Below are 57,327 nucleotides of genomic sequence, written 5' to 3'. Positions count from 1 at the left end.
AACGGTCGCGCTCCACGCTCGGGCGGACCGTGCCGGCCGTCGCCCGATCGACCCCCACGGTCGGGCGCTCCCCGGCCGTCGCTCGATCGCCCGCCACGGTCGGGTGCTCCCCGCCTCGAGTCGGATGGTCGTCCACCACGGTCAGGCGGTCCGCGGCGGGAATCGCCTGGCCGTCCCCCTCGCCCGGCCGTGCCTCGCGCTCCTTCCGGCGGTCGCGGCCCACGTGGGAAAGCGCCTGGAGCTGGAGCGGGCTCGCGCTTGGGGCCCGACGCGCGCGCGGAATCCTCGGAGTTTTTTCGCGCGGCGCGCTCCCGCTCCAGAAGTCGTAGCGCGGCGGCGGCGATCTCGATTCCATCGTGTTTGTCGAGCAGCGGCTCGAGCGCGAGGATCTCCCGCGCCGGCACGCCCGAGTCGAGCACACCGGTCAGCTCGCGCCTGAGCGCACGCTCGCGGTCGCGGGCGGTCTTGCCCGGCTCGGGAAGGGTCAGGGGCTTCACTTCGCCTCCAGACATCCGCCGCAGGGCGGGGAGCTCGCGCGGCTGTACCATCGCAACCAGCGTGACCGGATTAGCGCCCGCTGCGGCGACCAGCTGCGCGCGCGTCGCGGGCAGGCCGAAAAAAATCACGGCGTGCGTACCTGGAGCGACCTCGCCGGTGGAATGCCGAACTGCTCCGGCAGACGTGTATCCGAGAGCGCGAAGCAGGTTCGCGACTGCGGCATGGTCGATTTCCGATGCGACGACGGTGGCCGAAGGGGGATCGAGCTCATCGAGCAGTCGCCTCAATGCGCCGGCGCGCGAGGCTGGCGACGCAGTCACGTATTGAAGGGCCACCGGCGCCGACTCGTCGATCGTTTCGCGCTCGTCGATCCGCCTCGCCCGACGCAGGTAGCGCTCGATGAAGGCATCCAGGCGGGCATCTGGTCGCTCCGTCACGACAATCCGCGCGGAGTCTTTGGGAACCTCCGTCATCAGGAGCTCCAGAGCGTTGGTCGCTTCGGGCTCGGCGTCGAGTACATCATCCACCCACGCGAGGACGACAGTGCGCACGGCGTCCATCTTCAGCTGGCTGCCGCGAATGAGGTCAGCGAGGTCCGCGGGGGCCCCGGCAATCGCCAGAATGGGCCGGCCCTGCATGAGCCTCGCGGCTCGACGGGCAGTCGTTACCGGAAAGAGCTCGATTCCGCCGAGTCCGGTAAGTCGGAGAACGGCTTCCGCCAATGCCACGGCGGCTTCGGCGTCGGCAGTCACGACGACCAGTTGAACGCCTCCCGCAACGGGATCCACGCGCTCGAGTGGAGCGGTAAGGAATCGCGGCACGGAGTTCACGGACTGGGGCAGTATGTGAACCACGTTCTGGCTGCGGCCCGTCGCGGCCTCTCGCTCTTCCGATTCCAAGTTTGTGTGCTCCCAGAGCGCAACATGGCGCAGCTTTGGCCGCGCCGATACTGTTATAATCCGTGCGTCGAGTGATGCTCAGCGCCGAGAGCGAAGTATAGCAGCTTCCACCGGACGTCGCCCAAGCGGGCGCGCGTCAGCAGGCTTACAAAACCCGCCAATGATCACCGCAATCGTGCTCGTCAAAGCCGATCCCAAATCGATTCCGCAATGCGCGACCAAGCTTGCTGGAATCGAAGGGGTCTCACAGGTCTATTCCGTCTCCGGGGAATGGGATCTGGTTGCCATCATCGAGGTGACGGATTACGAAGGTGTTGCAACAGTAGTGACGGAGCACATGACGCAGGTGCCTGGATTGAGAAGCACTCAGACACTGACGGCGTTTCGCGCGTACTCGAAAAAGGATCTGGAGCAGGCGTGGGACATCGGGCTGGAGTGACGCCGACAGACACGCATCGGGAAAGCGACCTCAGCTGGCCGACATCGACTCACGCCGCTCGGCGTTTCATCATGGCGGCCCTGCCGAACGCGAGCGCGATGGAGCTTTCTGCGAGCGAAGGCGATCCTCGCGGAAGAAGTGACGAGCCGCCGGTTCTCGCGGTTCCGCAGCCAATCGAAGGAGGCACCTTACGCGCCATGCGCGTGGCACCCGAGCGCGCCCGGCGACTCGAATCCGGGTTTGGCGCTTTTCTCGATGGCGCGCAGGACGTTCGAGTCGTCAATCATTGCGACGGAATTCCAATCGTTTGGGCAACTGTGTCGGCCGCCGTTCGGGTCCGCCGGCACCGGAAGCTCGTAACATGGGAACGCGAGCGCCCGGCCTCTGCCGCGCGGTACTACGTTCCGTTCCGGTATCTCGACGCTCTGCCTGCTGGTTTCCGCGCTGACTCTCGAGTTGTCGACACCGCGCAACCCGACGCCAAAGACGCCATACCCTCCAGACATCCAGCCGCGCTGCTCGAGCGTGCGATCCTGAAAGTTCAGCAGGATCGCGAGGCTCTCGAGCAGCAGTTGGCAGAGGCATGGTGTGCGTCGGAGTCGTCGACTCTTTACGTGGACGGCAGCATCACCGCAAGTCGCCTGGCTTCCACATCACCACTGGTGGTGGGTGTCATCAAGAGCCACCGGACTCTCTACGCTGAAGGCGATGCATTCCGCGTTGTCGTCGGGCTCCACGCCGGCGAGCGATCTTCCATCTTTCGTGTCAGTCCGCGCAGCCGGCACTCGGTTGCCAGCTGGTACGTCCGCGTCCGGAATCCGAGGGGCCACGATGCGCTCTTTGGACTGGTGCGTGTCGAAGCGGCCGAGTCCGCCGACATGAGCACGCGTGCAGATGAGATATCCCGCTGGGTAATCGCCGAAGGATCCCCGCTCGCGCTACCTGACGGACGCTGGGACAAAATGAGCTACGGTATTCGAGACACCGAAGAATTCCTGAGGGCAATATCTTGACGGAGGCCCTCGGAAGAGTAGTTGCCACCGAGCGGCGGCCGAACACGCCGCATGAGTTTCATTTCTGGACTGCGCTCGAGTCGCCGGTTGGAATCGGAACCATCGTGCGCGTGGACGGCTCCACCCCGGTGAACGGTCAGATCCCGCGTGTGTACGGTATCGTGATTGAAGGATTCAGCTACACCGACCTTCAGTCGCCGATGCACGATGTAATGAGCCACGACGGCTCGCCCGCGAATGCGGGGTTTGCCGTCACCGACCGCGCGGAGATCAGACTTTATTCCGCGGCTGTCCTGCGCCAGATCCCCGACGAGCCGCTGCAGCCTGTCCCCATGGGTGAAGTCCACCTCGCCGAGGAGGAAGACGTCGAGATCGCCTTGAGGATGGACGGCTACCTCAAGGAAGGCGCGTCCACTGGAATTCCGATCGGCGTGTACCGTGCGGGTGCGACAGATTCGACGATCTTCCTCGACGCCGAGTTTCTGCTCGGGCCGGAGGCGGCGCATCTCAACATCTCGGGCATGTCCGGCCTGGCGACGAAAACGAGTGCGGTCGAGTGGCTGCTCGCGTCGGTGTTCACGCATTTCCCCGACAGCAAAGGCTCGATCGCCGCCGTCTGCTTCAACGTGAAGGGGCCGGATCTGTGTTTCATCGATCAGCCCGGACGCCTCGACGAGCGGGACCTCGAGCTGTACGAGAAAATGGGAGTGGCGCCAAAACCATTCGAAAGGGTGCGCTACTTCGCGCCCTACACAGCAAAGGGCTTCTCGCTCAACACCCTTCGCTCGAACGAGGCGCTGCTCCACAACGTAACGCCGCTCACGTGGGGCCTTCGCGAGGTGCTGAAGTACGCCGAGGTCCTCCTCAATCGCGATGACATCGACGCAAAAGCCGATGCGCTGATCGACTTCATCAACGAGCGTGTCCTCGACCGCGTGTTCGAGAAGGACAGTCACCTCTCACGCGACCACAGGGTTCAGTCGTTCGCCGATCTCGAAGACTGGTTCAAGGATCTGCTCCGCGGTCTCGAGAAATCCAATTCCGATTCGTGGCGCACGCATCACATCGCGACGATCAGAAAGGTTCGCAACCGTCTGTCGAACATCTCCACCCGCTGCGCTGGTCTCGTCACGGATACCGGCATGGTGAGCGATCTGCCATTCGGGAGCTTCGAGGACCGGATGGTGTATGTCGTAGATGTAGCGACGCTCGAGGAAGACGCGCAGGATCTGATCTTTGCCCGCATCGTCTCGAAGCTTCGCGAGCATCTCGAGCGTCGCGACCTTGGCGTCAGGCATCTGATAGTATTCGTCGACGAGCTCAACAAATACGCACCGGGTGACGGGCAGGACACTTACGTCCGCAAGATGCTGCTCGACATCGCCGAGCGCGGGAGGTATCTGGGACTCGTTCTGTTCAGCGCGCAGCAATTCAGGTCACAAGTGCATCGACGAGTGGTAGGCAACTCCGGTACGTCGCTCTTCGGCCGAATGGACTCCGACGAGCTCGCCACGCCGGGTTACGCAGTGCTGAGCCCCGCTACGCGGACGAAGCTTGCGACCCTCGAGAAAGGGCAGCTGATGGTGCGCCACCCTCATTTCACGCAGCCTATCTTCGTACGCTTTCCGCGGCCGGCCGTCATGCTGGGCAGAGACGGGGTCGAGCTGTTCCCGCAGTCGGCGGAGACGGGACTCGACGTGGCGATCTATCGATCCCTTCGGCTGCTCGACCCCTCAATAACGCTACCCTGGATTCAGAAATACGTCGCGCTCTATGACGAAGTGGAGCTGCTCAAGGCGCGTGACGCCACGACGCTTGCCAGACCGGCGAACGTAAAGACCTACTTTGAATCGCAGTTCCGCAGAATCGTACCGCCCGAGCCCGCCACGGCAGGCGCCGGTGCGCCAGGCGACCGCCCCCGTGGTGTGCGCTCGCTCCCGATTGATGATCCATATGGCTTCTAGAGCGTCTCGCACCGTTATAGTCGCTGTGGGATTCTTCGTGTCCACTGCGGTGGTGGGCGCGCAGCCGGTTCTGCTTCAGCTGCGGCCGCACGTTGGGGACACGCTGCATGTAAAGCTCGAGCAGCGCGTCGAGATTTCGGGCACGCCGGTGAGCTGTGGTAATCAGGGCGCGTCACGGAGCCGCTCCGCCGCGGGGGTATCTGCATGCGCAAACCCACGCACTATGAACACGGGGATGGAGGTGTTCAGCAGGGCAATCGTAAAGCGTTCGATGCGGGACGCGACGGACATGATTGCCATCACCGACTCTGTGCGCACATCAACCGGCAAGCCCCCGAGCCCATATACATCTCCGCGTCAGCCGCCGTCGCGGGCACCTGTTGAGATTCGCATCTCGAGCGACGGCGGAGTCGAGATCGGAGCGGGCCCGGCGAGCGAGGAGATACGGACCCTTTTCGGTCAGATGCCCCCGACGCTTTCACGAAAGTCGGTGGCTGTTGGCGAGAAATGGGTTCACGAGATGAGAGTACCGCTCAGCGTCGAGCCCGGCGCATTTGGCCGCGTGCGGACGACGTTCCAGCTCGATTCGCTCGGCCGGAACGCCCAGACGGCGTACATCTCGATGCGGGGTGTTCTTTCCCACGACCATTCGGACGGGAGCGATTCCGAAACGAGCGGCACGCTCGTCGGAACAATGCAGTTCGACCGGCGTCGGTCGTGGATCACGCGAACACACGCGACGATCGACGTATGGTCGGTCGTCTCATCTCCGCCCGCCGGCACGCCGATGCGAGTTCATACGCGGGTTGTCCAGTCACTCCGCGTCGACGGTCAATGAGACTCGTTCATTTTTCCGATCTGCACCTGGGATTCCGCCAGTACCAGCGGCAGACTCCGACCGGAGTGAACCAGCGTGAGGCGGACGTTGCCGTCGCGTTCAGGAAAGCAATCGACAAGACAATCGAGCTTCAGCCGGACCTGGTTCTCATCGGCGGAGACGTGTTCCACAGCGTCCGGCCGACGAACGCCGCGATAGTCGACGCTTACAAGCAGTTCTCGCGTCTTGTCGAGATGCTTCCCGATTCGCTGATCGTGATGATTGCGGGTAACCACGACACTCCGCGAACGAGCGAGACGGTCTGCATCCTCGGACTTTTCAAGCGCCTCGGAATCCACGTCGTGGTGAACGAGCCGGAAAGGCTCCACTTCCGCGACCGTGACCTGTCAGTGTTCGCCATTCCCCACGCCCTGGCCCCCCGGCCCAGGTTCGATCCACAGGCTGGCGTGCGCTACAACGTCCTGCTGCTCCACGACGAAGTCGAAGGCGTGATCCGCAGATTCGGCACGATAGCCGAGCGGGAGGCCGGCGAGCTGAAGCTCTCGGATCTCGGCTGCGACAGATGGACTTACGTTGGGCTGGGCCATTACCACGTGTACCATAAGTACGCGCCCAACGCATACTACTCCGGCGCTCTCGAGTACACGAGCACGAACATCTGGGGAGAGGCGGACGAAGCTATCGAGAAGCAGATCGGCGGAAAAGGATTGATAGAGCAGGATCTCGACAGCGGGTATCATCGCTTTCATCAGATCGCCCTTGCTCGTCCTGTGCTGAACCTGCCGGAGCTGAGCGGTGTCGGGTTGAGCGCGGCCGATCTCGGGCTCGCGATTCAGAGAGCCGTCGACGCATGCGACGGCGGAATAGACGAAAAGATCGTCCGCCTCGTTGTGAGGGACGTTCCGCGACATGTGCTGCGCGATCTCGATCACAAGGCGATCAGGGAGTTCAAGCGGCGCGCGCTTCATTTTCTTCTCGATGCGCGCAGACCGCAGCAGCATCGCACCGAGGCGAGCGGAGCGCCGGGCCGGCGCACATCACTCACCGAGATGGTGCGCGCCACGCTCGAGCAGCGCGAGCTGACGCCAGGAATCGATCGCGCTGCGCTGGTGGACCTCGGCCTCCGCTACCTCGCTGAAGCCGATCGCGCGGCATCCATGTCGATTGGGGTCAGCGGGTGAAGCTGACGTCGCTGCGGCTTCAGAACTTTCGCCAGCATGTGGCGACTCAGATCCGATTCGAGTCGGGAATCACGGGAATCATCGGCCCCAACGGCTCCGGAAAGACGAGCATTCTCGAGGCAATCGCGTTCGCGCTGTACTCGGTGGGACGGACGACGCGTGAGCATATGTTGTCGCAGCATCCGGTTGGCCGTCCACACATGCGGATCGACCTTGAGTTCGAGCTGGGGCGCCACGTCTACCGCGTCATTCGCGGACGAACGTCGGCCGAGCTCTATCTCGACCGCGATCCTGTTCCCATCGCGACGTCGCCAAGTGCTGTCACGGAGCGCCTTCAGCGCATCATGGGAATGTCGAAGGACGAGTTCTTCAAGACTTACTTCACGGGCCAGAAGGAGCTGGCGGCGATGGCGGCCATGGCGTCGACGGAGCGTGGTCGTTTTCTCTCGAAGGTCCTCGGCTATGAGAAGCTTCGCTCCGCCCAGGATCTGGTAGGAGCTCGAAGGGCGAGTCTCAATGCTGAGATCGCCGGCCTCCGCGAAGCGATGTCTGATCCGGCTGCAATCGCGCGCACAACTGCCGACGCCACTCAGCGCGTGAAGGACGCCACATCCGCCTCCCAGAGCGCTGAGCACCGCAACAAGATCATCCAGGCCACGCTGGAGATGATGGCGCCCAAATGGGCGCGTGCTCAGCACGACCGTGAGAGAGCGCAGGCGCTCCTCTCCGAGATCAATGCAAACGAGCGCGAGGAAACCGCGCTACGTCGCAATCTCGAGAGGGTCGAAGCAGAGCTCTCGACAATGGCGAACGCGCGGTCGGAGCTCGCCGAGCTGCAGCACGCCATCGAGCAGCTACCCGAGCTGCGCGACGAGCTCGGAATCCTGGATGAGCTTTATCGTGAGGAGGGGCGGAGAAAGACGCTCCTCGAGAACGAAGGCGTGCTTCGGGAGGAGCTCGACAAGCTCAATGCCCGCCACGCGGCGATTGCCGGAGCGCCCGCACAGGAGGAAGAGGTCACGGACGAGCTCGAGAAAAAGCGCGCAGAGCTCGAAGAGGCGCAAGGCACGCTCGAAGCTAAGCGCACCGAGTGGGTTCGCGACAGACAGGACGCCGAGACCAAGCTGAACGATCTCCGCCGTCAATGGGCTGAGGTCAAAGAACAGCGCGAGCGCGTGATCAGCCTCGGAGCGGACGGCGCATGCCCCACCTGCAGCCGCGCACTCGGGGAGAGTCTGCACACCGTTGTCGAGCATCTCACCGAGACTGCAGAGACGCTGCGCATTGACGGTCTCTACTACAAGACGCGCTTCGAGCAGCTCTCGGAGATGCCGGCCGAAGTCCGCGCGCTCGACGAGCGGCGCCGGACACTCACCGGCGAGTCCGGCGCACTCGAGCGCAAGCTCGCGCGCGTCCAGCTGGCAGTGCAGGAGCTGAGCAATGTCGTTCGCGAGAAGACCGCAAAGGAACGGCGACTTGAGCAGATGCGCCGCGATATCTCTGCGCTGTCGAAGGGATTCGACTCGGCGCGCTTCGACCACGTGCGGGCAGAGATCGCGCGACTGACGCCGCTCGAAGCGAAGGTTGCGCGACTCAACGCTCTGGCCGAGCGCGAGCCGCAGCTTCGTTCGGAGCGACAGGAGTACTCGAAGACGGTCGAAGCACTGAGGTCGCTGCTCGGCACCCTTCGGATGCGTCACACGCAAATGGCTTTCGCTGCTCTCGACTACGAGGCGATTCGCCGCGCGTTCGAGCAGTGCTCCACCGATGCGCGCGCGGCTGAGCTCGAGCTTCACAAATCGCAGAGCGCCTTGGACAATGCCAATCAGGCTTTGAGTACAGCTCTCGCGGCAGGCGAGGAATCGCGAGTGATTCAGGCAACGGTCCGCGAGCGCGAAGGCGACCGCCGCCTGCATGAGGAGCTGGACCGCGCATTCAATGAGATGAGGACCAAGCTCAACGCCGAGCTCCGGCCGGAGCTGTCGGAGCTGGCAACAGGCTTCCTGCGCGAGCTCATGGACTCGCGCACGGCGGAGCTCGAGCTAGACGAGCGGTACAACATTCTCATTCTCGAGGAGGGAGTAACGAAGCCCATTCTCTCCGGCGGCGAGGAGGACATCGCCAACCTGGTTCTCCGCCTTGCCGTGTCGCAGATGATTGCCGAGCGCTCGGGTCAGGTATTTTCGCTGCTCGTACTCGACGAAGTTTTCGGCTCCCTCGACGAGAGTCGCCGGTTCAACGTGCTCGAGCTTCTGCGTGGGCTCGGAGATCGCTTCGAGCAAGTCATCCTCATCACCCATATCGAAGGTGTGCGCGACGGCCTCGACAATGTCATAACCGTCCGCTACGACCCGGCATCCGCGGCTTCCGTTGTCGAGTCGTCTTCAGGTGAGCCGATGCCCGACGAAACGCTGGAGCTGCTTCCGGCCGGAGTTGGCTGATGGCAGTCGCCCGAACCTGGCGCCAGCAGCCACCGCCGGACGGTCCCTACCGGATCCAGGAAAGCGACATTCCGCTTCTCAACGCGGTCTTCAGCGACGCGTTCACGGATCGCTATCGAAAGGACGGAATGGCTGGTGTACGCGTACCGTATCTGAATCCCGCTGTCTGGCGATTCGCAATCGCCGATGCGCGCGAGGGCGCCATGGTATGGCGGGACGACCGCGACAACATCGCAGCATTCAACGTCACGCATCTCTCGGGCACCGAGGGCTGGATGGGTCCGCTCGCGGTGCATCCCGATTTCCAGTCGCATGGGCTAGGCAAGATCATCGTCAACACGGGAATGGAATGGCTGAAGCGCCAGAATGCGCGTGTCATCGGTCTCGAGACGATGCCCCGCACCATGGACAACATCGGCTTTTACTCTTCGCTCGGAATGCTGCCGGGGTATCTCACGCTTACGCTGACGGTAGATGCGACTTACGCCCCGCAGTCGTTTGGCGGACGCGCAGTCCGACTCGGCAGCCTGCCACCGTCTGACACAGACAGTGCGATTGACCAATGCCGTGTGCTGTCCAGCTCACTGCTTGCCGGCTACGATTTTTCGCGCGAGATCCAGCTCACAGAGGAGCTTGCTCTCGGTGACACACTGCTCGCGATGACGGGTGATGACATTGTTGGATTCGCAGTCGCACACTCGGTGCCTCTTGTCGAGGGACGCGCGCGCGAGGAGCTCCGTGTGCTCAAGCTCGTCGCCGCCAGCGACGCCGATTTCGACTCGCTGGTGACGGTTCTCGCGGATCACGCCCGCCGCAGCGGAACGAGGCGCGTCGCTGTTCGAGTGCAGGGACAGTACGAGTCTGCCTACCGCAACCTCATTGGACGAGGTGCCCGCGTCCGATGGACCGATTTGCGGATGTCAGCTGACGGATACACTGAGAAGCGTGCGGAGCATGGCGTAGTTCTGTCCAACTGGGAGATTTGACCCATCCAGTTTGCGCGTTGTGAGTATCCTGTTATTCCGTATTGCGTTTTCCCGTCAACGACCGAATAGCGATCTCAGCGCAGACGAGAACGTGATCTGTCGCAGGTAGAGCAGCTCCTCAGGTGCAAACGGAATCGGGTCGATGCCGAGCTTCGTCGTGAGATCGTTCTCGGGAACCACGTTGTCCATCTCGAGCAGCGCGAGCAAACCAGTTGTCACCGGCGGCCGCGGCAGCACCTTCTCCGCAACCGCGACGACTGGACGCAGCGCACTTATGGGCATGTTCACCAGGATCCGCGAGGTGTTCATCGCGACGAGAATGCGCTCGGTCATCTCCTTGAGTGTGAGCGGGGTCGATCCGCCTATCGTGTAGGTCCCGCGAACAGTCGCGCTGTCGTCGAGACACTTTAGAACCGCTCGTCCGACATCGTCGACTGCAATCGGCTGAAAGCGTGCGACGCCGCCGCCGGGAAGTGGAAAGACTACCGGCGATAGCCGCACCATTCGCGCGAGGACGTTCACAAACTCGTCTTCCGGGCCGAAGATCACGGATGGCTTGAGCACAGTCCACTGAAACGCGCTCGTCGTGACCCTGTCTTCGGCGGCGCCTTTACTTCTCAGAAACGCGTATCGGGAGGAGCTGCTGGCCCCGTTCTGCGACATGTAGACGACTCTGCGCACCCCGGCGGCCTGGGCTGCGTCGAGGAGCACGCTGGTCGCATCAGTGTTCGTCGCCTCGTAGCTCTCACCCGGCTTTTCGATTGCGATTGCCGCCAGATGCACGAGCGCTCCTGCTTCCGCCAGCGCTGACCGCATCGCGGCCGCATCACGAATGTCCGCTTCTAGAATTTCCAGCCGCAGGTCACCGATCCGCGCCGCAGCTTTTGCGGTATCGCGAACGATGCCGCGCACCTTCCATCCCGCTTTTACGAGCTGTCTGCAGAGGTGAGTGCCGACCAGGCCTGCCGCGCCGGTCACAACCACGCGCAGGTCTTTCGAGATCTGGTCGGGTTGCGGCTGCTCGGCGACCGCTGTGCCCCACTCGGCGTCCGCGTCGGGAGCGGGAGAATCGCTCAGAAAGGAACTCCCCGAATCGTCGATCACGTATCGCCACGCCTGGGCGTTAAGGTCGCGGTGGCGGGCGAGTACCGCGCGACGAGCGCACTGTGATTCGCCAGATGAGGATGAATACTCCGAGCGTCAGGAGCAGGTGGACGTAACCGGGTGCCTCAGTCGTGAACGTGACGGCCGCCCACACGATGAGCATTACGACCGACCCGATCAACAGCAGGTCCATTTGACGATTTCGTTGACGGTGAATTGCGGCGCCCGTAAATTATAGCTCTAACGAAGGTGCGAAGTCACACCTTCGCGGGACGGGGAGCTCACTTTTTGAGCCGATAAGTCCATCGGGTGGGTTCGATAAATCGGGCTGACGTCACGCCCCCGACAAGGGGAAGACGAAGGCCCGGGTGAGGACCTCAAAAATTCGACAGGGCTTCAAAAAACCTCCTCGCTCCCAACCTTAAGCTCCGCCGCCGCTGATACGTGACGGCGGAGTTTTTGCCCCGCACACCAGGACACATGGCTCGCGTAACGGTAACCCGCCGCCTGCGCTTCAACGCCGCTCACCGCGTATTCAACCCGGCGCTCAGCGACGCGGAGAATGAAGCGATCTTCGGGAAGTGCAACAACCCGAACTGGCATGGTCACAATTACACTCTCGACGTTTCGGTCGAAGGACCGATCGATGAGCGCACGGGTTATGTAATGGACCTGGCCAAGCTGAAGACGCTCGTCGAGCGCGAGGTCGTGAACGCAGTCGACCATCGCAATTTCAACCTCGACGTCCCGTTCATGCGCGATCGGATCCCGACGTCGGAGAACATCATCGTCGCGTTCTGGAAGATTCTCGAGCCGGCCATCGCTCCAGCGCAGCTCGTGCGGCTCGTCCTTTGGGAAACAGAGAATAACTATGTCGAGTATAGTGGATCTTGATCACCTCAAGGCGACAGAAGGACTCGAAGCAATCGACGCCCCGGAAAGCGCTGAGGAGATGGCGCAGCTCGTGTACCGGCAGCTCGAGCTGCTGGGCGAGGACCCCGAGCGGCATGGACTTCTCAAGACTCCCGAGCGCGTAGCGCTCTCGCTCGCCTGGCTCACCCGGGGCTACGAGCAGGATGTGCGGAAAGTGATCGGCGACGCGCTGTTCGAGGAGACGCACGAAAACATGGTGATGGTGCGCGACATCGAGCTGTATTCGCTCTGCGAGCACCACATGCTTCCGTTCTACGGAAAGGCGCACGTCGCATACATCCCCAACGGACGAATCGTCGGTCTCTCGAAGCTGCCGCGAATCGTGGATGTCTTTTCTCAGCGTCTGCAGGTGCAGGAGCGGCTGACCGACCAGATCGCCGAGGCGATCTGCGAGATTCTCGATCCGCTCGGGGTGGGCGTTGTGATCGAGGCGTATCACCTCTGCATGATGATGCGGGGCGTTCAGAAGCAGAACTCGAAGACGATAACGTCGGCCCTCCGCGGCGTGTTTCGCGACGATCCCAAGACGCGCGACGAGTTCCTGCGCCTCGCGCACGCAGGCTAGCGCCGATGGCCGCGCTCGCCGGACGCACAGCGATTGTCACCGGCGCTTCGCGGGGGATCGGGGCCGAGATCGCCCGCCAGCTGACAAAGGCCGGCGCCCGCGTAGCACTTGCCGCTCGAGACAGAGCGGCGCTCGACCAGGTGGCCAAATCGCTCGGAGAGTCGGCAATTGCTGTCGAGTGCGACATCACGGATCGACAATCGGTCGCCGCGGCAGGGGCGCGCCTGCGAAAGGAATTCGGTGGAGCCCCGGACATCATCGTGAACAACGCTGGCCTGTTTCGCGTTGGTGCGATTGACGCAATGAAGCCCGAGGACTTCATCGCCTCGATAACGACAAACGTGATAGGGCCGTTTCTCGTGATGCACGAGTTTCTCGCAGAGATGCGACAGCGGGGAAGCGGTCACGTCGTGACTCTCGGATCAATTGGTGACAGGATGATTTTTCCTGGAAATGCCGCGTATTCGGCGGGCAAGTTCGGCATCAGGGCGATGCATTACGTGCTTCGCACCGACCTTCGCGGAACCGGCGTGCGAGCGTCTCTGATATCGCCGTCGTCAGTCGATACGGCGCTGTGGGACCATTTGGACACTGAGAGCGCCGATTCGGAGTTCCCGTCGCGGAGCGAGATGCTTAGCCCTGGCGACGTCGCCCGCGCGGTAATGTTCGCGTTGACGCAGCCGGAGCCGATGAACGTGGACGAGCTCCGCATCTCTCGCGCGTAACGCCACACTTCCGCGCATCGCTCGATGCACATCGAGTTCATTGATTTACTGCGCTGCCCGAACGCGCACGAGGACAGCTGGCTCGTTGCCGCTTTCTACCGGATGGACGGCAGGATGGTCGTCGAGGGAAAGCTCGGATGCCCAGTGTGCGGCGCGGAATACTTCATTCGGGACGGAGTCGCTGTGTTTGATGAGGACCATGGCTCATTACACCGTTCACCAGTTGGCGACGCTGAAACGGACGGCACTGAGATCGCGGCTTTGCTCAACCTGGCGGGGCCGGGGATGCTAGCGCTGCTCGCCGGAGAATGGGCGCGCGACGCGCAGGCGGTGTCGGAGCTGACCGGCGCGCGCATTATCGCGCTCAACTCGCCTTCGCGGTTGAGCGACTCCGACGCTATCGCCGAGGTTCACGCGCGCTTGCCTATCCCTATCGCGGCGCATTCGCTCGACGGAATTGCGTTCGACGCAGCGCACGCGACACCAGCGCTGCTTAGCGAGGCGGCGCGACTGCTCCGCCCGCGCGGGCGCTTGCTCGTGCGCGGCCAGGCCAGGCTGTCGGACGCCTTTCACGAGCTGGCTCGCGACAGGGATCAGGTCGTAGCTGAGTATGTCGGAGAGCTGGTGTCGCTGCGGCGGTGATCGATGGGCGCAGCAGCAGGCAGGGGAGACGCCAGGCAGATTTCGCGCTAACTACCAGCGCGAGCTCCGTGACTGACGAGCGTTATCGCGCCGCCGTTTCCGCTTCGGCGTACATGGAGTCGATCAGCTGCTTGTAGTGCTGATCCACGACGCGTCGCTTCACCTTCTGAGTTGGCGTCAGCTCACCTCGCTCGAGAGAGAAGTCATTCTCGAGAAGCCCTACCTTCTTCGGCGTCTCGAAGTGCGCCAGCCCCTCGAGCTGCGACATCACTTCCTCTTCCATCTTTTTCTGCACGTCCGGCAGCGCGATCAGCTGAGCACGGTCCGTCCATGAGATATTTCGACGCTTCGCCCAGTCCTCGAGCTGCTCGAAGTTCGGAACCACGAGAATCGACGCAAACTTCCTCTTGTCGCCTATCATCACCGCCTGCGTCACGAACTTGTTGGACTTTACGCGGTTCTCGATCGGCTGCGGCGCGATGTTCTTCCCGCCGGCCGTCACGATGATGTCCTTCTTCCGGTCCGTGATCGCCAGAAATCCGTCGCGTATCTCGCCGATGTCTCCCGTGTGGAACCAGCCGGCTGAATCGATGGCTTCCGCCGTCGCGACTGGATTGTTGTAATAGCCCTTCATCACCCCGGGACCGCGCGTCAGAATCTCACCATCCGCCGCGATCTCTACCGCTACTCCGGCAATCGGCGGCCCCACCGTGCCGATTCGAAATGCATTGGGTGTGTTGACTGTGATTACGGGGGAAGTCTCGGTAAGCCCGTAGCCCTCGAGTATCGTCAGGCCCACAGAGTAGAAGAACTTGTTGATCTCGGGCGCGAGAGGGGCGCCGCCGGAGACGAAGTATCTCATTCGCCCGCCGGTCCGCTCCTTGATCTTGGAGAATACGAGTTTCTCTGCCAGCGCATACTGCTTCGACAGCCCCCAGCCCGGCTGCCCGCCGGCGAGCACTACGCCCGCCCACCGGTCCGCCACGCCGCGGGCCCAGAAGAAGATCTTCCGCTTGAGACCGCCGCTCGACACCGCATTCTGCAGCACACGCGCGTAAATCTTCTCGTACAGCCTCGGCACAGACAGCACGATCGTCGGCCGGACTTCCTGCATGTTAACCGGAACCCGTTCGATGTTCTCCGCGTAAGCGATGGATGTTCCAGTGTGAAACATCATGTAGTCGCCCATGCGCTGGAAAATGTGCGACAGTGGAAGAAAGCTCAGCGATACATCGGTCCCGCTCAACGGAATCTTCTCGCGGGTTCCCGCGACATTCGAGTGGATGTTGTCGTGTGTGAGCATCACTCCCTTGGGAGGTCCCGTTGTCCCGGAGGTGTAGATGAGCGTCGCAAGATCGTCGGGCTCGACCTCGTCCGCCTCTCTCCGGTAGGCGGCGATCGTCTCAGCAGTTTCGCCCTGTGCCCCGGACGCCTCGAGAGCGTCCATTCTGATTGCACCGGGGGCGGCCGTGGAATCCTCGAAGGTGATGATCATACGCAGCGTCGGCACCTCGGTGCGAATCGAGGCGATCTTCGCCGCCTGCTCTTCGTTCGAGACAAAGATCGCCACGGCTCCGGAGTCCTTGAGGATGTACGAGATCTGGTCAGCCGGAAGCGTCGGATAGAGCGGCACGTCGGTGAGACCGGCTGTGAGGCAGGCATAGTCCGCGATTGCCCATTCCGGCCGATTCTCCGAGAGAATCGCTACGCGGTCCCCGCGCTCCACACCCGCGAGGCGCAGACCCCGCGCAACACGACGCACGCGCTCGAGCACCAGACGGTGCGAGATCGGCTTGTACGATTCCCCCGACTTGAACTGCAACGCATCGGGCTTGTCGTGGCGCTCCACCGCGTCGAAAAAGACGCGGTTGAGAGTTCCAGGCTCCGGTGCCGGCCCCCCGTTGATGCTCACGAAACCTTCACCTCCGCTGGCAACGTCACGGCGCGGCCGGTTGGACCTTCAGTACGATCCGCGCCGGACTCCCCCGCACGTGGGCGCCTCGATACTTCACGGTTGCAAGCACGATAACGGAGTCGGTGAGCGCAGTAAGCCGGGCGGGTGTGAGCCTGATTCTACGCGCTGCCTCGCCATTCGCGTCAGTGGTGTCCACGCCTGACTCCTTGCCCGCCTCGTTGACAAGCATCGCCAGCAGAGGATCCGCCGGCGATGAGATGGCGAAGCTCACTATGTATGACTTCACCGCACTGTCGAGACTCGTCAGCGAATGGTATGCCCGCACGGCAAGGGCGGGGGAGAGGTTCTTGGTAGTGTCGACGAGGGAATAGAGCAGGCTGTCGCGCTCCAGTACCGGAATGATCGTATCGGGCCGAAGTGTAACATCGAGGAGGCTTGTGGCCTGCAGGCCGTCAACGGTAACCGCGACTCGCGCGGGCGTTGCGCGAAGACTGTCGCCGGTCACAAAGCCCGTGACGCTGTCGATCCGGATTCCGCGATCGAGCGCCTGAAAGCGAAGGGGCGGATTGACTATCACATTCCCCTGAAAATTGTAGACCGTGGCCCTGATCGGGGCAGCGGTCCCGGTCGTGTCGCGCAACGTGTCGCCCAGCACCACAGCGGGCGCGGGCAGGGAATCGAACGTCAGCGAGAGCACGGCGGAGTCCGACGTCGGTATCTCCGCGCATGAAGAAAACGCAGCGAGTCCGGCAAGCGTGCCGATCGCGATGATCGGCGAGTTACGTCGGACGCTCATAAGAAACGTTCGATCAGCTGTTGCGCGAGGTGAACGTACGCCTGCGACGCAGCATCGGCGGGCGACCGCAACACGACTGGCTGACCCGCGGCGAAGGCGTCCGCGGTCGCAACAGTTCTCGGAATCACCGTGTCGAACACGATGTTCGCCGGAAGATGCCGCCGCACGTAATCCACAACCCGTGCGCTCGCTGGATTGCCTTCCTCGTACATGGTCATCAGGATGCCGTCGAGAGTGAGCTGCTCGTTCGTCGAGACTACATCCTGAATTCCCCGCAATATTTGCGGCGTAGTCTGAAGCGCGAGCGGCTCGCATTGGAGCGGCACGATCACATGCTGGCTAGCCCCGAGCACAGCACGCGTAATTGGGCCGAGGCCGGGCGGCGAATCGACGACAACGATGTGACAGCGCGCGCGCGCCGTCTCCAGCAGGTCGGGGAGAATCGAAGTCTCGGAGATGAGCTGATGGTACGTGGTCTGGTCCGCTTCATCGGTGACCGACCCTGCGAGAATCACACGCAGCCATGGAAGGGCCGTCGGCAGGATGACTTCGCGCAGCGACTTCTGCCCATTCAGATAGTCGGCAAACCCTGCGTTCTGCTGATCGCGGCGGAGGCCGACGCCGTACCTCACCGAGCCTTGGGGGTCGACGTCCACAACGAGAGTCTTGAGACCGCTCCTCGCGAAGGCCGCAGCGAGGTTTACCGCTGTGGTTGTCTTTCCTACTCCGCCCTTCTGGCTGACGATCGCGAGGACATCGCCCATCTACTCGGAAACCTCTGGGTATTCGCCACTCGCCAGTGGTCCGCCTTCGCCTGCGGCGGCGGGAGTGCTGCGAATCCGCTCCAGAGTGTCTCTTGCATGCCGGACCCACCGCTCCGCCTCGGCGCTCGGCGGCGGGGGATCCATCAAAAAAGCCTCCAGATGGAACGCTGCGTCGTCGATGTCGCCGCGGCGGAGGAGGAGGAACGCCAGGCCGTAGTGCGCGCCCGCGAGCTTCGGCTGGATATCGAGCGCGCGCCGGTAACAGCGAATGGCCTCGGTCTGTCTTCCGGTCCGCGAATAGGCGATCGCCATGTTCTGGAGCACGCGATGGTTCGTCGGCTGGTCCCGGAGCGCGAGCTGATAGGACGTCAGCGCGGCATCGTAGTCGCCCTGACGCTCGAGCGCCAGCCCCTCGCTCAGGTAGTCGAGGCGCTTCTGCTCGCTCTTTGACTTCCCGCCGCCGAGCCGGCTCCAGAATGACATCGATCCGAATCTACCATCGAGTATGTAGTGGGGCTACCTTGACCTACCCCTCATGTCACCGCGAAAAAAGGCCGTCGATCCCTCTCAGGGAGTGCTCCATGTAGAGTGGCCATTGTTCGGTGAACTCTCCCGTGCTTTGGCTCTGAAAGTCTCACGCGCCTATGATCCCGAGGTTGTGGTTGGGGTGGCGAATGCCGGCGTCATTCCCGGCGCCGTGATCGCCGCAATGCTCGGATGCGAGTTCCATTCCATAATGGTGAGTCGGAAATTCCGGGCTGAGACCGTCCGGGATACGCCGGCGATATTCGGTGCCGCACCAGTCGAAGTCCGCGACCGGCGGGTGTTGATCGTCGACGAGACCTGCGACTCGGGGGATACGATGCGTCTCGCGGTCGGCTCGATCGTCAACGCGGGTGCTAGCGAGGTGAGAACTGCCGTCGAGTTCAGGACCGGGTCGTACGAACCCGATTTCCATGCACTTGCAACGACGAGCACGATTGTGCTGCCGTGGGACCGCGAGGTGATCGTCGACGGTGAGCTCGTGCTCAACCCTGCCTACGCCGATGCGCTTCGCGAGACCTGAACGAAGCTGCCAGAACGATGCCGTTCTCGGCGTTGAGCGGCGCGAGAGAAGTGCCGCGTGAAGTACCAGTCAATCACATTGCTCATTACGGACCTAACTACTAAGTGACAGCGTACGCGTGTTGCCCCGTCGCGGCCGCATCGACGCAAGGTACGCGTTCAGGGTGAGACCATTCGCACGCGGCGCGAACGTCTTGAGCTCTTCGGCCACATCCACTAGCTCCTCGAGAAAGTCCCTCGTGCGCTGGCTGCGCCGGGTCTTCCGAAGTATCCTCGACGAATAGAACCGCAAAGCGGGCAACGCGGCCATCCTTCTTCGTCCGCAGCACTCGGTCCATGCGCTGGATCATCTTGGTGTAACCCTCCAATACAACACGCCCTTTAGGTGGGCGCTACTGAAGTAATTCGCTTCGTCTGGCAACAAGCGGCCTGTTAAGCGAAACAGGGCCTTTACTGGCCTTTACTGGCCTTTACTGGCCTGGAGGGGCCGGAAGGGCCTTGCCCAGCGCTATCGAATGGAATGCTGGCGGACGAATAGTTTCGAAATATTGCTTCGCCTAGCGGCTCTCAGAGGAATAGTCGACGCGACAATAGACCATGGCGAAACGAGGATCGGCCGGATTGAAACCGTCACGTGGCGCTGCAAAATGCTCGCCGAGAATCTTTAAATCGGAGAGGTCGTCTAAAACGAAGGTGCGCCAGCGGCTCCGGTACCCAGCATCCGCATTCCCACCATCCACATTCCCACCATCCACTAGCCACCCGCTGATCACATCGCCGCTTTTTGATGTTCGCCCGTAGAGATGCGGCTCTACCTGACGGAGAACACCATTATATCTAAATTCGATTAGGCGTCGCTGAGCGATTGCATGGCAAATTCTGAGGTCCATCTCAAACTAAGTTTGACTTGTTGGAATCGACCTACAACATCGCTTGCACAGATCTGGCATTACCACTATATTCCCTAGAGAATATCGGGTGAACGAGATTCCGTTCGTCACTACTTCTGAGGCCGCTAAGATGCTCGGCTATACGATACAACACGTTCGATTGCTTATTCGGAATGGTCAGTTACAGGCGGAAAAGGTTGGACGCGATTGGCTAGTGGATCGCAATTCTCTCTCCCGCTTTCTTTTGAAACGCGATGAGACCTGAGGCAAGTCAAAGAGTCCCCGTTGGCGTCAAAACTCCGCCGATCAAGCTGCAGGGAATCAAGACCAAGATTGTGCCAACGATTCGTAAGCATGTTGCCTGGGCTACAAGCGGACGATGGATTGAGCCCTTTCTAGGTTCTGGGGTCGTTCTATTTAATCTTCGGCCGCTGCGCGCAATCGCGGCGGATACGAATGAGCATTTGATCAGATTCTATCAGGCTGTTCAGACCGGTGAGCTTTCTCCAACATTGGTTCGCGGGTTCCTCGAGAGAGAAGGTGCTCAGCTCAGCGCCACGGAAGGCGCGCACTATTATGAAGTCCGGACGCGGTTTAACGAGCTCGGCTCGCCACTGGACTTCTTATTCCTAAACCGAGCGTGTTTTAACGGCGTAATGCGTTTTAACAAGAAGGGTGGCTTCAATGTCCCTTTTTGCAAGAAGCCAGATCGTTTTGCTGCCGCTTACATAACGAAGATAGTAAACCAAGTCGCTTGGGTTTCTCAAATGATGCGCGGTAAGGCATGGGAGTTCGTCGTTGCCGACTGGCGGGACAGCGTTGCGTTAGCAACCAGTGAGGATTTCGTCTACTGTGATCCGCCGTATAACGACAGGCACACTGATTATTTTACTCGATGGCAGTCACAAGATGTCGACGATCTAGCCCAATCGCTTAAGTTGCTCGATGGTGGTTTTGCTTATTCCACTTGGAAAGGAAACAAGTACAGGCAAAACGTCCACATCGCTAAACACTTCGCCGAATACCCAACGGTGTGCATTAAACATTTCTACCACGTTGGACCGACCGAAGCACTGCGGAACGAAATGGAAGAAGCTCTCGTTGTTGCTCCCCGATTCTACATCGATGAGCGCCCAATGGCCCATTCCATTCAACCGATACCAGAGGAACTCGCGCTATTCGACACTTCGTCGATTTAGACTCCTCCTTTTTTCATCGCGCGATATGCCGCGATGTTCCCATATGTGTCTTCGCGCACTGACTTGGTCCTACCGTAACCTCACCAGTAATCGAGAAATTCATCCTCTGACTGGAACGGTGTTCCTCCATTACGGAAGTCTTCAAGGGTTCCTTTGATACTGCCAATATTTGCCGTGTTCCCGCTCCCTGCCGTAGTTCCCGCGATTCGCCATTTCTCCTGAACGAACACATCGACATCCTCGAACGGCACAGGGATGTTTTTCAGATCGGCCGCCTTGTATACGTAGGTCCCCGTCTCCTCAGGTGCTTTCCGCTTGTAGATATACCCTATGATCCAATGCTTCGCGTAATGGTCGAAAGGGAATTCGATGTTCTTCTTCTTTCGATGCGCATGGATGAAGCTGGTGTAGCTACCTAGCGTAAAACTGCATTTCCAACCTGAATCGACGATCCTGTACGTAGTTTTCACATCGACTGCAATCTTTGCCTTATCCTCTACGTCTTCCATCAGCGTGAAATCCGGATAAACATTTTGGGCAGTGGCTTCTCGAACTTTGAGGCCATGTTCGGACGCGATTTCGTAAACTAGCGGTCGCGTCACGAGCTCGAACACGCTGCTGAGGACTTTTGTATCCGAACCCAGTGGATAGAGTTGCCCATCACCCGTGATCACCGCTCGGACGTCGAATTTGAGATTGTGCTCCCCTAGTTTCCGCTCAAAGTCCGCCTTAAAATCCATAGAAACCGTTGAGTATGAGACGTGCTTGCTGAACAATACACGGTTAACACCTAACTGAACTGAAAGCGAATTCAATAGATCGCCACCGTAGCCGGAAGGTCATCGTCCGAGATCGGAACTAGGCCAGCTCCTCCCACTTGAAAGTCATCACATGGGAATTGCCGAGTATGAACGAGCATCGCTCCGCACCTGTCGAGGAACACTCTGTCTCCATCACCGAGACCGGATAACCGGCCAGCCGTCCAAAAAAGGCGGCCAACATTCCGGTGGTCACGTGGCAGGACAGCGCGGGTGCCGTAGACGAGCTGTCAACCTCCCAACAGTCTGCGATCGTCAAAGTTGCGATTCCGTCATCGTGGCGCGAATCGAACTCCACTAGTCCCCAGCCCGCTGCACGAAAGTACTCCGCGGCACGCTCTCCGAACTCATCGAGTGTGAGATCGGGCGCCGCTGAGCTTTCCAGCTCCAGCAGCCATTGCTCGAATGCCTCGTAGACTGTCCCTCCTCCGGCGTACCCCGCTTCGCGGAGAGCGTCCACGGCATCCGTCTCACCCGATGGACCTGCCGACAGGGATGCAATCGTTGCTCCACGCAATTCACGCAGAGTCGGAATCGCAATTCCGATGAGTCGAGCTGTCCCCGTTTCAGCCATGAGCGTCCCGAAGTTTAACCCCGTCGGCTCTCACTGCGAGCTTCCGATGCGTTTGAGCAATTCCGCCTCGTCTATGATTTCGACCTTCAGAGATCGTGCTTTGGCGAGCTTGCTGCCTGCATCCGCTCCGGCGACCAGGAAGCTCGTGGACTTCGAGACCGAACTCGTCACTCGCCCTCCCGCCTGCTCCACCAGCTCAGTCGCGTGCGTTCGCGAGAGCGTCGGCAGCACGCCGGTAATGACGACGATCTTGCCGCTGAGGGCACCGCCCGACGCCACCTGGCGGGGCTCGGTGAAGTTCACTCCGGCAGTGCGAAGCTTCTCGATCAACCGGCGCGCCGCGGGATCCCGAAAGTACGATTCGACTCCGACGGCTATGATCTCGCCCATGCCGCGCACAGCCATGATCTCTTGCTGCGACGCGGCAGCGAGGCGATCGAGCGTTCCAAAGTGCCGCGCGAGAACCTGAGCGGCCATCGAGCCGACGTGCCTAATGCCCAGTGCGTGCAGGAGCCGGGAAAGCGGCTGCTGCTTCGAAGCGGCGATCGCCGAGAGAAGCGCGTCAGTCCCTTTCTCGGCGTATCCCTCGAGTGCGAGTAATTGGTCGGGCTCGAGGCAGTACAAGTCGGCCGGGTCCTTAACCAACCCTTCGGTGATCAGCTGTTCGATGCGTGAGTACGAGAGGCCTCGTATATCCATCGCTCCGCGCGAGGCGAAGTGAACGAGTCCTTCCAGCTGTCGGCCGGGGCAGGCGACGTTCGGGCAATAAATCGCCACCTCTTCCTCGTCACGCTCGACGGGCGTGCCGCACGACGGACACTTCCTCGGCATTCGCCATTGCGGCCCGCGCGGCTCGCTCTTCTCCGGAACAGGGCCGATCAGTTGCGGAATCACTTCGCCGGCGCGCTTGACCTGCACGATGTCTCCGATTCGCAGGTCCTTCCGGTGCACGAGATCCTCGTTGTGAAGCGTCGCCTGCCTCACAATCACGCCACCGATCTCCACGGGCTCGAGAACCGCGTAAGGATTCAACGCGCCGGTTCGACCTACGTTCACTCGGATGTCGAGCAAGCGAGTTTCGCCTATGTCGGGCGCGAACTTGCGAGCGATTGCCCAGCGAGGCTCCCGCCCGCCGACTACGCCGAGCTCATCCTGCAACGCGAGCGCATCGATCTTTGCCACGCCGCCATCGATCCCGAAGTTGAGATTCCCGCGCAGGTTGTGTTCAACCTCGCGCGCCCAATCGAAGACTTCACTCAGGCGGGCGCAGCGCGTGCGATGCGGTGCAACGGGAATTCCCCATGCTTCGAGCGCCTCGAGCAGCTCCCACTGCGTGCGGAAGGGAAGGGCAGATCCATCGCTTGTCACGGCGGAGTAGCCGAAGAACCTCAACGGTCGCTTCGCGGACACCGCGGGATCGAGCTGTCTCAGACTCCCCGCCGCTGAGTTTCGCGGGTTCGCAAACACGGGCTCGCCTGCGCGGACACGCTCTTCATTCATTCGCTCGAAGCTGTCGAATGGCAGGTAAACTTCTCCCCGAATTTCGACACGTCCTTTCGGGGCCTTCCCGGCAAGCCGAAGCGGAACATCGCGCACCGTTCGCAGATTTTCCGTCACGACCTCGCCTATCAAGCCATTCCCGCGAGTCGCGCCCGTTACGAAAATGCCGTCTTCATAGGTCAGGCTCACCGCTGTGCCGTCGATCTTCAGCTCGACGGTGTAACCACACTGCGTCACTTCCTCACCGGCGAGACGAACGAGCCGCTCTTCCCACGCCTGCAGCTCGGAGTCGTCGAACGCGTTCCCGAGCGAGAGCATCGGCTGAATGTGGGTGTGTTTGGCGAGCTGACTCTGTGGTGCCGCACCCACTCGCACGGTGGGGGAGTCGGGCGTTTTCAGGTCGGGATGTGATTCCTCGATTGCCTGGAGCTCGCGGAAGAGCTCGTCGTATTCCCTGTCGCTGAGGACGGGGCGGTCGAGGACGTAGTACTCGTGCGACGCCCGGTTAAGCGCTTCCCTCAGCTGCGCCGCTCGCGACGCCGGATCTGGCTTCGTGGCCGGTGAGGTGATGGTTTCCGCTCGCTTCTGTGGCATCCCGTTCGGCGTCTGGTTCGGTGTGCGCGTTGAACTCTGCGCTGTCGAAGCGAACTACCCGGTTGCGCCCCAGCTCCTTGGCAACGTAGAGGGCATCGTCCGCCGCGCGGAGCATGGCTTCGGCATCGGCGACGCGGGGATGCGGCCATGATGCCACCCCGCAGCTCATCGTTCGCTTGAGCGTTCCGCCGTCGTACGAAAATGTATGCTCCTCAACACAGTGCCGCAGCCGCTCCGCAAAAGTCACTGCCGAATCGAGAACGGTTCCGGGCAGAAGAAGGAGAAATTCCTCTCCTCCGTAACGCCCGACACGGTCGATCTCGCGTGCTTCTGCCTTGAGGATCCCGGCGAACTCCTTCAGAACGTCGTCGCCCACCTGGTGGCCGTAGGTGTCGTTGACCTTCTTGAAATGGTCGATGTCGCACATGACGGACGAGATCGGCTCGTGCAGCCGGTAGGAATGCTCGAACATCTCGTGGAGCCGTTGCTCGAGCGAGCGCCGGTTGTCGATGCCCGTCAGCCCATCGGTGAGCGAGATATGCAGGAGCTTGTCGTTCATCTCGGAGAGCTCGCGCTCCCGCTCCGCCAGCGCCTCCTGAAGCGCCTTTATTCGGAGGAGCGACTTAACTCGGGCCTCGAGCTCCGCAAAATTAATCGGCTTGGTGACGTAGTCGTCCGCGCCGGCCTCGAACCCCGCAACGATGCGCTCTGTCGAGTCGAGCGCGGTCTGCATGATAACGGGTATGAACGGCAGCGATTCGTTCGCCTTGATTCGGCGGACGACCTCGAGCCCGTCGACCTTGGGCATCATTACGTCGAGCAGGATGAGGTCCGGGACCCAGTGGTCGACCATGTCGAGCGCGGCCTGGCCGTCGTTGGCGCCCTTTACCTCGTAGCCGCGGGCCTCGAGGCGCGCCCGCAGCACCTCGACATTGTCCTCGTGGTCGTCAACAACGAGTAGTCTTTTCTTCGAATCGTACTGTTTCGGTCCTTCAGTGCCCATTATTGCGGCCCAGGAATCGCTGAACCTCCGCGACGACCGCTCTTGGCTCGCAAGGCTTCGCGAGATATCCGTCACACCCCACTTCGAAGGCTTTCTCGCGATCCGAGGCCAGCGCGTGCGCCGTCAAGGCGATTATCGGAATGTGTTTCGTCGCCGGATCGTGCTTCAGCACCTGCGTCGCTTCCCATCCATCGATGATCGGAATGGAAATGTCCATCAGGATGAGATCCGGCTTTCCGGACCTCGCTTTCGAGATGCCCTCTTCACCGTTCCACGCTTCGGTGACGTTGTAGCCGAAGTGCCTCAGAATGGTGGAATAGACGATTCGATTGTCCTCATTGTCCTCGACGAGCAGTATAGTCTTACCAGATTCACTCATCCGGTTACCTCGCATGGGTATTGCAACCCACCAGCGAAGAGCAAAATTCTTACCATCCTCTCTTCCCGGCTATGAATACGACCCCACCCGGCGAGGATTTACCCCGCCGTAAATCGCAGCCTGAGACTCAACCGAAACCCCGGGCTACCGGGTCACCCTACCGCAATGTGCCCGATAAGGGCGCGATCAGCATGCTCGGCGTCGGCATCCTCGTCGGCGTCGCTATCGGAGCCGCTGTTGCTCTGCTGGCCGCGCCTCTAAGCGGCGAGGATGTCCGCGACAACATCCGGGACCGCTTCCGTCATCTGCGTGGAAGGGACAGGCCCTGGGATAAGCTCGCCCGCGAGCTTCGCCGAGCCTCAGCACTTAGACGGAGGCATGACCTCGAGCGTCACAGGAAACGGGAGCAGAAACTGGTCGACCGCCAGAGGGCCGAGCGGGACGCGCGGGTTCCGCCCGAGTAGCGGAGGCGCCGCTTCCTCCTAAGTGGCGAACCGGCCTTCTACCTAAGTCCCGAGCCGGTCGAGGTGATGGCGGATCTCCGCCTTGAAGCGGGGATCGTTGTAGTCAGTCGCGGGAAGGCTCAAGCCCGTCTCGAACTGCTCGCGGGCTTTCTGCTTCTCCCCGACGTCGCGGTAGATCTCCCCCATGTCCAGTCGATGCACTATGCGCTCCGGCTCCGTTGCGACGGCCGCTTCCATATACCGGACCGCCTCCTTCCAGCTGGCACTCCCAAACGCCCGTCCCCCGAGCACGTTCCTGGCGATGAGTCGGACAACTGCGTTGAGCCTCATGATCTCCGCGTTCCACACCCCCATAATGTGAAGACACCCTGCGTGGGCGGACTTGAGACGGAGACACTCCAGAGCGTGCGATCGAACCTCTGTGCCGTATTTCACCCGGCCTCTGGGACTTTGCGAGAGTGCAGTCCTGCCCAGTGCCCACGCGAGAACAAAATGACCCTCAGCATCGCCGGGATTCGCCGCGACCGCTCTTCGCGCATATTGTTCGGCGCTCGAGAACAACGCGTTGCGCTTCGCAGCGGTCGAAGCGGGACGGCCCAGGTCGATCGCCGTGCGTGACGCCTTCCACAGCGCCTCGTAGCTTTTCGGCTCGGCTGCAATCGCTTTTTCGTATCGATCCAGCGCGGTAGTCAGATCCCGGGCATCGTATGCGCGGTTGCCGGCTCTGATCTCTTCATCAACGGTCTGAGACCGGACGGCGCCGCCCGCCGCGAGAAGCATTACTGTGGTCAATACACCTACGCGCATCCATTCTCCGGGAGACGAGATATTGCGAGCCCAGGTCTGCGATACACCGACTGACGCCGAATGATCGTCCCGCGTCTCATCGAGCGGAAGCGCGACGGGGGGCGCATCAGCGACGCCGAATGGCACGAGCTGATCAACGCGTACACTGCAGGCGATGTCCCCGACTATCAGATGTCGGCGCTTCTGATGGCAATCTTCTTTCGCGGGCTCGACGGCGAAGAGATGTACGCGTTGACCGACGCGATGCTCGCGAGCGGATCGGTGCTCGACCTTTCGCACATTCCCGGCCCGAGGCTCGACAAGCACTCCACCGGTGGAGTGGGCGACAAGGTGTCGCTCGTGATCGCTCCCCTCATTGCCTCGCTCGGCGTCGCCGTGCCGATGATGTCGGGGCGTGGACTGGGACACACCGGTGGAACGCTGGACAAGCTCGAATCCATACCTGGCTTCCGCACGGATCTCTCGCTTGCTGAGGCGAGGGAGCAGATAGAGAAGATCGGCTGCGCCCTGATCGGACAAACCGGTGAGATCGCACCTGCCGACAGAAAGCTCTACGCTCTTCGCGACACGAGCGCGACCGTCGAAGCCGTTCCGCTCATTGCAGCCAGCATCATGAGCAAGAAACTCGCGGAGGGTCTCACCGGCCTGGTGCTCGACATCAAGCGCGGGTCGGGGTCCTTCATCACCGATGAAAAGAGCGAGCTCGCCCTGGCGCGTGCGATGATCGACCTGGGGGCACGGCGAAACTGTCCAACGGTGGCGCTCTTTACGGCGATGGATCGTCCGCTTGGATTTGCCTGCGGAAACTCACTCGAGGTGGTAGAGTCGATCGCGGCCCTGAAGGGGCATGGTCCCGCCGATTTGATGCAAGTGACCTACGCACTCGGCGCCGAGATGCTTTTTCTTGCCAAGAAGGTTTCGAAGGTTGCCGATGCCTGGCCGCTCATGCGCGAGGCTATCACCTCCGGCCGCGCTCTCGAGAAGTTCGGCGAGATAATCGAAGCGCAGGGCGGCGATCCTCGTGTGACCGAAGACCAGCGGATTCTTCCGACGTCACCCGCTCGCGCAGACTACCTTTCGCCCCGCGCAGGATACGTTGCACGCGTCTCGCCGCGGGTGGTCGGCCACGGCATTATCTCTCTTGGGGGCGGCCGCCGGACGATGGAGGATTCGATCGATCCCGCCGTTGGGTTCGTGATCCCCGTGAAGCCGGGTGATTACGTGGAGAAGGACGAGCCCATCGGCTCGATTCACGCGCGCGACGATCGCGGGATCGCCGTCGGCAGGAAGGCATTGTCGGAGGCCATCCAGATCGCGGACGCGGCACTGCCGGCGCTGGAGCTGATCTCGCATCGCATCACGGCAAAGGTCCGCGAAAAATGGAAAGCGCCGCCGGATTGACCCGGCGGGGGTGGTTGGACTCTGCCACTGAGTACGACTCTATTCTTTCAGCGCGTCTTCTTTGCGGTGACCGCGCGCGTTGTCCTGTTTGTTGGGGGCGTCGACGGGCATTGCGTCGACTGGACTCCGTGGGTTTCCACGCGCGGGTGACCCTTTCTTCCGGTAACGGGTAGCGGATCTGTTTAGATGTCGAGGTTCCCAGCAAACCGAGCATTCTGCTCGATGAACAACCGCCTCGGCTCGACCTCGTCGCCCATCAGCATCTGGAACGTCTGATCGGCGAGCACCGCGTCTTCCATCGTGACCTTTAGAATCGTACGCGTCTCAGGGTCCATGGTCGTATTCCAGAGCTGCAGCGGATTCATCTCGCCAAGCCCTTTGTACCGCTGAATGTTCACCGTGCTCTTGCCGTCGCCGTTCCCGAGACGGGCGACGTACTCCTCACGCTCCCTCTCGTCGTAGGCGTAGAACTCCTCCTTGCCCCTCGCAACGCGATACAGAGGCGGCTGCGCGATGTACACATACCCCGCCTCGATCAGCTCCGGCATCTGACGGAAGAAAAACGTGAGCAGAAGCGTGCGAATGTGCGCACCGTCGACGTCGGCATCGGTCATCAGGATGCACTTGTGATAGCGCACGTTCTCGATCGAGAACTCGTCCTTGATCCCGGCGCCGATCGCCGTGATGATCGTCCTGATCTCTTCGTTTCCGAGGACTCGGTCGATGCGAGCGCGCTCCACGTTCAGGATCTTGCCACGCAGCGGCAGAATCGCCTGAAATGCGCGGTTGCGACCCTGCTTTGCCGAGCCGCCGGCGCTGTCGCCTTCGACGAGGTAGATCTCGCAGAGCGACGGATCGCTGAGCGAGCAGTCGGCCAGCTTGCCGGGAAGGTTCCCAACGTCGAGCGCCGACTTCTTGCGCGTGAGATCGCGCGCCTTACGGGCAGCCTCTCTCGCACGCGCGGCCGATACGGCCTTTTCGATGATGATGTTCGCGACGCGCGGATGCTCCTCGAGGTATGCGCCGAGCATCTCGTTGACGACTGTTTTCACCGCGCCTTCGACTTCGGAATTGCCGAGCTTGGTTTTGGTCTGACCCTCGAACTGCGGCTCGTTGACCTTCACTGACAGGACCGCCGTCAGTCCCTCGCGGACATCGTCGCCGCTCAGCGTGAAGTCAGCCTTCTTCAGAGCGTTCGATTTCGTCGCATACGCGTTGATCGTACGCGTGAGCGCAGCCTTGAAACCGGTGAGGTGCGTTCCGCCCTCGTGCGTGTTGACGTTGTTGACGAACGAGAAGACGTTCTCGTTGTAGCCGTCGTTGTACTGGAAGGCGAGCTCGATTCCGATGTCGTCGCGCCGCGTGTCGATGTAGACGATCTCCTGGTGGAGCGGCTTCTTCGACGAGTTGAGGAACTGGATCATCTCCTTCAGGCCGCCCTTCGCCATGAAGGTCTCCTGCTTCTCCTGGCCCTCGCGCTCGTCACCAAGCCTGATCTCGACGCCCTTGTTGAGGTACGAGAGCTCGCGCAGGCGGTTCGCCAGAGTAGCGTAGTCGTACCGCAGCTCCGTGAAGATCTCGGGGTCGGGCTTGAACCACACCTTCGTGCCGCTGTCGCCGGGCGCAGTCTTTCCGCGAACGCAGAGCTGGGTTCTCGTGTGGCCGCGCACGAAATCCATGTAGTGCTCCTTCCCGCCGCGCTTGACCCACACCTTGAGCTCCTCCGAAAGCGCATTGACCACCGAGACGCCGACGCCGTGGAGTCCGCCCGAAACCTTGTAGCTGTTCTTATCGAACTTGCCGCCGGCGTGGAGCACCGTCATCGCGAGCTCGACGCCGGGAATCTTTTCGGTCGGATGCAGATCGACGGGAATGCCTCTCCCATTGTCCGCGACAGTGATCGAATCGTCGGCGTGAATCACGACACTGATCTTGCTCGCGTGTCCTGCGAGCGCTTCGTCGATGGAGTTGTCTACGACCTCGTAGGCGAGGTGGTGGAGGCCGCGGGAGGAGGTCGAGCCGATATACATCCCGGGGCGTTTTCGAACGGCATCCAGACCTTTCAAAACCTGAATCTGGCCAGCGTCGTAGCGGGTCTGGGGGGCCGTGGCAGTCTTCGGCATTATGTGCGGGTTGAACGGATAGGAAGGCACCGAACACGTCCCGAAACGAGACCCGCCCGGATTCTTCTCAATTTAGCGCGGATCGCGCCCGATAGCAAACTAAATCTTGCGGACTAAGCCCTTGTCGCCAAATAACTTATCCCTTGAGCCGGAAACGGATTTTTCTGACGCGCCAGCCACCTGCGTGAGAGTTCAGCGCTCGCACCAGCTCGGGCTCCATCAGCGACAGCTCCGTCATCCATCCGTTGGTCGTCACGGCGACGAAAATTGTGCCGTCCGGGGTGACCGAAAGGGCTTCCGTGACCTTTGCGATCTGAGGGCCGACGACTTCTGCCCAGTCGTCGATCGCATTCGCCTGATTTACGCGGCGCGTAAGGCCCTTCGTGTCGAGGTATTCCGAAAGAATCTTTTTGAGGCTCTCCGGCCGAGGGAGTTTTTGGAGCCCCTCTGGACGCCTGCGTTTTTCCTTCACGAATCCGTCCTTGCGATCCGTCCCGACTGAATGCGCGCACGATCAAGCGACAGGAGCTCGGGCGGAATGTCGCTCTCGCGCGGGACGGCGAGGATAGTCTGGCCCAGGCCCTCGCTGCCGAGCAGTGCCAGAATTCTCGCCGACCGCCTGAGATCCAGCTCGGCGAGTGGATCGTCGAGCAGAAGCAACGGCTGGAGTCCACACTCCGCGCGAAGAGTGGCCGCCTCCAGCATCCTCAGCGCTATGGCTGCCGTCCTCTGCTGGCCGGCGGAGCCGAACGCGCGCAAGTCGCGGTCGCTGAGCGTGAGATGGAGATCGTCGCGGTGTGGGCCCGAATGGGTCATTCCGCGCCGAATGTCGGTGGGACGCTGTCGCTGCAGGGCAGCAGCGAGTGCCTCCATCGGCGAGATGTCCCGCGACAGCGATGTCCGATAAGTCATGCGCTGCTCGTCCTCCTCGCCGATTGCGGTGCAGATCCTCGTGAATTCGGCTGAATGATTCGACACCCACCGAGTACGCTCGCAGAATATCGTCGCGCCGGACTCAGCGAGCGCCGGCTCCCACGCAGCGACCGCATCTTCTCGATCAGCCTGTTTCCCGGCCTCGCGCAACGCGGCGTTGCGTTGAAGAAGCGAAGCCCGGTACTGCTGAAGTGCCATCAGGTATCTTCGCGACGTGAGCGCTAGCACGAGGTCGAGGTACCGTCGCCTTTCGCCTGGTGCCCCGGCGATGAGCTGAATATCACGCGGTGAGAACATCACGGACGGCAGCCCCCCGAACGCATCACTCATCCTTGGCAGCGGGAGACCGTCGTGGGTTACACGCTTCCGCTTGCCAGCGTTGTCGAATCCCACGCCGAGGTCGTGATCGCCGTGTGTGCGGACAGCGAGAGCGATATGAAAGCCCCGCGTGCCGAACCGAACCAGGTCCTGGTCTCGCGCGCCGCGAACGCTCCGGAGAATCTGCAGGTAATAGATCGCCTCGAGCAGATTGGTCTTGCCGTGACCGTTCTCGCCGATCAGGGCAAGCCCGGTTTCAGGTAAATCCAGATCCACCTTCTCCAGATTTCTGAAATCGCGAGTGGCCGCCCGACGCAGCCAGACCCGCGGCTCGCTCACTTCCTCTTGAACTCGGCCGCTCGCTTCTCGAGAAAGGCCTTCGTTCCTTCCTTCATGTCGCTGGTTGCGGCGAGCATACCGAAGTGCGTGGCCTCGAGCGCGAGCCCCCCCTCGAGGGACATATCGAGTCCAAGCTCCACCGCCTCGATGCACGCAGCGATCGCCAGAGGTCCATTGGCGATGATTTGTCTCAGCAAGGCTGTGGCCGAGTCAGCGAGCGAATCAGCGGGCACGACGCGATTTACGAGACCGATGCGATATGCCTCGGCGGCGTCGATCGTCTCACCGGTAAGGATGAGCTGGAGTGCGCGGCCCTTTCCTACGAGACGCGCCAGCCGCTGCGTTCCGCCATAGCCGGGCGACGTGCCAAGCTTTACCTCCGGCTGGCCGAATTTTGCTTGCTCGGAAGCGATTCTAATGTGGCATGCAAGCGCGAGCTCGCATCCGCCGCCGAGTGCGAAGCCGTTCACTGCGGCGATGACGGGTTTGGGCGATGTCTCGAAGCGGCGGAAAATCCGTTGCCCCTCGAGTGCGAGGGTGCGAGCAGAAACGGCTGTTGCATTCGCGAGCTCCGAAATATCCGCTCCGGCAACGAACGCGCGGCCGGCGCCGGTAACGATCAGCCCGGAGATGTCGTCGCGCGCTCGTACTTCGTCGATTGCCGAGCTCAGCTCCGCCATTGTTGCGGCGTTCAGAGCATTCAGCTTGTCGGGGCGATTGACGGTGAGAGTGGCAATCCCGCCGTCGGTGTCGAGCGTCACTGACTGGTATGACATTGAGCGCGAGTTGAGGTAGCTCTTCCAGCGCTGTAATGTAACGCGGCCGGTGAGTGGTCCGCCTCCAACGAAAGGATGCATGGCACAGCGGTGGATTCTGCGAAAAGGCTCGAAGGAGAGTGGCTTCCGGTACGTCGGGCCGAAGGGGCGGCCGGTGCGCGCCGGCAAGGACCGGGAGCGAATCGACCTTCTGCGGATTCCGCCGGCGTGGCGGGACGTCCACGTCGCGGTGAGTCCGAAATCACCGATCCAGGCGTGGGGATTCGATGCGCGCGGGCGCAAGCAGTATCGATACCACACACGTGCCGTGCAAAAGGGAGAGCTCGCCAAGCACTACCGCGTACGTCAACTCGCGAGTGACCTCCCTGTGCTTCGCCGCACCCTCCGCAAGGACTTCGGCCGGCGCGACTTCTCGAAGCAGCGAGTCTGCGCCGGCATCGTGCTCCTCATATCCGATGCTTTCTTCAGAGTTGGAAGTGACCGGTACGAGAGGGAAAACAACACATTCGGGGTAACCACACTACAAAAGTCGCACGTTACCGTCGACGACGACGACACAATACGGTTTGACTACCGCGGCAAGCAATCAATACAGCAAAAGCGTCGCTACGAAGCCTCGCCAATGATGGCGGATTTTGTTCGCTCCCTCCTCCTGACCCCCGGCCAAAGATTGTTCCGTTACGAGAAGGATGGGGAGTGGTTCCACATAAGCGCCCGCGATGTGAACGACTACATTCGGAGCCTCGCGGATTTTCCGTACACGGCCAAGGACTTTCGAACTTGGGGCGGCACCTTGCGGATGGCCATCGTTCTCGCAGATCTCGGGAAGGCTCCGAATGAAAATGCGCGCAAGAAAACGGTCGCTACCGCCGTCAGATTCGTCGCGGCGGAGCTCGGAAATACGCCTGCAATCTGTCGAAAATCGTACGTGCACCCGATTCTGGTCACACGCTACCTCAAAAACGGGTCAACAATTCTTGTAAAGCACCCGCGTAAGCCCTCCAGTCGGCGTTCTCGCTTCAAGCACACAGCGGAAGAGACGGCGCTGATAGAGTTTCTGGCCGCGTATTTCCCGGAGCGCCGGAAAGAGCGGCGCGCAGAGTAGATGCGATACATCCTTGCGATCGACGAAGGAACCACGGGCTCGACGTCCCTCGTCGTAGGTGAAGATGGCCGCGTCGCGGGGCGCGGTTATCGGGAGATCACGCAACATTTTCCGCGGCCGGGGTGGGTCGAGCATGACGCCGACGAGATATTCGAGCGGACCATCGCAGGCGCACGCGAGGCGATCGCGACGAGCGGCGTGAAGCCGGAAGCAATCGGCATCACCAATCAGCGCGAGACCGTCGTCGTATGGGATCGCAAGACCGGAGAGCCGGTCTCTCGAGCCATTGTCTGGCAGGACCGTCGTACCGCGGCGAGATGCCGTGAGCTTGCCCCTAACGCCGAGCGCATCACAGCGCTGACGGGTCTCCCGGTCGACCCCTACTTCTCGGCCACAAAGCTCGAACATCTCCTGACCGATCCGCAGATTCGGCAGAGGGCGGATGCCGGCGAGCTTGCGACAGGTACGATCGACAGCTGGTTGATCTGGAGACTGACGGGCGGAGCGGTGCATGCGACAGATCCGACCAATGCGTCGCGAACTCTCCTGTTCGACATCGGACAGCGGGACTGGAGCGAAGAGCTCTGCACTCTGTTCAGCGTTCCCCGCGGCATGCTGCCTTCGGTGTGCCCGTCGAGCGGAGAATTCGGCGTAGCGGCGAGCGAACATTTCGGCGTCGAGCTTCCGATCAGGGGCGTTGCCGGCGACCAGCAGGCGGCACTCTTCGGGCAGGGTTGCTGGAGCGCGGGCGAAGCGAAGAACACGTACGGGACCGGAGCGTTTCTGCTTCTCAACACCGGCGAGATCCGGCCCGTGGCCGGTGACGGATTGCTGGCGACAGTCGCGTGCGACGCGAAGGGCGGTTACGCCTACGCTCTCGAGGGGTCGATCTTCATCGCCGGCGCCGCAGTGCAGTGGCTTCGCGACGGACTCGGGATAATCACAGCGGCGGCGGAGACCGAGTCTCTCGCCCGCTCACTCGAAGCGAACGACGGCGTGTATTTCGTGCCGGCCCTCGCAGGGCTTGGGGCGCCGCACTGGCAGCCCGAGGCGCGCGGAACGATCACGGGCCTCACTCGCGGAACGACTCGCGCACACCTCGCCCGCGCCGCGCTGGAAGCAATGGCGTACGGGACCGCGAACGTATTCGATGCGATGCGGGATCACAGCGGAGTCCCATTCTCGCGCTTGAGAGTAGATGGAGGGGCGGCCGTGAACGACTGGATGATGCAGTTTCAGGCCGACATACTCGGCGTCGAAGTCGAGCGCGCCGAGATGGTCGAGACTACAGCGTTCGGAGCGGCGGGACTCGCCGGAATTGCATCGGGAGTGTGGAAGAACGCGCAGGAGTTTCTCGCCATTCGCGAGTACTCACGGTTTGCTCCGGTCATGTCACGATCGGATGCCGCTCGCGCGCGGGCTGGATGGCGCCGGGCTGTGAACACTGCCTTGTACTGGGCGAACAATCCGGCGACTGACGGGGAGAATTGATGAACAATCACGAAAAAATTCTGGGCGCCGCCGCGATTCTATTTCTGGCCGGCTGCGCAACACGATCCGCTGCGCCGACTGACGCCGTGGTACCGGGCGCTGTCGTTGTAACGAGCGCGGCGCCCCTCGCGATGACTCAGGAGCCGGTCACACTCAAGACGGCTACCGGCGAGATCTCCGGCACTCTCGTACTGCCTGCGGCGGGGACTCCCGTGCCCGTCGTGTTGATTATTGCAGGCTCCGGCCCAACGGACCGGAATGGCAACAGCCCCGCGATTCCGGGCGCGAATAACAGTCTCAGGATGCTCGCCGAGGGGTTGGCGGCGCGCGGAATTGCCTCCGTCCGCTACGACAAACGGGGAATTGCCGCGAGCAGAGCCGCCATGACGGGGGAGGCGGACCTTCGCTTCACCCATTTCATCGAGGACGCGGCGGCGTGGGTGAAGCAGCTTCGCGAGGACCAGCGGTTTTCAACGGTGACGATCGTCGGTCATAGCGAAGGGTCACTCATCGGGATGGTTGCAGCGCGCGGCGCCGGCGCCGATGCGTACGTGTCGCTCGAGGGCACTGGTAGAAAAGCCGCGGACATCCTCGCCGAGCAGCTCAAGCCGCAGCTCCCGCCGGAGCTGTTCGCGCAAACTCAAGCGATCCTCGATCAGCTCTCGAGCGGAACGATTCCCAACCCGCCGCCGACGGTTCTACCGATGCTGTTTCGCCCGAGCGTCCTGCCGTATCTCGTGTCGTGGTTCAGCTACGACCCGGCTGTCGAAATCGCCAAGCTCGAGATTCCGATTCTGGTCGTTCAAGGCACGACAGACATTCAGACCTCGATGGAAGATGCGAAGCTGCTCGCTTCGGCCAATTCAGATGCGCGCTTCGTTACGATCGAGGGAATGAACCACATCCTCAAGGAAGTGAGCGGCGACCGCGTGGCACAGATGCCGAAATACGGCGACTCGACTCTGGCTGTGGTTCCGAAGCTGATGGATGAGATCGCGGTATTCGTGAAATCGATTTCAAAGCGCGCAGCAAGGGACAGCTGGTCCGGCCCGGACAAGATCAAACACTTCTTTATTTCGGCGTTCATCGAGAGCCTCGCGTTCAGCGGGCTCCAGGCGACCGGTGCGGGACGCAACACTGCCTTCGCGGGAGCGATCGCAACGACGGCCGCATTCGCTTTGGCGCGCGAGCTCTACGACAAGAGGACAAAAGGCATCTTCAGCATCCCCGACCTGACCTGGGACGCAGCCGGGGCCGGGGCCGCCGCGCTCATCCTTCGATCGACGCAGCACTGACATCGTGTCCTTCGTGTGCTTCGTGGTCGCTTCCTGGTCAGTGTCGATCCAGCCGGCGTAGTCGCTAATTAGCCCCAAGGCTATATTCACTTCGTGAAAGCGCGCACGAAGTTCCTCGGTGGAGGACTCCTCGTCCTCGGCACTGCCGGCTACCTGATGGCCAGCTCGATCCGTGATACGGCCGTCTATTATCTGACGCCCGCAGAGCTCTCCGCGAAAACGGTCTCCGATCCGACGTTTTTCAACACGGGCGTGAAAGTGGGCGCACGTGTGGTGCCCGGCTCGATTGTGCGGCAGCCCGGCGGGCGCGAGGTCGCATTCCTGATGACCGACGGTGCGAAGTCGTACAACGTCATCTATCGCGGCATCACGCCGGATACGTTCACCGACGGCGTGGACGTAGTCGTGGAGGGCCGTCTCGGGCGCGATGGGACCTTCCGCGCGACGACGCTCCTCGCCAAGTGCGCGTCCCGCTACGAAAACGCCCCTGAAAAGGGCGAGGACAAATACAAGTCAACGCCGGGTTATAGAGCGGCGGAAAAGCGGGCGTGATTCTCGTTGGTGAGCTGTCGCTCTGGGTCGCCCTCCTCATGGCGGCCTGGGCGGCAACGGTGTCATTCGCGGGCGGCGCACTCGCTCGGCGCGACCTCGTCGCGAGTGGAGAGCGGGCGATTTACGCGACGCTGGCGATGGTCGTGCTCGCGTCGCTCGGGCTCTGGACGGCGCTCTTCGCGCACGACTTCTCGATCAAGTATGTCGCGTCGTTCACCAGCGCAAATCTCCCCAAGGCGTATCTCTTCACGGCCTTCTGGGCGGGGCAGGCGGGATCGCTCCTGTTCTGGTGCCTGATCCTCGCGATTTACTCCGCGCTTGCGATCTATACAAACAAAACGCGCAATCGCACTCTCATGCCGTACGTGTCCGGCACGCTCGCACTCGTCCTGATCTTTTTTCTGGCGACAATGTGCTTCGGCGCCAATCCGTACGAGAGGCTCGATTGGATTCCACCCGATGGACGCGGAATGAATCCACAGCTGCAGAATCCGGGAATGGCGATTCACCCGCCGAATCTCTACCTGGGCTATGTCGGCACGACGATTCCCTTTGCCTTTGCGATCGCTGCACTGATCACGCGCCGCCTCGACACTGAATGGCTCGCGGCGGTGCGGCGATGGGCTCTGGTTGCCTGGTTCTTCAACACGACCGGCATCCTGCTCGGGATGTGGTGGGCCTATGTGGAGCTGGGATGGGGCGGCTACTGGGCGTGGGACCCTGTCGAGAACGCTTCGCTCCTGCCGTGGCTCGTGAACACCGCGTTCCTGCACTCGATCATGGTGCAGGAGAAGCGCGGCATGCTGCGAAAGTGGAACGTCACGCTGGTTGTCTCGACGTTCCTGCTCTCGATCTTCGGCACTTTCATCACGCGCAGCGGCATCATCTCGAGCGTGCACTCGTTTGCGCAATCGCCCGTCGGCAACTGGTTCGCCGGCTTCCTCCTGCTGGGCATAGTCGCCAGCGCTTATCTGGTGACCACTCGGCTCAAGGACATGGAGGCCGAGGCCGAGCTCGAGAGCATGGTGAGCCGCGAAGCTGCGTTTCTCTACAACAATCTCATTCTTGTGGGGATTGCGTTCTCCGTGCTGTGGGGAACGATCTTCCCGATCATCACCGAAGCAGTGCGCGGCGAGAAGATCACGGTGGGTCCACCGTTCTTCAATGCCGTAAACATTCCACTTGGGTTGCTGCTGCTGCTTCTTACGGGAATTGGACCGCTTATCGCCTGGCGGCGCGCCTCGGTATCGAATCTCCAGCGCCAGTTCGCCGCACCCATCCTTGCCGGAATCACAACGCCCTTCATTCTGCTGATCCTTGGCATGCGCGACGTCGCTGCTATCATCGCGTACTCGTTTGCCGCCTTCGTGGCGATGACGCTGACGCAGGAGTTCTACAAGGGAGTCGGAGCTCGGCGCAGGATGTACCGCGAGGGAGTACTCACCGCATTCAATCGGCTGGTCGCGCGCAATCGGCGACGTTACGGCGGCTACATCGTGCACATGGGAATCGTGGTCATCTTTGCGGCGTTCGCGGGACTCGCCTTCAAGACGGAACACGATCTCACGTTCAAGGCAGGTGAGGCGCACGAGCTGACGGATCCGTGGGGCCAGCGCTGGCGCTTCGTCAGCCAGGGGGTCTCGACGTACAACGTGCTCAACCGCGAGGTGACGGCGATCGCTCTGGATGTCAGTCGCGATGGGAAACCCGCAGGTGTGATGACGAGCGAGAAGCGGCAGCATGTCGACAGCCGCGGCACACCGACCTTTGAGCCTTCGACAGAGGTCGGGATCAGAGGCTCCTTCAGGGAAGACGTCTACATCGTTCTCGCCGGCGTGCGCGGCGACGAGAGTGCCGAGCTCCGCGTCACGTTCAATCCACTTGTGCGCTGGGTGTGGCTGGGCGGGATTCTGATGGTGATCGGCGGGCTGATCGTGATGTGGCCGCAGGCGCGCCGTCGCGGAGTGCAGGGCGGGTACGCCGCGAGAATGGAGCCCGGTCTCTCTCCGGAGCCTGAGCGCGAGCTGGTAGGAGCCTGATGCCGAGCCGGCGGGAATTTCTCGTCGCTCTAACGTCGGGCATCGGCATCATCTCGGCGAGAGCTGCCGCTGCCAAATCGCAGCAGGTGACGCAGACATTCTCCGGCCCGATGCAGCAGGATGCGTATCAACCCGCGAAGCTCGCGGCAAAACCAAACGCCGCCGCGTCGATGTCGGTGGCTCAGCGCGACGATCTCGAGCACCAGATCAAGTGCCAGTGCGGATGTCCGCTCGACGTATACACGTGCCGGACAACGGACTTCTCCTGCAGCGTCTCTCCGCGGATGCACTCGGATGTCATGTCGCTCGTGTCCGGAGGATACAGCGCAGCCGAGATACTCCGCGCGTTTCAGGACGTGTATGGCGAGCGCGTCCTGATGTCACCGGTCAAGGCGGGATTCAACTGGCTCGGCTACCTGACTCCGTCGGTGGTCATCGCAGCGGGGGCGATAGTGCTGTACACGCTGATTCGGCGCTGGGGTGCACGCGCGGCGCTGAAGCACGCGGCAGCGACCGTGCCGAGCGATGCCACGCCGGCGGAACGAGACGCGATCGATGCCGCGCTTAGGAATGACAGTTGACCGCCCTGCTTCTCGGGACACTGCTCGCGCTTGGCGCGCTGTCATTCGTGCTCTATCCACTGTTCACGAGTAGTCCGCCAGTTGCGTCGCCGACGCCTGATCGCCAGAACGGTGACGGCGAGACCGACCGCAATCCGGCGCTCGATGCGCTGCGGGAAATCGAGTTCGATCGCGAAACGGGAAAATTGTCCGACGCTGATTATGCGGCGCTCAAGGAGACGTACACACACCGGGCGGTAACGGCGATGAGGGGGGGAGGAGGCCCGGTGTGCATTACATGCGGTCCACGGCCGGAGAGCGATGCGCGGTATTGCTCGAATTGTGGGGCGCGCCTGGCGGCGTAGAATCACGACCCTCGAAATGTGCAGGCGTACGGTCGCCTTAAACCTCGAGTGCTTCCAAGCGGCGGAGTGCTATACGAATTGGAATCAGCGTAGCGACGACACAGACAATTCCCGCCACGCCGAAGCCGATCACCATCTCCATCGGATCAGTCGGCGCTCCAAATGCGCGTGACGCGAGATAGCTGAATACCGGCCGCGCCTCGAGGGTGATGACGGTCCCTATCATCACGATGGCCGCCATCATGAAGAGCAGGCCCCCGAACGAGGTGGGGATCTGCGCCGCGTTCTCGGTCTCGAAGCGGGGGTACATCGTGCCGAAGCCCACAGCGAGACCCGCGATCCCGAACGTCATCATCGTGATCGTGAAGATCGACACGATCATTATGAAATCGCTCACGTGCATCAGGAATCCCGTCACCGTGACGAGCGAGACCGCCATCACCAGCAGCGGAATCGTACCTACCCAGAACTTCGACCAGAGGAGCTCGCGCATCGCCAGCGGACTGGATCGCAGCAGCCACATCGTACGTCCCTCGAGGCTGATTCCAGGGAAGATGAAACGCGCGGCGATGGATGCCAGAACGAATCCGGCGAGAACGAGATTCAGGAATGGAATCAGGTTCGCGACGAAAAATGTCACTCCCTGCCCACGCGACGGCAGCAGCTTGATGTTGATCACGTAGACGACGACGAGCACGGCTAGGAGAATGAGCTGCGACCACTGCGTTGTGTCGCGGAAGAAAAGCCGCACTTCCTTGAGGACCAGCTCGCGCTTCACGATTCCGAGTGGACCGAGCAGACGCCTGAAGATGCTGTCCGATGTTCGTTCCTTCGCCCAGCGTTCTGCACTTTCCTGCGCTTTGGTGAACCCGTTCACGTAGAACTGCCGGTGCAGCACTGCGCCGAGTATCAGGAACGCCGCGGAGGTCGAGGTAAGGAGATAGAAGGGAAGAAAATCGGGCTCACGAGTGAGCCAGCTCATCAGCCCTGCCTGAACCCATTCGCTGGGCAGCCACGCAGACGTCGGCGTCTTCAGGACAGCGATGAATTCGATCAGCGACCTGAATCCTTCGGGACGCGCGAGCTGCTCCGGGCGCATCAGCCGGAAGAGCAGCACCAGGCCGCCGGCCGCGAGCAGCCCGATCACCGTCAGAATGTCGCGTGTGCGGCGCGCCGGAAACGCGTTCACGAGCAGTAGCGTAATGGCCGATCCGACAACAGTCGGCAGAATCAGAAACGGCACAAATGCGGCAATAACCACGAGGATAAACATCGGGCCACCGTCGTACGCTATGCCGTACGCCACGAACATCGGTACGGCGAGAAGGATCACCATCCAGCTCGAGAAGACGCACGTCTCCGTCAGCTTGGCGAGATAAAGGCGAAGCCAGTCCACCGGAGCGGAGACGAGCAGGTCGAGATCCTTCGCCAGAAAAAAAGTCGAGAGCGAGGCGATGATGTTCGACAGGAGAAGCATGCCAAAGAAGCTTACGAGCACCAGCCCGAGGAGTTTGCCGGCGAGCAGGGGGCCGATCTCGGGAACGCCCTTGAAGTAGTTGAGCAGTCTGAAGATCACCGCAAAGATGAGCGCCCAGAAAATCACGGTGAGCACGCCGAGGAGTAATGCCCGCCCGGTTGAACCGTCAGTTTTCTTCGTCGCCCTCGCCCGCATGCTCTGCCACTTGGGGGAGAGCAGGTGAAGGAAGCTCGGTGACTTCAAAGCCTCAGGCATCGAGAACGTCCACGAACTCGCGGGCGGCGTTTTCTCCCGTGAGTCGGAGGAAGATACCCTCGAGCCCTCCATCTCCCTGCGTGGACGCCGCACGGAGGTCGTCCATCGTTCCGAGCGCGCGGATTTTTCCCGCCTGGATGATCGCGATCCGATCGCACATCGTCTCCGCGACCTCGAGAGTGTGCGTCGACATCATGATGGTGTGACCCCGCCTCACGTATTCGCGGAACAGGTCCTTGAGAATCCGCGCCGCTTTCGGATCGAGTCCAACCATGGGCTCGTCGACGACGATGACGTCGGGTTTGTGAACGAACGCGCTGGAGATGATGAGCTTCTGACGCATGCCGTGGCTGTAGCTCTCCACGAGCTCATCCCGCCACTCTTCGAGGTCGAACAGCGCAAGCAGCTCGCTGCTCCGGTGCTCGATGTCCTTGCCGTTCTGACTGTACAGGCCGGCGACGAAACGCAGAAACTCGATGCCAGTGAGCTTTTCGTAAATGAATGGGCGATCCGGAATGAATCCGAGGATGCTCTTGGCCGTGGTGGGATCGGCTGCGACGTCGATGCCGCTGATGCGAACGGTGCCCGCGGTCGGCCGAAGAATTCCGGCGATCATGCGAAGCGTCGTCGTTTTGCCGGCACCGTTCGGACCGAGAAAGCCGAACAGCTCGCCTTTCGGCACGTGGAGATCTATGGCGTCCACGGCAGTGAACGATCCGTAGCGCTTGGTGAGTCCGGTTAGTTCGATCATGGGGTCTCCCAAAGGACGACCGTTGGACGTGGTTGGTAAAGAGGACCGCGGACTCCGGACTAACGATTACTTTCGGCGAGCTCGAGGGACTGATGCCGAGTCGAGTTTCGCAGAAGCTCCTTCGCGTGTTGATGCTCTGTCGAGTCTCCAGTTGTCGAAGGCGATCTCGAACGTCGTGCGGATGAGTGAGATCCCTCCCGGCTCGCTCCCTGCGAGCATACGTCCTTCCGAATCTACCCATGCGGTGATCGTCGGGACGTCGCCGCTGATAAGCCAGCCGCGCACCGTGTCCTCGTGCGCTTTCACCCACCGCCCGGTCGCGGAATCGAGCGATGCGCTGTCAGTAAGCGTAAACAGTGAATCCTTCTGGATTCGCAGGTTGACGTTTCTGACACTGCGCGTCAGAGGATCGAACATCCCAATCGGCATCGACGCTCCTGGTTTTCGCGGCGTGCCCAGCATCAATGGGATTGGGGCGACAGTCGGGAAGAACAGCAGGCCGGCTACGTCGTACTCCTCCGTGGTCGCGTGTTTCTTCGGAGTCTCCGTGGTCAGCTGAAGTCTACGTGCCGTGCCATCTCCCTGAATTACGCCGCGGAGGAGAAACGGACTCAGATCGCCTTCGGCCTTGAGAATGAAATCCTTCATCGACAACGCGCGCGAGAAGCGCGCTACCGATCGGGCCTGCATCTGGAGGGTGTCGTTTGCGACTGGAACCACTGCGCGCACGTAATCGGTCGCGACGAGCAGGGCAGTGGTGGTGTCGAGCGCCGACGACGCCGCGCCAATCTGCTGGTTGTTCTGCTCGAGTCGGTAGTAGTAGGTCGCGGGTGACACTTTCATACCCGCTTCGGCCAGCGATTGCTCGGGCGACCGGAAGGTGCTCCTTCTATATAGAAGGGCGAGGCCGACGACCCATAGTCCGAGTATGCCGAGGGCGATGGTTCGTCGCGTCATTGTTGAGGGAAGGGCGGCCAGGATATGCGAAGCACCGTAACGGAAACCGACGCATTGTTGGTACCCGGCGTCACGCGGGGTCCGAATCAGGCTATTGTGAGACTGGTTTCGCTGTTGATCCAGCCGAGATAGCGCTCGAGCCCGCCGGTAACCGGAATGGCAAGAAGCTCGGGGACTTTGTACGGATGAAGCTCGCTGAACGCGCGTCTCAATCCCTCGACGCAGCCCGAGCGGGTCTTCAGCAGAAGCACCGCTTCAGTCTCATCCGCGATTTTACCTTCCCACCGGTAAATCGAGCGCGATTGCGGCAAGACGGTGCCGCACGCGATGAGCCTGCGATCGAGAAGCTCGCGGATCAACGTTACCGCTTCTTCGTTCGTGGCGATCGTCGTTAGAACAACAACAGCATCCGTATGAGCCAACGTGAAGCCCTGAGTAGAGTTGCGACAAGATAATACTGACATCGCCCACATGCCCTAGTGGCGTGACTTGTATCCGCCTCTGCAACCAGCGAACTTAGAATGCTATGCCAGAAGAAGCGCTCATCGTTCGCGGGGCGCGAGAGCATAACCTCCGCAACATCGACGTAACGATCCCCCGCGATCGCCTCACCGTCATCACCGGACTCTCCGGCTCCGGCAAGTCCTCACTGGCTTTCGACACCATTTACGCCGAAGGACAGCGCCGCTACGTCGAGTCCCTCTCTGCGTACGCCCGCCAGTTCCTCGGCCTCATGGAGAAGCCCGACGTCGACTCCATCGAAGGTCTCTCGCCCGCGATTTCCATAGAACAGAAGACGGCCGGGCACAATCCACGTTCCACCGTCGGTACCGTAACCGAGATCTACGATTATCTCCGCCTGCTCTTCGCGCGCGCGGGAACTCCGCATTGCCCGAATTGCGGCCGAGCCGTGGAGAGACAAAGCGCCGGCCAGATTGCCGACACGATTCTCACCTGGCCCGCTGGAACGAAGATCGAAATCCTTTCGCCACTCGTCCGCGGCCGCAAAGGCGAGTTCAAGGATCTCTTCGAGGGCGCGCGGAAGCAGGGATTCGTCCGCGCGTACGTCGATGGTGATCTGATCGAGATCGCGAATCCTCCGCGGCTCAACCGGAAGCTCAACCACAGCATTTCCGTCGTCGTCGACCGACTTGTCGTGCGGGCCGAGGACCGCGGTCGGCTCGCGGATTCAGTCGACACCGCGCTCAAGCTCGCCGAAGGTCTGATCGAAGTCGTGCGGCAGGACGACAACAGCCGGCACCTATTCTCCGAGCGATACGGCTGTCCTGTGTGCGGCATTTCACTTCCTGAGCTGGAGCCGAGGCATTTCTCATTCAACTCGCCCTTCGGCGCGTGCGCCGCCTGCGGCGGACTCGGCACCAGGCGCGAGGTGAGCGAGCAGCTCATACTCGGCGACCCGAGCATCTCGATTCTCGAAGGGGTCGTGCTGCCGTGGGGCGAGCCCGACGGATATCTGCGAAAGGTGATTCTTCCGGGGCTGGCAAAGCAGTTCGGATTCAATCTCAACACGCCGTGGGGCCAGCTCTCGACCGAGACGCGCGACATACTGCTCCGCGGGTCGACCGGAAAGCGATTCTTCGGAAAAGTCGCAGCCGGAAAATGGGAGGGAATTCTTTCCAACATTCAACGCCGCTACGACGAGACCGAATCCGATTCCGTTCGAATGGGCCTTGTGGAATTCATGCAGACGCGTGAATGCACGACCTGCGGCGGCCGGCGGCTCAAGCCCGAATCGCTCGCAGTGACAGTCGCCGGACGCAATGTAGGAGACATCGTCGAGATGCCGATCACCTCGACTCTCAGTTTCTTCGAGGGAGTCGCGGTTCGCGAGGACGGGAAGCCCGGGCTCGACCCCGACATCGCCGGCCCCATTCTCAAAGAAATCCGCGAGCGACTTCGTTTCCTCAACGACGTCGGACTCGATTATCTCACGCTCGGACGTTCCGCGGAATCGCTCTCGGGAGGCGAGGCGCAGCGCATCCGCCTCGCTACGCAGATTGGCTCGCGCCTCGTGGGCGTTCTCTACATTCTCGACGAGCCTTCGATCGGACTTCATCAGCGGGACAACGCCCGGCTCCTCAACACACTCCGCCAGCTTCGCGATCTCGGGAACACCGTAATCGTGGTCGAGCACGACGAAGAAACCATGCGCGAAGCCGATCACCTGATAGATCTGGGCCCCGGCGCCGGCAAGCACGGCGGTGTCGTCATCGCTGAAGGAAGCTTCGACGCCGTCTCGCGCAATCCCGCTTCGATTACGGGTCGTTATCTGCGCGGCGAGCTGTCGATTCCTATTCCGTCCGAGCGTCGTCCGATGAATGCGGAGAAAGTCGTTCGCATCGAAGGCGCGCGGCATCACAACCTGAGAAACCTCGACGTCGACGTTCCTCTCGGCCTGTTCGTGGCAGTCACCGGAGTCTCGGGATCAGGAAAATCCACGCTGATCGAAGACATTCTTCATCGCGCACTTGCGCGTCATTTCTATCGGGCGCGCGTGATACCGGGCGAGCACGACCGAATCAGCGGTCTCCAACACCTCGATAAGGTCATCGATATCGACCAGAGTCCCATCGGCCGCACTCCGCGCTCGAATCCCGCAACGTACACGGGGCTGTTCACGCCGATCCGCGAGCTATTCGCGGAGATGCCGGAAGCAAAGATCCGCGGGTACGGCCCGGGGCGCTTCTCGTTCAACGTGAAGGGAGGCCGCTGCGAAGCGTGCGAGGGCGACGGCCTCGTAAAAATCGAGATGCACTTCCTGCCCGATGTTTACGTCCCCTGCGACGTCTGCAAAGGCAAACGGTACAATCGCGAGACAATGGAGGTGCGCTTCCGCGGATTGAGCATCGCCGATGTTCTCGATCTGACAGTCGAGGACGCGCTGGCGTTTTTCGAGAACCAGCCCCGCATCTATCAGAAGCTCCACACGCTCAACGACGTCGGCCTCGGCTACATCCACCTCGGCCAGAGTGCCACGACGCTATCGGGTGGTGAAGCCCAACGCGTGAAGCTGGCCACTGAGCTCTCGAAGCGCGACACGGGGCGTACGTTCTACATTCTCGACGAGCCGACAACCGGCCTGCATTTTGAGGATGTCAGGATGCTGCTCGAGGTGCTTCACCGTCTCGTGGATCGCGGCAATACGGTACTCGTCATCGAGCACAACATGGACGTCATCAAGACAGCCGACTGGATCATCGACCTCGGACCCGAGGGCGGGTTCCGCGGTGGTGCCGTCGTCGCTGCAGGAACACCTGAAGCCGTTGCAAACATCAATGCTTCGTACACCGGTCGATTCCTGCGCCAGCTGTTGAAGGGTCGCGCGCGCAGAAAGGCCGGCTAGCAAGCGCGGCCAAAGGAGAAGCGCCCACTCATGGTCTCTCTGCTGGACATCATCGGACCAGTAATGGTTGGTCCCTCGTCCTCGCACACCGCGGGCGCCTGCCGGCTCGGTCTGCTCGGCCGCGGGCTCGTCGGCGGCACCCCCCACAGGGCGGTGCTCGAGCTGCATGGGTCCTTTGCCCGGACCGGCGAAGGACATGGCACCGACAAGGCACTTGTCGCTGGACTTCTGGGATTCCGGCCGGATGACGAAAGAATTCGCGAGGCCCTTCAGATCGCAGAGCGTGAAGGTCTCGATTACCGGTTCGAAAAAACGAGCATCGGCGACGCCGTCCATCCCAATACAGTTCGAATGCAGATGGAGCTGGGCGATCTGACGGCGACGATGATGGGGTCGTCACTTGGCGCCGGTCGCGTCCTCGTAACGGAGGTTGACGGCTACCCCGTGGAAGTGACCGGAAACTTCCACACCATCGTTCTCGTAGCTGAAGACAGGAAGGGATCGATCGCCAGAATCACCGGTATTCTGGCGGACCACGACATCAACATCGCCACTCTGCGATTGACGCGAAAAGAGCGGGGCGGCGACGCATTCATGGTGATCGAGTGCGACGAATCGCCGGGTGACGCGCTGCGTGACGAGATTCGCGGGCTGGACTGGGTACGGTGGGCTCGCCGGCTCGACCGTGTGAGCGGCGGCGGCGGCTGAATGTACCGCGCGCTTGCTGACGCGATTCGCGATGCCGAAGCTCGCGAGCAGACGCTGGCTCAGGTCGCGATCGACCAGGAAGCAAGAGATCAGGGAAGACCGGCCGAGGAGATCAGGGCAGTACTTGCACGGGCACTGGTAGTGATGCGGAGTGCGATTGGCGATGGCCTGACCGGCGATCTGCGATCCGCGTCGGGTCTCGTGGGAGGAGATGCGGCGAAGCTCAGGATGGGACCGCCGGGTCCGCTCGCGGATACACCGTTTCGTGACATCCTTTCCCGCGCGCTTGCGGTTCAGGAAGTCAATGCTGCAATGGGTGTCATCGTCGCGGCACCGACGGCTGGAGGAGCCGGAATTCTTCCCGCGGTGATGACGGGGCTGGCAAAAGCAAAATCGGTTTCCGAGGAAAAGCTGGTGGATGGACTGGCGACCGCCGGGCTGATCGGAGCGGTGATCGCCGAAAGGGCGTCGCTTTCCGGCGCGGAGGGCGGTTGTCAGGCAGAAACCGGCGCGGCGGCCGCTATGGCCGCGGGTGCCGCGACCGAGATGCTGGGAGGCGCTCCAGGACAGGTGGGACACGCGGTAGCTTTGACGATGCAGGGAATGCTGGGGCTGGTCTGCGATCCGTTGGGTGGACTTGTCGAGCTCCCGTGCGTTTTTCGCAATGCAACGGGCTCGGCAATCGCGCTGGCTGGGATCGAAATGGCGATGGCGGGGATCACCTTTGCCATCCCGGTGGACGAGGTGATCGACGTGATGGGCGAGATTGGCCGGGAGATGGACGTGCGTTACCGCGAAACCGCCGGCGGCGGCCTCGCGGCAACGCCCACGGGAAGGCGATTGGCGAAGGAGCGGCTTTACCAGATTCGACGGTCGCCCGAGTAGCAACCCTATAACTGGTTATCGCCTGTCGAATTCTGTATCTTCGCGGGCGATGGCCACTTCGAGGCACACATAAAAAATGAGCATCTTCGACCGTTTAGCCCGTCTCTTTCGCTCCAATGTCAATGACCTGATCGCTCAGGCGGAACAGCCTGAGAAGATGTTGAATCAGATCATCATCGACATGCGCTCGCAGCTGGTGAAAGCGAAGCAGCAGGTCGCCGCCGCCATCGCCGATGAGAAGCGCCTTCAGGACCAGACGGCTGCCGAGCTTCGTGAGGCGGAGGAATGGGAGCATCGCGCGATGCTCGCAGTGAAGGAGAATCGCGACGATCTCGCCAAGCAGGCGCTTATGCGCCGCGGCGAGCACGTGTCACGCGGACAGCAGATGCAGCTTACCTGGGAAGCGCACAAACAGGAAACCGACCGTCTCAAGGAATCGCTGCGCGGCCTCAACGACAACATCGAGGAAGCGAACCGCAAGAAGAATCTCCTCATCGCCAAGCAGCGTCGCGCCGAGGCGCAGAAGAGAATTTCCGAGACGATGTCGTCGATCTCCGAGAAATCCGCTTTCGAGGCCTTTGCGCGGATGGAAGAGAAGATCGATCAGAACGAGCGGCAGATCCGCGCTCACGCGGAGATCGAGGGCGAGTTCAGCGGCGATCGCCTCGCGCATGACTTCAAGCAGCTCGAGTCGAGCGCCGGGAACGCGACAGCCGATGCGCAGCTCCTGGCACTCAAGCAGAAGATGGGTCTCATTGCAGCGCCGGCGCCCGACAATACGAGGCAGCTGGGCACCGGTACACCTGAAGAAGAGGAGATTCCGGAAGCAGAAGAGATTCCGGACGAGAAAACAACCACTTGAGCGATGAAAAAACGGCGCGAATGAAACTCGCGCCGATGCTGACGACGGTGATCCTCACCATCCTGCTTCTCTGGATGGTGGGGTCGACGTCCGGTGTCTTCATCCTTCTTTTCATCGCTGTAATCCTGTCGCTCTACCTCGGTGCAGTAACCGATTTTCTGCGCACCCGGGGAAGAGTTCCCGAGCGGCTGGCATTCTTCCTCGCGGTAGTCGGGACGGTCGTCGCTCTGGTTGGCCTCATCGCGCTTCTCGTGCCGCCGGTGATGGAGCAAACGCGCTCGCTGCTCGCTGTACTGCCAGCCTACATCACGGCATGGGAGCAAGGCATCGACCGGTTCGCCGCGCGATTCCCGGCCCTCAGAGGCGTGTGGACTCCCGGGGAACACCAGGCGCTGTACGCGATCTACGAGCGATTGTCCGCGACGGCCGGCAACCTCGCGCCGAAGGTCTTTTCGCTGGTGCACGTCTTCATCGACATCTTCGCTGTGATGGTCATGAGCATCTACCTCGCGCTTCACCCCGGAGTGTACCGCGAGTGGCTCATTGCGCTGTTCCCGCCCGTTCATCGCGACCTTGTGCGCGACGTGCTGCGTGACCTCGCCGACACGCTCCGCTCGTACATCGTCGCTCAGCTCACGGCAATGGCGGTGCTCGCCGCGCTTACCGCAATCGGCCTCTACCTGCTCGACGTGCCGTACGCGCTGACCTTCGGAATCTTCACCGGCCTCGTGGCGATCATTCCGTTCTTCGGGACGCTCCTCTCCACGACCATCCCCGCTCTCTTCGTGTTGAGTGGCCCAGGCGGCGGAACTCATGCACTCTGGGTCATCGCCCTCGGAGTGGTGGTGCATCTGATCGAGGGCAATCTCGTCGCGCCGCTGGTGATGTCGCAGAAGATCGAGCTGCCTCCGGTTCTCACGATCATGTCCGTGCTGGTGATCGGGAAGTTGCTTGGCCCTCTCGGGCTCGTTATCGCTGTGCCGACGCTTGCCACGATCATGGTCATCGTGCGCCGCATCCTGATCAACCGCATCTACGAGGGGAAGGGATTCAGGAAGAGCACGCGCGACCGGATGTTCGTCTTGCGAGTCCCTGCGCCGGACGGTGGGGTGCTCGTCCCGCCGTCTCGAGTGGACGACATACTCCGCTACAAGGAAGCCGGTAACGGCGTGCCTCCTGTCTCGGTGGTGGTGAAGCTCGCGTAGACCTTGTGTCCCGCGCGTGAGCCAGCCCTCGTGTTCCGCTGGATCTGTGCGCTAGCCACCCGAAGCCGCGGCGGGAAAACGATGCGCGCCGAGTATTTCCGATCGCTCGGCTAGCATCTCGGCGCACTAATCTCCGCGCATGCCGGCGCTTTCCATTCACTCGCTTCGCAAGAGTTTTCTTTTTGGTCACCGCCAGGCGCCACAGCGACGCGAGGCTTTACGTGGCGTGGACCTCGATGTGGAGCGGGGCGAGATCGTTGCAGTAATCGGAGACAAGGGCTGCGGGAAGACGACTCTCCTTCTGTGCGCCGCCGGACTGCTGCGTCCTGATTCCGGCTCGATTCACTGGTATGGAACGCGTTTCGCCGGGGGCGGTTGCCATCCGAATCTCGTCTACATCCCGGCCGTCCCGACCTACTATCCATTTCTGACCGTCCGTGATGTGCTGAGTCAGCACAGTCGGCGCGATAACAAACGCTTCACTTCCGGGCGCACGATTGAAGAGTTATCGCAGCGTGTTTCACTCGCGGGCAAGCTCGCAACATCGGTGATCGAGCTCGAGGCGTCGGAGGTCAAGCTGCTCGCCATCGCTCAGGCAATCATTGAGGATCCGAAAGTCATCGTGCTCGACGGCACACTCGATACTCTGGAGGGTGCATCCAGCCTCGTCAGGCAAGTGATCGGAGAGGAACGTTCTCATTGCCCGACACTGATTATTGCTTCGCGGCACCCGCATGCGGTTGTCGGCGCAGCAACGCGCGTTGTCGTGATGCATGCGGGGCGGGTGACGGCATCCTTCAGCGCCGAATGCAATGACGGGTCATCGGCCGGGAGAATTGCCTTCGCCGACATCGAGGCGACCGTGCGGCAAATTGCCGAGCGGGTGCACTGAGCTGATCGGGCAACGGCCGACGGGTAACAGCAAGCAGGTAACGGCGAACCGGTAACGGCCAACAGGTACGGGTAGCGGGTAGCGGGTAAGGGGGCCTTCTGCCTACCTTCCGCGCAATGGCCGAATTCCGCCTCTACAACACGCTCACCCGCAGCGTCGATCCGTTCGAGCCCGTCGATATGGACACGGTATGCATGTACACCTGCGGCCCCACGGTCTACAACCCCGCCCACCTGGGAAATTTCCGGACCTTTCTGTTCGAGGATTTGCTCCGGCGCATCATTCGGCTCCGCGGGTGGGACGTGGAGCAGGTGATGAACATCACCGACGTTGACGACAAGATCATCAAGCGGGCGAGTGAGCGCGGTCTGACGATCGCTGAAGTCACCGAGCCGGTGATGGCGATGTTCCACGCCGACCGCGAATTCCTGCGCATCGAGAAGGCGGAGAAGTATCCACGCGCGACGGAACACCTCCCGGAGATGATCGATCTGGTTGGCAAGCTCATCGAGCGAGAGCTCGCGTATCAGGCGGAGGATGGGTCGGTCTATTACGCGATCGGCAGATTCGAGGGCTATGGAAAGCTGTCGCGACTGGATACCCGGGAGATCAAGGCGGGAGCGCGGGTCGCGCAGGACGATTACACGAAGGAAAACGTGCAGGACTTCGCCCTGTGGAAAGCCGCGAAGCCGGAGGACGAGAAGGCCGGTGCCGCGTGGGATTCACCATGGGGTCGCGGCCGGCCCGGCTGGCATCTCGAGTGCTCTGCGATGGCAATGAAGTACTTCGGTCACACTATGGACATCCACTGCGGTGGAGTCGACCTAGTGTTTCCTCACCACGAGGATGAGATCGCGCAATCCGAAGGCGCGACAGGGGAGCCGTTCTCGCGCTTCTGGTGTCATGGCGAGTTCCTTCTCACCGAAGGCAGCAAGATGGCGAAGCGTGTCGGCAACGTCGCGACGGTGAATGATCTGCGCGAGCAGACCGTGTCGCCTGCCGCGTTCCGTCATTTCGTTTTTTCGACGCACTACCGGAAGCAGCTCAACCTTTCGCCCGAGGCCCTCGAGGCGTCTGTAGAAGGCGTGCGTCGTGTCGGCGATTTTGTCGAGAGACTCGAGAGCGGGGAAGCGGGAACGCCCGAGCTCGCGGCGCTGGCGGAGAGTGCAGAGAATGAAGCTCGGAATGCGTTCTTCGACGATCTCAATGCGCCGGAGGCTCTCGGCGCTCTGTTTCGTTTCATTCGCGGCGCGAACGCGGAGCTCGACAAGCGTGGAAGCGACAAGGCAGCGCTCGAGCGAGCGCGAAAAGCGTTCGCTGTAATCAACGGGGTGCTCGACATCGTTCCGGCAGGTGCGGAAGACCCGGAGCTTCGGAAGTTCGTCGAGGGGAAGCTCGCTGAGAGGAAGAAGGCGAGGGCCGAGCGCGATTTTGCCAAGGCAGACCGGATTCGTGACGAGCTCGTTGCCGCCGGTATCGAGATCAAGGATGGTCCGTCAGGGACGAGCTGGAAGAAGCTGAGCTGATCGGGGGGCCAGCGTCATGGGCGTGACGATGTGCATTCTTGCCGTTGTGGGCGGGCTCGGTGCGGCGTTTCGCGTTGCAGGGCAAATCAGCAGTGATCGGCCAAGAGTTCAGGATCGACCCTGGGCAAGAGTTGCTCTCGTAGTTGCCATCATCTGCTTGGCCACGGCGCTTTTCATGATTCGCAACGCATTAGTGATTTGGAATCCGTACGTGCTTCCGCTCGCTGTTCTGCAATTGCATCTGAGTCTCGTAGCGATTGTGGTGTACCCGACTCGCTGGCGGGCGACGATCGAAGGACTCGCAGCTGCCGCCCTTGGCGTCTTCTCGTTTCTGAGCGGCTTTTCGATTGGGGTTTTCATAATGCCATTTGCGGCAGCTTTGGCGGTCGTCGCCCTGATCCACATGGATGAACGCCGGAGGGCATTGGCGGAAGTGAGGTAGTGGTACAGTTTGTACCAGTGCCGGAAGTGAGGTACTGGTACAGTTTGAAATAGGAGGGGCTGGCGTCCGTCGCTAGATTGCGGTATGGCAAAACCGAAACGTCCTCGCGATCTGAATCAACTCGCCGTCCATATTGGCCGGATTGCCACACACGAGATTGAGGAAGTGACGCCCGAAGAGAATCCGGCGTCTAGACGGGGCAATGCCAGGGCCGCTAGTTTGTCGCCACGTCGGCGAAAGGAGATCGCGAAGAAGGCCGCCGCCGCTCGTTGGGGTAAGAAACGCAAGCGTAGGTGAAGGAGGCCGGGATGGCTGGAATGCCACCCCAGTCCGACAGGTCGGTCTCGTCGTCGCTGGAAATGCGCCGCCTTGACCTTCCCGCACACGATGACCTCGGCATGCCTGCCAGCAACCTCACCGAGGCCACCGCCCCTTCACTCCTTCGCCTTCGCCGCCTTCCGCTTCTTCCACTCCACGGAAGCTGCCTTCATCGACTTCCCGGCCTTCATCTGCTCGGCTGCGAATAGCGTCCACTCGCTCTTGCCGGGGCCGCCTGACCCTTTCGCGGGGGTTTTCGTCGAATGGCCCGCCTTCGCCTTTGCCTTCGCGCCAGCGGCCTTCTTCGCGGTTTTCTTAGACTTCTTCTTCTTCGGAGTGGCGGGCTCGTTGCCCTTCGCTCCCCGTGGGTACCATTCGGCGAGACCCCACCCGGACGGGGTGTTCACGATGAGGTTACGTTCCCGCATCCGCTTCAGTTCGGTGTTGACGTTCGCGTAGAAGTTCTTGGCATTCGTCAGCACTCCGCCCGCCTTGAGGCCGTTGACTATCGCCATTGGATTCTGAGGCTGCTTCATAATGCCGAGATACTTCGAAATGGCGTCAGCGATGGAGAGGCGGAAGAATTCATCGCTTCTCACACGGCCAGTCACCGGAGAATCGCGGCCCACTATTGGACTAACGCCGAATGGCACAGAGCCGCCGTTGCCCTCGCTGGTGGCGCTCATCCCGAGACGCCGACGCAGGAGGGCAATGGTCGAATCCAGCTCCGACCGCTCCTGCTCCAGCTCCGCCAGGAGTTGAGTCATTGAATCCGTTTGATCGGCCATAAAATCGTTGCCTCATAGGAGGAAAATCGTTAAGTTGACAACACTGCCGACTGGCAGCAGAGGACGCGGCTCTCCGGAGGGCCGGACATCTACCCGAACCCCCCGGCGCCGCTACAGTTTCACGATCACCACCTCCTCTCGGCGGTGGCTCCGGGACCTTCCCCAAGGTACTAACCCCCAGAGCCACCGCTGTTCGTTTGTCTGCCTTAACTAATAGCACCGGGTAAGGCAGTCGGCAAGAGCGGCGTTATTCCCAACCGGAACAAGCCCGCCGTCGGGATTCGCTCTACCGCCTCACCATAATGAGACAGACAAATATATCTTGTTCCTCTGTCTGCCCTATAAAACCGTTGGCCTAGGGCACTCACTCCTTAAATATTCGCCTAAATATTGCTTGACAATGCCCTATAAAACAAGCATTATTAGTACAGTTTCAATCACTTGGTACTTATGAATCGCCTACCAACCGAACGCCGCGTCCAAATTCTCGCCGCCCTCTGTGAGGGTGCGTCAATCAATGCGACTGCGCGTCAGACGGGTGCTTCAAAGGTTACCATCTTGAAGCTTCTCGCCGAGGTCGGCCAAGTGTGTCTCGACTACCAACGCGAGAAGCTTGTGAATCTTCCCTGCACGAGAATTCAAGCAGACGAAGTGTGGAGCTTCGTGCAGAAAAAGCAGAAGCGCGTCCGCATGGAAGATATTGGAACGGGCAGAGGTGACGCTTGGACGTGGACGGCGATCTGCGCCGACACGAAGCTCGTACCTTGCTGGCACGTCGGCGCTCGCGACGCCTACGCTGGCTATTACTTCATGGAGGATTTAGCGTCGCGCCTCGCGAATCGTGTTCAACTCACGACTGACGGACTGCGTCAGTATCTGGTCGCCGTCGAAGGTGCCTTCGGGTGGAACATGATTGATTACGCGATGCTGGTTAAAATCTACGGCGAAGCTCCCGAAGGCCCGCAACGCCGATACAGTCCGGCAAGATTGCTTGCCACGGAAAAGACAAGAATCATGGGCGACCCTGACGAGAAGCACGTTTCAACGTCTTACGCCGAGCGACAGAACCTTACGATGCGGATGAACATTCGCCGTCTCACGAGACTCACGAACGGATTTTCAAAGAAGATTGAGAACCACATTCACGCCATCGCTCTTTACTTCATGCACTACAATTTCTGCCGGAAGCATGAGACATTGACGAAGGCGGCGGGTGGGATTCACACTACCCCAGCGATGGCAGCGGGTGTGACTGATCACGTTTGGAAGCTTCAAGAAGTGGTGGAACTCTTATAGGTCGCCGTAATCGGCTCGCCCAATAAGTCCTCTCCGCTAACGACATATGTTGCCCCGGCCAACGATGCGGCGTCGAACCTGCCTTCGATACCGTGAAACGAGAGTCCCACTGGATGTTGCTCGGCCTCTTTGACAACTGGAGGAGTCCCCATGGGCACCCCTCCATTCAACCGTTCGAGAGACTTTCCAGCGGCGTCCTGAATATCGAGAACCCACTCCCGCTTGAAAGACATGGTACTCTGTCCAGGGTTGATGATCAGCGCCTGTACGTAGAAGTCGGCGCGATCTCCGTTCCAAGTTGGCCTGACCTCCTCAACGAGAAACGAAACCCTCTTTCTGGATTTGGACTCAGTTTCAAGTGCCGTTTTCTCGCTACGCTCCTTTCGCCACGCCGTAAAGGAGGCCGCTACAAACGTGAATCCCAGGGTTAGCCATCCCCATGGTCGAGGTATTTCCTTGCCGGTGGCAAAAGCGAAGATGGCGACAATTGCCATTAGTCCACCGCCGGTCAACAACACTTTCCACTGGCCCCAAAGCGCGCGGAGGAATTGGCCGAGGTCTCGCATCGTGCCGATAAGCTACGGCGCACAAACAATCTCCGCTTCAAACTGTACCAGTACCGGAAGTGAATTCGGGTTGACTGGCGTGCTCCAAGTCCGTTACATTACTAGGCTTGCGCAGAATCGCTGTTTGCTGACGTAGCTCAATTGGCAGAGCAGCTGATTTGTAATCAGCAGGTTGCCGGTTCGATTCCGGCCGTCAGCTCTGCTGAGACGAATAGATGGGGTCTGCCTCTTGCTGGGTCACGCGTTGCGAGCGACTGGGATGGACATCGGGTGGGGTGCCCGAGCGGCCAAAGGGAGCAGACTGTAAATCTGCCGGCTTATGCCTACGAAGGTTCGAATCCTTCCCCCACCATTGCGTTCAACGGCGGGGGGCGGGGTTTTTTATTGTCTCACTTTATCGATCGGTGTTCTCGCGGGAGTAGCTCAGTTGGTAGAGCACTAGCCTTCCAAGCTTGTGGTCGCGGGTTCGAGTCCCGTCTCCCGCTTCCGGCAGTGCAGTCGCTCGCGTAGCTCAGTCGGTAGAGCACACCCTTGGTAAGGGTGAGGTCATCGGTTCAATCCCGATCGCGAGCTTGGACGTAGAAGCACGTAACGAAGGCAATTAGAGGAAAGAATGGGAAAAGCGAAATTTCAGCGGACGAAGCCGCACGTGAACGTCGGGACGATCGGTCACGTCGATCACGGGAAGACGACACTGACCGCGGCGATCACCTTGATCCAGTCGAAGAAGGGCATGGCCGAC

General features: G+C 61.2%; 57 protein-coding genes and 4 tRNA genes (1 of these 61 only partly in view). 36 read left to right on the top strand and 25 right to left on the bottom strand.

The features are described from left to right. Positions 1-1,319 carry the 5' portion of a DEAD/DEAH box helicase gene (locus VES88_16000; protein HYN82989.1) on the bottom strand. The gene continues 55 nt to the left of window position 1, outside the view, so only the first 1,319 of its 1,374 coding nucleotides appear in the window; the start codon lies at positions 1,317-1,319; its stop codon lies beyond the left edge, outside the window. Positions 1,320-1,557: 238 nt separating this feature from the next. On the opposite strand from VES88_16000, the gene VES88_15995 reads away from it, so the two are divergent. Genes VES88_15995 through VES88_15965 form a run of 7 tightly spaced genes read left to right on the top strand, consistent with a single transcriptional unit; the run spans position 1,558 to position 10,259 of the window. Further along, positions 1,558-1,836 (top strand): Lrp/AsnC ligand binding domain-containing protein, encoded by a 279-nt coding sequence (locus tag VES88_15995; GenBank protein ID HYN82988.1) that lies wholly within the window; start codon positions 1,558-1,560, stop codon positions 1,834-1,836. After that, on the top strand, positions 1,833-2,849 hold the full coding sequence (locus VES88_15990) for a hypothetical protein (protein ID HYN82987.1): 1,017 nt from the start codon (positions 1,833-1,835) through the stop codon (positions 2,847-2,849). Before VES88_15995 ends, VES88_15990 begins: the two co-directional genes overlap by 4 nt. Then, entirely contained in the window at positions 2,846-4,813 is a 1,968-nt protein-coding gene (locus VES88_15985; GenBank protein HYN82986.1) for a hypothetical protein, read from the top strand. Before VES88_15990 ends, VES88_15985 begins: the two co-directional genes overlap by 4 nt. Positions 4,814-4,850: 37 nt before the next feature. Further along, a complete protein-coding gene (locus tag VES88_15980) occupies positions 4,851-5,651 on the top strand; it encodes a hypothetical protein (GenBank protein HYN82985.1) in 801 nt (266 codons plus the stop codon). After that, on the top strand, positions 5,648-6,832 hold the full coding sequence (locus VES88_15975; protein HYN82984.1) for a metallophosphoesterase: 1,185 nt from the start codon (positions 5,648-5,650) through the stop codon (positions 6,830-6,832). Before VES88_15980 ends, VES88_15975 begins: the two co-directional genes overlap by 4 nt. Next, positions 6,829-9,273, top strand: a complete 2,445-nt coding sequence (locus tag VES88_15970) for an SMC family ATPase (GenBank protein HYN82983.1) — start codon at positions 6,829-6,831, stop codon at positions 9,271-9,273. The genes VES88_15975 and VES88_15970 overlap by 4 nt, the downstream gene beginning before the upstream one ends. Beyond that, complete coding sequence (locus VES88_15965; protein HYN82982.1) at positions 9,273-10,259, top strand: GNAT family N-acetyltransferase; 987 nt, start codon at positions 9,273-9,275, stop codon at positions 10,257-10,259. Before VES88_15970 ends, VES88_15965 begins: the two co-directional genes overlap by 1 nt. 54 nt (positions 10,260-10,313) lie before the next feature. On the opposite strand, the gene VES88_15960 is transcribed toward VES88_15965, so the two are convergent. Together VES88_15960 and VES88_15955 are read right to left on the bottom strand one after the other, a co-directional pair. After that, positions 10,314-11,363 carry an NAD-dependent epimerase/dehydratase family protein gene (locus tag VES88_15960; protein ID HYN82981.1) on the bottom strand — a complete coding sequence of 350 codons (1,050 nt, stop codon included), beginning with the start codon at positions 11,361-11,363 and terminating at the stop codon, positions 10,314-10,316. 19 nt (positions 11,364-11,382) lie between these two features. Further along, positions 11,383-11,556: a hypothetical protein gene (locus VES88_15955; protein ID HYN82980.1), complete on the bottom strand. Its 174-nt coding sequence runs from the start codon at positions 11,554-11,556 to the stop codon at positions 11,383-11,385. Positions 11,557-11,843: 287 nt separating this feature from the next. Between VES88_15955 and VES88_15950 the strand changes: the two genes are divergently transcribed. Genes VES88_15950 through VES88_15935 form a run of 4 tightly spaced genes read left to right on the top strand, consistent with a single transcriptional unit; the run spans position 11,844 to position 14,228 of the window. After that, positions 11,844-12,257, top strand: a complete 414-nt coding sequence (locus VES88_15950) for a 6-carboxytetrahydropterin synthase (GenBank protein ID HYN82979.1) — start codon at positions 11,844-11,846, stop codon at positions 12,255-12,257. A 58-nt stretch (positions 12,258-12,315) separates the two neighbouring features. Next, complete coding sequence (folE, locus tag VES88_15945) at positions 12,316-12,861, top strand: GTP cyclohydrolase I FolE (GenBank protein HYN82978.1); 546 nt, start codon at positions 12,316-12,318, stop codon at positions 12,859-12,861. A gap of 5 nt (positions 12,862-12,866) precedes the next feature. Then, entirely contained in the window at positions 12,867-13,586 is a 720-nt protein-coding gene (locus VES88_15940) for an SDR family oxidoreductase (GenBank protein ID HYN82977.1), read from the top strand. 24 nt (positions 13,587-13,610) lie between these two features. Next, complete coding sequence (locus VES88_15935; protein ID HYN82976.1) at positions 13,611-14,228, top strand: hypothetical protein; 618 nt, start codon at positions 13,611-13,613, stop codon at positions 14,226-14,228. An 82-nt stretch (positions 14,229-14,310) separates the two neighbouring features. Here the strand turns inward: VES88_15935 and VES88_15930 are convergent, their stop codons facing one another. Genes VES88_15930 through VES88_15915 form a run of 4 tightly spaced genes read right to left on the bottom strand, consistent with a single transcriptional unit; the run spans position 14,311 to position 18,186 of the window. Then, on the bottom strand, positions 14,311-16,140 hold the full coding sequence (locus VES88_15930; GenBank protein HYN82975.1) for a long-chain fatty acid--CoA ligase: 1,830 nt from the start codon (positions 16,138-16,140) through the stop codon (positions 14,311-14,313). Positions 16,141-16,165: 25 nt separating this feature from the next. After that, positions 16,166-16,939, bottom strand: coding sequence for a hypothetical protein (locus VES88_15925; GenBank protein HYN82974.1), 774 nt, complete (start codon positions 16,937-16,939; stop codon positions 16,166-16,168). Further along, complete coding sequence (locus VES88_15920) at positions 16,936-17,703, bottom strand: ParA family protein (GenBank protein HYN82973.1); 768 nt, start codon at positions 17,701-17,703, stop codon at positions 16,936-16,938. Before VES88_15920 ends, VES88_15925 begins: the two co-directional genes overlap by 4 nt. Next, entirely contained in the window at positions 17,704-18,186 is a 483-nt protein-coding gene (locus VES88_15915; GenBank protein ID HYN82972.1) for a tetratricopeptide repeat protein, read from the bottom strand. 52 nt (positions 18,187-18,238) lie between these two features. Here VES88_15915 and VES88_15910 point away from each other — a divergent pair, with 52 nt between their 5' ends. Then, positions 18,239-18,769, top strand: coding sequence for a phosphoribosyltransferase (locus VES88_15910; protein ID HYN82971.1), 531 nt, complete (start codon positions 18,239-18,241; stop codon positions 18,767-18,769). 93 nt (positions 18,770-18,862) lie between these two features. Here VES88_15910 and VES88_15905 read toward each other — a convergent pair whose 3' ends face one another. Further along, positions 18,863-19,078, bottom strand: coding sequence for a hypothetical protein (locus VES88_15905; GenBank protein ID HYN82970.1), 216 nt, complete (start codon positions 19,076-19,078; stop codon positions 18,863-18,865). Between the two features lie 247 nt (positions 19,079-19,325). Beyond that, complete coding sequence (locus tag VES88_15900) at positions 19,326-19,658, bottom strand: hypothetical protein (protein HYN82969.1); 333 nt, start codon at positions 19,656-19,658, stop codon at positions 19,326-19,328. A gap of 254 nt (positions 19,659-19,912) precedes the next feature. Between VES88_15900 and VES88_15895 the strand changes: the two genes are divergently transcribed. Next, positions 19,913-20,857 carry a Dam family site-specific DNA-(adenine-N6)-methyltransferase gene (locus VES88_15895; GenBank protein ID HYN82968.1) on the top strand — a complete coding sequence of 315 codons (945 nt, stop codon included), beginning with the start codon at positions 19,913-19,915 and terminating at the stop codon, positions 20,855-20,857. An 80-nt stretch (positions 20,858-20,937) separates the two neighbouring features. Here the strand turns inward: VES88_15895 and VES88_15890 are convergent, their stop codons facing one another. Genes VES88_15890 through VES88_15870 form a run of 5 tightly spaced genes read right to left on the bottom strand, consistent with a single transcriptional unit; the run spans position 20,938 to position 25,725 of the window. Beyond that, a complete protein-coding gene (locus tag VES88_15890) occupies positions 20,938-21,672 on the bottom strand; it encodes a type II restriction endonuclease (protein HYN82967.1) in 735 nt (244 codons plus the stop codon). Positions 21,673-21,715: 43 nt separating this feature from the next. Beyond that, entirely contained in the window at positions 21,716-22,249 is a 534-nt protein-coding gene (locus VES88_15885; protein ID HYN82966.1) for a V4R domain-containing protein, read from the bottom strand. Between the two features lie 30 nt (positions 22,250-22,279). Further along, on the bottom strand, positions 22,280-24,343 hold the full coding sequence (ligA, locus tag VES88_15880) for an NAD-dependent DNA ligase LigA (protein ID HYN82965.1): 2,064 nt from the start codon (positions 24,341-24,343) through the stop codon (positions 22,280-22,282). After that, on the bottom strand, positions 24,255-25,346 hold the full coding sequence (locus VES88_15875; GenBank protein ID HYN82964.1) for a diguanylate cyclase: 1,092 nt from the start codon (positions 25,344-25,346) through the stop codon (positions 24,255-24,257). Before VES88_15875 ends, ligA begins: the two co-directional genes overlap by 89 nt. Continuing rightward, positions 25,336-25,725, bottom strand: a complete 390-nt coding sequence (locus VES88_15870) for a response regulator (protein HYN82963.1) — start codon at positions 25,723-25,725, stop codon at positions 25,336-25,338. The genes VES88_15875 and VES88_15870 overlap by 11 nt, the downstream gene beginning before the upstream one ends. 167 nt (positions 25,726-25,892) lie before the next feature. On the opposite strand from VES88_15870, the gene VES88_15865 reads away from it, so the two are divergent. Next, on the top strand, positions 25,893-26,189 hold the full coding sequence (locus tag VES88_15865) for a YtxH domain-containing protein (GenBank protein ID HYN82962.1): 297 nt from the start codon (positions 25,893-25,895) through the stop codon (positions 26,187-26,189). A gap of 42 nt (positions 26,190-26,231) precedes the next feature. Here the strand turns inward: VES88_15865 and VES88_15860 are convergent, their stop codons facing one another. After that, positions 26,232-26,981, bottom strand: a complete 750-nt coding sequence (locus tag VES88_15860; protein ID HYN82961.1) for a hypothetical protein — start codon at positions 26,979-26,981, stop codon at positions 26,232-26,234. 75 nt (positions 26,982-27,056) lie between these two features. Here VES88_15860 and VES88_15855 point away from each other — a divergent pair, with 75 nt between their 5' ends. Beyond that, positions 27,057-28,397, top strand: a complete 1,341-nt coding sequence (locus tag VES88_15855) for a thymidine phosphorylase (GenBank protein HYN82960.1) — start codon at positions 27,057-27,059, stop codon at positions 28,395-28,397. 182 nt (positions 28,398-28,579) lie between these two features. Here VES88_15855 and gyrB read toward each other — a convergent pair whose 3' ends face one another. From gyrB to VES88_15835, 4 genes are all read right to left on the bottom strand, one after another. After that, positions 28,580-30,520: a DNA topoisomerase (ATP-hydrolyzing) subunit B gene (gene gyrB / locus VES88_15850; protein HYN82959.1), complete on the bottom strand. Its 1,941-nt coding sequence runs from the start codon at positions 30,518-30,520 to the stop codon at positions 28,580-28,582. Between the two features lie 136 nt (positions 30,521-30,656). After that, positions 30,657-30,992: a DUF721 domain-containing protein gene (locus VES88_15845; protein ID HYN82958.1), complete on the bottom strand. Its 336-nt coding sequence runs from the start codon at positions 30,990-30,992 to the stop codon at positions 30,657-30,659. Next, positions 30,989-32,110 (bottom strand): DNA replication and repair protein RecF, encoded by a 1,122-nt coding sequence (gene recF, locus VES88_15840; GenBank protein HYN82957.1) that lies wholly within the window; start codon positions 32,108-32,110, stop codon positions 30,989-30,991. Before recF ends, VES88_15845 begins: the two co-directional genes overlap by 4 nt. After that, positions 32,107-32,886, bottom strand: a complete 780-nt coding sequence (locus tag VES88_15835) for an enoyl-CoA hydratase-related protein (protein HYN82956.1) — start codon at positions 32,884-32,886, stop codon at positions 32,107-32,109. Before VES88_15835 ends, recF begins: the two co-directional genes overlap by 4 nt. Positions 32,887-32,965: 79 nt before the next feature. Between VES88_15835 and VES88_15830 the strand changes: the two genes are divergently transcribed. From VES88_15830 to VES88_15800, 7 genes are all read left to right on the top strand, one after another. Beyond that, entirely contained in the window at positions 32,966-33,991 is a 1,026-nt protein-coding gene (locus VES88_15830) for a hypothetical protein (GenBank protein ID HYN82955.1), read from the top strand. Further along, positions 33,992-35,482, top strand: a complete 1,491-nt coding sequence (gene glpK / locus VES88_15825) for a glycerol kinase GlpK (protein ID HYN82954.1) — start codon at positions 33,992-33,994, stop codon at positions 35,480-35,482. Continuing rightward, a complete protein-coding gene (locus VES88_15820) occupies positions 35,482-36,777 on the top strand; it encodes an alpha/beta fold hydrolase (protein ID HYN82953.1) in 1,296 nt (431 codons plus the stop codon). Before glpK ends, VES88_15820 begins: the two co-directional genes overlap by 1 nt. A gap of 93 nt (positions 36,778-36,870) precedes the next feature. Next, positions 36,871-37,329: a cytochrome c maturation protein CcmE gene (locus VES88_15815; GenBank protein ID HYN82952.1), complete on the top strand. Its 459-nt coding sequence runs from the start codon at positions 36,871-36,873 to the stop codon at positions 37,327-37,329. After that, the gene (locus VES88_15810; GenBank protein ID HYN82951.1) at positions 37,326-39,368 is read left to right on the top strand and encodes a heme lyase CcmF/NrfE family subunit; all 2,043 of its coding nucleotides are present in this window, start codon (positions 37,326-37,328) and stop codon (positions 39,366-39,368) included. The genes VES88_15815 and VES88_15810 overlap by 4 nt, the downstream gene beginning before the upstream one ends. Continuing rightward, positions 39,368-39,949, top strand: coding sequence for a cytochrome c-type biogenesis protein CcmH (locus VES88_15805; protein HYN82950.1), 582 nt, complete (start codon positions 39,368-39,370; stop codon positions 39,947-39,949). The genes VES88_15810 and VES88_15805 overlap by 1 nt, the downstream gene beginning before the upstream one ends. Beyond that, positions 39,946-40,293 carry a hypothetical protein gene (locus tag VES88_15800; protein ID HYN82949.1) on the top strand — a complete coding sequence of 116 codons (348 nt, stop codon included), beginning with the start codon at positions 39,946-39,948 and terminating at the stop codon, positions 40,291-40,293. The genes VES88_15805 and VES88_15800 overlap by 4 nt, the downstream gene beginning before the upstream one ends. Positions 40,294-40,330: 37 nt before the next feature. Here the strand turns inward: VES88_15800 and VES88_15795 are convergent, their stop codons facing one another. From VES88_15795 to cutA, 4 genes are all read right to left on the bottom strand, one after another. Beyond that, entirely contained in the window at positions 40,331-42,025 is a 1,695-nt protein-coding gene (locus VES88_15795) for a hypothetical protein (protein ID HYN82948.1), read from the bottom strand. Further along, positions 42,018-42,776 carry an ABC transporter ATP-binding protein gene (locus tag VES88_15790; GenBank protein HYN82947.1) on the bottom strand — a complete coding sequence of 253 codons (759 nt, stop codon included), beginning with the start codon at positions 42,774-42,776 and terminating at the stop codon, positions 42,018-42,020. Before VES88_15790 ends, VES88_15795 begins: the two co-directional genes overlap by 8 nt. A 66-nt stretch (positions 42,777-42,842) precedes the next feature. Further along, positions 42,843-43,733, bottom strand: coding sequence for a hypothetical protein (locus tag VES88_15785; protein ID HYN82946.1), 891 nt, complete (start codon positions 43,731-43,733; stop codon positions 42,843-42,845). An 86-nt stretch (positions 43,734-43,819) separates the two neighbouring features. After that, on the bottom strand, positions 43,820-44,155 hold the full coding sequence (gene cutA / locus VES88_15780; GenBank protein HYN82945.1) for a divalent-cation tolerance protein CutA: 336 nt from the start codon (positions 44,153-44,155) through the stop codon (positions 43,820-43,822). A 104-nt stretch (positions 44,156-44,259) separates the two neighbouring features. On the opposite strand from cutA, the gene uvrA reads away from it, so the two are divergent. From uvrA to VES88_15740, 8 genes are all read left to right on the top strand, one after another. Next, complete coding sequence (gene uvrA, locus VES88_15775; GenBank protein HYN82944.1) at positions 44,260-47,097, top strand: excinuclease ABC subunit UvrA; 2,838 nt, start codon at positions 44,260-44,262, stop codon at positions 47,095-47,097. Between the two features lie 30 nt (positions 47,098-47,127). After that, a complete protein-coding gene (gene sdaAB / locus VES88_15770; protein ID HYN82943.1) occupies positions 47,128-47,805 on the top strand; it encodes an L-serine ammonia-lyase, iron-sulfur-dependent subunit beta in 678 nt (225 codons plus the stop codon). Continuing rightward, entirely contained in the window at positions 47,806-48,690 is an 885-nt protein-coding gene (gene sdaAA, locus VES88_15765) for an L-serine ammonia-lyase, iron-sulfur-dependent, subunit alpha (GenBank protein HYN82942.1), read from the top strand. It begins immediately after the preceding gene. Between the two features lie 76 nt (positions 48,691-48,766). After that, the gene (locus VES88_15760; GenBank protein ID HYN82941.1) at positions 48,767-49,552 is read left to right on the top strand and encodes a PspA/IM30 family protein; all 786 of its coding nucleotides are present in this window, start codon (positions 48,767-48,769) and stop codon (positions 49,550-49,552) included. 20 nt (positions 49,553-49,572) lie between these two features. Further along, complete coding sequence (locus tag VES88_15755) at positions 49,573-50,757, top strand: AI-2E family transporter (protein ID HYN82940.1); 1,185 nt, start codon at positions 49,573-49,575, stop codon at positions 50,755-50,757. Positions 50,758-50,896: 139 nt separating this feature from the next. Beyond that, the gene (locus VES88_15750; protein HYN82939.1) at positions 50,897-51,649 is read left to right on the top strand and encodes an ATP-binding cassette domain-containing protein; all 753 of its coding nucleotides are present in this window, start codon (positions 50,897-50,899) and stop codon (positions 51,647-51,649) included. A 116-nt stretch (positions 51,650-51,765) separates the two neighbouring features. Beyond that, positions 51,766-53,175, top strand: coding sequence for a cysteine--tRNA ligase (gene cysS / locus VES88_15745; GenBank protein ID HYN82938.1), 1,410 nt, complete (start codon positions 51,766-51,768; stop codon positions 53,173-53,175). Positions 53,176-53,203: 28 nt separating this feature from the next. Next, positions 53,204-53,617 carry a hypothetical protein gene (locus VES88_15740; GenBank protein HYN82937.1) on the top strand — a complete coding sequence of 138 codons (414 nt, stop codon included), beginning with the start codon at positions 53,204-53,206 and terminating at the stop codon, positions 53,615-53,617. 434 nt (positions 53,618-54,051) lie between these two features. Here VES88_15740 and VES88_15735 read toward each other — a convergent pair whose 3' ends face one another. Beyond that, on the bottom strand, positions 54,052-54,702 hold the full coding sequence (locus VES88_15735) for a hypothetical protein (protein HYN82936.1): 651 nt from the start codon (positions 54,700-54,702) through the stop codon (positions 54,052-54,054). Positions 54,703-55,281: 579 nt separating this feature from the next. Here VES88_15735 and VES88_15730 point away from each other — a divergent pair. Further along, on the top strand, positions 55,282-56,019 hold the full coding sequence (locus VES88_15730; protein ID HYN82935.1) for an IS1 family transposase: 738 nt from the start codon (positions 55,282-55,284) through the stop codon (positions 56,017-56,019). Here the strand turns inward: VES88_15730 and VES88_15725 are convergent. Next, positions 55,995-56,585 carry a hypothetical protein gene (locus VES88_15725; protein ID HYN82934.1) on the bottom strand — a complete coding sequence of 197 codons (591 nt, stop codon included), beginning with the start codon at positions 56,583-56,585 and terminating at the stop codon, positions 55,995-55,997. The genes VES88_15730 and VES88_15725 overlap by 25 nt on opposite strands. Positions 56,586-56,711: 126 nt before the next feature. Here VES88_15725 and VES88_15720 point away from each other — a divergent pair. The 5 genes from VES88_15720 to VES88_15700 form a co-directional block, all read left to right on the top strand. Beyond that, positions 56,712-56,784 (top strand) — tRNA-Thr (locus tag VES88_15720). A gap of 70 nt (positions 56,785-56,854) precedes the next feature. Beyond that, positions 56,855-56,937 (top strand) — tRNA-Tyr (locus VES88_15715). Between the two features lie 60 nt (positions 56,938-56,997). Beyond that, positions 56,998-57,070, top strand: a tRNA-Gly gene (locus VES88_15710). A gap of 15 nt (positions 57,071-57,085) precedes the next feature. Next, positions 57,086-57,158 (top strand) — tRNA-Thr (locus VES88_15705). 40 nt (positions 57,159-57,198) lie between these two features. Next, a partial coding sequence (locus VES88_15700; GenBank protein ID HYN82933.1) for a GTP-binding protein occupies positions 57,199-57,327 on the top strand: 129 nt, incomplete at its 3' end.

Source organism: Gemmatimonadaceae bacterium (genome assembly GCA_035633115.1).
Lineage (GTDB): Bacteria > Gemmatimonadota > Gemmatimonadetes > Gemmatimonadales > Gemmatimonadaceae > UBA4720.
This window is presented reverse-complemented; position numbering and strand designations above follow the sequence as displayed.

Coding starts and splice junctions, on each gene's coding strand:
- VES88_15995 (HYN82988.1), top strand. CDS start 1,558: ATGATCACCGCAATCGTGCTCGTCAAAGCCGATCCCAAATCGATTCCG.
- VES88_15975 (HYN82984.1), top strand. CDS start 5,648: ATGAGACTCGTTCATTTTTCCGATCTGCACCTGGGATTCCGCCAGTAC.
- VES88_15965 (HYN82982.1), top strand. CDS start 9,273: ATGGCAGTCGCCCGAACCTGGCGCCAGCAGCCACCGCCGGACGGTCCC.
- VES88_15955 (HYN82980.1), bottom strand. CDS start 11,556: ATGGACCTGCTGTTGATCGGGTCGGTCGTAATGCTCATCGTGTGGGCG.
- VES88_15950 (HYN82979.1), top strand. CDS start 11,844: ATGGCTCGCGTAACGGTAACCCGCCGCCTGCGCTTCAACGCCGCTCAC.
- folE (HYN82978.1), top strand. CDS start 12,316: ATGGCGCAGCTCGTGTACCGGCAGCTCGAGCTGCTGGGCGAGGACCCC.
- VES88_15940 (HYN82977.1), top strand. CDS start 12,867: ATGGCCGCGCTCGCCGGACGCACAGCGATTGTCACCGGCGCTTCGCGG.
- VES88_15935 (HYN82976.1), top strand. CDS start 13,611: ATGCACATCGAGTTCATTGATTTACTGCGCTGCCCGAACGCGCACGAG.
- VES88_15925 (HYN82974.1), bottom strand. CDS start 16,939: ATGAGCGTCCGACGTAACTCGCCGATCATCGCGATCGGCACGCTTGCC.
- VES88_15920 (HYN82973.1), bottom strand. CDS start 17,703: ATGGGCGATGTCCTCGCGATCGTCAGCCAGAAGGGCGGAGTAGGAAAG.
- VES88_15915 (HYN82972.1), bottom strand. CDS start 18,186: ATGTCATTCTGGAGCCGGCTCGGCGGCGGGAAGTCAAAGAGCGAGCAG.
- VES88_15910 (HYN82971.1), top strand. CDS start 18,239: ATGTCACCGCGAAAAAAGGCCGTCGATCCCTCTCAGGGAGTGCTCCAT.
- VES88_15905 (HYN82970.1), bottom strand. CDS start 19,078: ATGGCCGCGTTGCCCGCTTTGCGGTTCTATTCGTCGAGGATACTTCGG.
- VES88_15900 (HYN82969.1), bottom strand. CDS start 19,658: ATGGACCTCAGAATTTGCCATGCAATCGCTCAGCGACGCCTAATCGAA.
- VES88_15895 (HYN82968.1), top strand. CDS start 19,913: ATGAGACCTGAGGCAAGTCAAAGAGTCCCCGTTGGCGTCAAAACTCCG.
- VES88_15885 (HYN82966.1), bottom strand. CDS start 22,249: ATGGCTGAAACGGGGACAGCTCGACTCATCGGAATTGCGATTCCGACT.
- ligA (HYN82965.1), bottom strand. CDS start 24,343: ATGCCACAGAAGCGAGCGGAAACCATCACCTCACCGGCCACGAAGCCA.
- VES88_15875 (HYN82964.1), bottom strand. CDS start 25,346: ATGGGCACTGAAGGACCGAAACAGTACGATTCGAAGAAAAGACTACTC.
- VES88_15870 (HYN82963.1), bottom strand. CDS start 25,725: ATGAGTGAATCTGGTAAGACTATACTGCTCGTCGAGGACAATGAGGAC.
- VES88_15855 (HYN82960.1), top strand. CDS start 27,057: ATGATCGTCCCGCGTCTCATCGAGCGGAAGCGCGACGGGGGGCGCATC.
- gyrB (HYN82959.1), bottom strand. CDS start 30,520: ATGCCGAAGACTGCCACGGCCCCCCAGACCCGCTACGACGCTGGCCAG.
- VES88_15835 (HYN82956.1), bottom strand. CDS start 32,886: ATGTCATACCAGTCAGTGACGCTCGACACCGACGGCGGGATTGCCACT.
- VES88_15830 (HYN82955.1), top strand. CDS start 32,966: ATGGCACAGCGGTGGATTCTGCGAAAAGGCTCGAAGGAGAGTGGCTTC.
- glpK (HYN82954.1), top strand. CDS start 33,992: ATGCGATACATCCTTGCGATCGACGAAGGAACCACGGGCTCGACGTCC.
- VES88_15820 (HYN82953.1), top strand. CDS start 35,482: ATGAACAATCACGAAAAAATTCTGGGCGCCGCCGCGATTCTATTTCTG.
- VES88_15805 (HYN82950.1), top strand. CDS start 39,368: ATGCCGAGCCGGCGGGAATTTCTCGTCGCTCTAACGTCGGGCATCGGC.
- VES88_15795 (HYN82948.1), bottom strand. CDS start 42,025: ATGCCTGAGGCTTTGAAGTCACCGAGCTTCCTTCACCTGCTCTCCCCC.
- VES88_15790 (HYN82947.1), bottom strand. CDS start 42,776: ATGATCGAACTAACCGGACTCACCAAGCGCTACGGATCGTTCACTGCC.
- VES88_15785 (HYN82946.1), bottom strand. CDS start 43,733: ATGACGCGACGAACCATCGCCCTCGGCATACTCGGACTATGGGTCGTC.
- uvrA (HYN82944.1), top strand. CDS start 44,260: ATGCCAGAAGAAGCGCTCATCGTTCGCGGGGCGCGAGAGCATAACCTC.
- sdaAB (HYN82943.1), top strand. CDS start 47,128: ATGGTCTCTCTGCTGGACATCATCGGACCAGTAATGGTTGGTCCCTCG.
- sdaAA (HYN82942.1), top strand. CDS start 47,806: ATGTACCGCGCGCTTGCTGACGCGATTCGCGATGCCGAAGCTCGCGAG.
- VES88_15760 (HYN82941.1), top strand. CDS start 48,767: ATGAGCATCTTCGACCGTTTAGCCCGTCTCTTTCGCTCCAATGTCAAT.
- VES88_15755 (HYN82940.1), top strand. CDS start 49,573: ATGAAACTCGCGCCGATGCTGACGACGGTGATCCTCACCATCCTGCTT.
- VES88_15750 (HYN82939.1), top strand. CDS start 50,897: ATGCCGGCGCTTTCCATTCACTCGCTTCGCAAGAGTTTTCTTTTTGGT.
- cysS (HYN82938.1), top strand. CDS start 51,766: ATGGCCGAATTCCGCCTCTACAACACGCTCACCCGCAGCGTCGATCCG.
- VES88_15740 (HYN82937.1), top strand. CDS start 53,204: ATGTGCATTCTTGCCGTTGTGGGCGGGCTCGGTGCGGCGTTTCGCGTT.
- VES88_15735 (HYN82936.1), bottom strand. CDS start 54,702: ATGACTCAACTCCTGGCGGAGCTGGAGCAGGAGCGGTCGGAGCTGGAT.
- VES88_15725 (HYN82934.1), bottom strand. CDS start 56,585: ATGCGAGACCTCGGCCAATTCCTCCGCGCGCTTTGGGGCCAGTGGAAA.